The sequence below is a fragment of the Cupriavidus sp. 2SB genome, from assembly GCF_005503625.1.
Classification (GTDB): domain Bacteria; phylum Pseudomonadota; class Gammaproteobacteria; order Burkholderiales; family Burkholderiaceae; genus Cupriavidus.
Map to the genome: position 1 here is coordinate 1 of NZ_SCMX01000035.1, position 57,671 is coordinate 57,671.

The following is a 57,671-nucleotide window of genomic DNA, read 5'->3' on the forward strand; positions in this document are numbered from 1 at the left end:
ATCAGTTCGCAGTGTTGTACGAAGACCGATTTACCCACCCGCACCTCTGAGAGAATGCAGGCTTGCCAATCCATTCGACCGGCAAGCCTCTAGCTGTCCTGCACACAAAAAAACTGACAGGCCCCCCGCAAGCGGGAGAGGGGAGAAAACCGAGAGCGAGAAAACTACTTCGCCATCACCGCACCCTTGCATGGATCTTCCCGATCCTTCGTCGGCACGCGCACCACCGTGTCATACCCCGCATCCGGCGAGTCCATCTCCAGATACCCAACGCTGATTACGCGCGCATCGTCACCCAGCCAGCGCGGCACACCCACATCGCGGCGCACATGACCATTCCCCGCGATCAACACCGCACCACGGCTCGCATAAGGGCGCAGCGTTTCCGCCATCACCGCATCGCGCGCGGCCTGCGCGTTCAGCATGCCAGGCAGCATCGTCTTCGGAAAGTGACCACAGTGCCCCGCATCAAGCGTCGCGGTCTGCGCCGCAACCAAGTCCGCAGGCAATGCACGATCCAATCCAAGCGCTTTCTGCTGCGACGTAGCGAACACATCACCGAATCCACCGCGCACGATCTTCGCCGCATCGGCGCGCGACAAATTCGCGGCCAATAGCGGCAAATCGTATTGCAGTGCCAGCGCGATCACCGGCTTGTAGAGCGCCCAATCCCAACCACTCTTGCCCGATGCCTGCGCGATCACGTAGTCCACATCGCGCGGACGCTCACGGCGCGCACGATCGATGTCGGCCTGGCGCTCGCGGTCGAACTGCTCCATCGCGATGGCCGGGCGCCAGCCCGCTTCCACCGCGCGCGTCAGGGCCTGCAGGCGCTGTTGCTGCGCGGCGGCGCTGTCATGCACTTCGCCCAGCAGCACATAGGACTTGCCCGCAAAGCGCTGGCCGATGGTGTCGGGCGTGGGGGCGGTGGTGGCGCACGCACCAACAACAACAGCCGCGGCAAGGCAGATGAAAGTACGAATCATGGTTTGGGGGCTTCAGGTTGTTGCGATGACGACGATTGCACAGCGTGAGTCTCCGGCACATACACCATCGACCCATCCTTCATGCGATACGCGACGCCGGCCTTGATGCCGTCGCCCGATCCCACTTGCCCGCTCGCCTGATAGCGGACAATTTTCTCGCCCTGGCGCGACACGATTTCCATGTTCGGCTTGCCCGGGTTCGTGATGATCGTCACATCTTCATGGGTGAACGGATTCAGCGGATTCTGCGCGATGGTCACCAGCAGCGCGGCAATCACCACCAAGAACACATCGATCAGGTTCACCACCGACAGGATCGGATCGTCGCCCTCGCTTTCTTCGAGGAACTTCATTCGTCGGCCTCCCACGTCGGGCGCGACTGGCCGAGCCAGACCAGTTCCTCGGCCAGCCAGCGGCGACGCACGTTGACCACCCAGAACGTGATGCTGGCAGCGATGAGCGCCAGGATCACCGCTGAAAACGCAATCGTCAGGTTCTCGCCCACATTGGCGAGGTTGCCACCCGACAGACTCTTCAGTGCGGGCCCCATCGGGATCATCGTGGCCACCAGCCCCAGCATTGGCGCCACGCGCGTGGCGATGCGCGGACGCTCCAGCAGCTTGTGCGCCGCCACGTCGAGCGCGTCAGAGTGGCTCACCTTGTGCCGGCGCGCCCAGGCCACCAGCACGTAGCCACGCCCCGACTCCATCGGATGGCGGCCACGCAGCCACGCCTGCATCGCAAAATCGCCGAGCGCCCAGAACGCATAGAGGAACAGCAGGCCGATCAGCGCCAGCGTCGGGTACAGAAACATCTGGCCGACGTCATACATCAGGGTTTCAAGCAAAGTAGGAGTCATGATATCTATGCGAGTAATACTTGATGCTAATTTATACGATTAAAAATTCTTAATTTGGATATTCGACACATCTCAATCCGTCAGTCGCCGTCGTGCGCTGAGGGCTCCGCCGATCAGCGCTGCGGCCAGCGCGATGCCACCCGCCAGCCAAGATAGCACTGGCACAAGCGCCGCAGCAGGCGGTTTGCGCACTTCGAGCCGCATGCCTTGGACGGGCTGCGGTTGAGGCTGGGCCGACGCAGCGGGAGCCGGAGGTGTCGGTTCCCCTGCCTTCGCTGCGGGCGGCGCAGCGCGCGGGGGCACCGGTGCAGCAGGCGTCTGCATGCCATACCCGGCCTGCGCCGTCGCCACTGTCTTCCGATACGCATTGAATTGCCGATTGCCGCTGCGGATATCGTGATCCTTTGCGAGCGCGTCATATCGTTGCGCCAAGGTCTTCAACATCGCGGCGTCGGCGCGCCAGTAGCCCTTGCGCGCGGCCTCCATCATGCGTTCGATGACCTGGGCCTGTGCCTGCGGCGCGTGCTGCGCGAACCATTCGTTCAACCCGAGCTTGTGCTTGTCATTGACGTAGACCTCCGCGAACTCGGTCCACTGGTCGTCGCGCACGATCTCGGGCGAGGTCGCCGTCCACCCCCAGAAGTTATTCACGGTATCGAGCACGTTCAACGCGCCGCTATAGCCCTCGGCCTTCATGCCTTCGATCCAGCCCGGATGGAAGTAACGCGTGCGCAGTTCCGTAGCGAGAAAGCCCGCCGCCGTCTCGGTCTTCGCATGATTGGCATCGCGCAGATTCGAGATCAGCAGCTCGGGCGCCCTGCCTGTCAGGTGCCGCACCGCGAGACCGATGCCGCCGAGATACTGGAAGGGATCGTCCGTGGTCAGCATGCCGTAGAGATTGGAACTGCGCGCCAGCAGCGCACCGTCCACGCCCTTGAGATTCTCCGCATAGAGATTGGTCTGCGGCAGCTCCTCGCCCCAATGCTTCTCGTCGGGACCGTAGGCGTATTGCATGCGCGCGAGGTAGACATTGGCGAGCTTTGCATCGGCGGCCTTGCCACTGCCAAACGAATCGGTCGCTTGCGTGGCATCGTCGAGACCCGTGCCGTAGTTGCCCGATTCGCTCGCGAAGATGCGCGTGACGGCCAGCCCGTCGAGCCGATCCTGCGGCACGCCCGCCTTCACCAACTGCGCGCGCATCGCACGCGTATTCGCGGCTACGTTGTTGTCCGCTTCCGGCTGCGCCGCCGCCAGCTTCACCGCTTCCGCGAGCCACTTCATGAGGTTGGGGAAATGATCGCGATAGAGGCCCGTCGCCGACAACACCACATCCACACGAGGACGTCCGAGTTCGCTCGACGGTATCGCCTCCACACCGGTCACGCGGCCACCGTCATCCCATTTCGGACGAATGCCGAGCACGGCCATCGCCTGCGCTTCGAGCATGCCCTGATGGCGCATGGTCTCCACACTCCACAGCGAAAACGCGAGCTTCTTCGGCCACTGGCCATGACGCTTGCGCCAGTCCGCGATCATCGCTTCCGCAGCGGCCTGTCCAGCCTTCCACGCTTCGCGGCTCGGCACTTTTGAAGGATCAAAGCCATAGAGATTGCGGCCCGTGGGCAACGCATCGGGATTGCGTACGGGATCGCCACCCGTACCGGTCTTCACGTACTGTCCCGAGAGCGCGGTCAACAATGCTTCGGCCTCCGGCTGCGCGTCGAGGCTCACATACAGTTGCCGCGCGCGCTGCATGTCCTCGCGCTGCTTCGGATCGGACAGTGTGTCGAGCGGCGTGTTCCCGATGACATAGCGATGCACCATTGCATAGGGTGCGGTCTTCGTCAGTTGCGCGAAGTCCACCGCGAACAGTTCTTCGGGCTCCTCGGGGAACACGCGCTTGAGCCAGTCCCTGCCGAGCATCGCCATCGTCGTGAACAGTCTCAAGCCCTCGTCCTGCGAGTGTCCCAACGTGTGCAGCCCATAAGGTTGCAGCGTGCCGCCGAGATCGTGCAGGTGCGTGTGCAGCGCATCGAGATACACGACGAAATCCTTGCGCGCACGCGCCTCGGTCCAGCCCATGTCTTCGAACACATGCATCGACTTGCTGCGTGCGAGGATGTCGGCTGCGAGCGTGTCCTTCACCGCGCCCTCGTCCTGTGCGAGGTACGCGTGCAGTTGATCGTGAAGATGCGTCAGGTCGGTGTGCAGCCCTGCGGGCCGGAACGGTGGCGTCTGATGGCTGACGATCACCGCGCGGCCACGTCGCTTGGCCTGGATCGCCTCGCCCACGTCATCGACGATATAGGGATAGATGACCGGGACATCGCCGAGCACGAGGTAGGGCGCATCGGTCACGGCCAGCGCGCGCTCCTTGCCCGGCGTCCACTCCTGCGTGCCATGCGTGCCGTAGTGCACCAGCGCGTCGCGGTCCTGCCGGGCCCACAGGTAGGCAGCCATGTAGAAATGGTTCAACGGCGTCTTCGTCGAGTGATACAGCGCTTTCTCGTCGGTGGCGCTGCGTTCGCCGCGCGGCGGCACCGGCATCAGCGCCACGTTGCCAACCTGAAGACGTGGAATCACGAAACCCGGCTCGCCATTGCGCGTGGTGGCCATCGACGATTGCTCGGGCTGTCCCCAGCGCTGCGTCACGCTGTCACGCAACGCGGCGGGCTGCGCATCGAACCATGCGCGATAGCGCGACATCGGCATCCACACCGCGTGGTCGGATGCGAGCAGCGGTTGCAGTGTGCCGGTGCGATAGAACGGCGCCAGCAGTGCACCGAGTTCGCGTTGCAACGTCGTTTCATCGAGCGTGTCTGTGCGATAGCCCGTCGCCTGCAATGCAGCAAGCGTACTCGCAAGGCTGCGCGGCAGATTAAGAAACGATGCAGACAGATTCTTCTCGCCGGACGGGTAGTTGTAGAACAGGATGGCCACGCGCTTCCCGGCATTTGGCGTGGACTGCAACCGCGCGAGCGCGACCGCCTTGCCTGCCACGGCATCGACCTGCTCCGGAATGCCGACGATTGCGCCATCGCGCTTCGACGTGGCGGCGGCGAGCATCGGGTCCATCACGCCTGCTAGTTCGGGCTGCACGAGATAGAAGGGCGTATCCGTCAGGCTGATGCCATGTGGATCGGCAGCCCAATCGGCGGCATCGCCCTTGCGATAGGGCATCACCTGCAACACCGGCACACCGAGTGTTTCGAACTCGGCCTTGCGTCCCTGCGGATTGAGCATGATCTGCCCATTGATCAGCACATCGACGAGGCGCTTGCCATCCGGCGCCACCATGCGCGTGATGGCATCGGCTTCCATGATCGGGCCATAGAAGACGAGGGCGCGTGCGTGACGCGATTCGATGCGCGCGATCAGGTCATCGATGAACGCGCTGTCGAGGCCCGACACATAGGCTTGGTGGATGGCGATGCCGATCACCGGCATACCGTCTGCACCCGATGCTTTCAACGCTTCCGCAGGCGTGGTCGTGATGACGTCTGGCAAGCGGGGATGGTAGTACGCCGCCTTCGGAAATATCACCGGCGGCGGGATCGATGCATCCGCGCGCAAGCGAAACTGCGCGGACGCCACGGTGCGCAGCATCGCATCGAAGTTGGCGCGGCCACCGTTCGCGTAGTAGGTCTGCATGCGCTTTGCCAAGGCATCGTCGACACCGTGTGCCTCGTATCGATCCGTCGCCAGCAAGACGCGCGGCGTGGTCGATGTGGTCCACAACGGACCGAGTTGCGCGAGCATCGCCGTGACGATATGGTCGCGCGGCGCATCGACGATCAGCAGGTCCGTCTTCGTCGCAAAGCTACCGAGTTCCTGCGCGGAGAGCTTCTCGATATAGCGCGCCTCCAGCGTCATGCCGTGCTGCGCGGCCATCTCGCGCAGGGGTTCGAACTTACCGGCGGGCACCGGCGATGCGGTCAGGATGTGGATGCCCGGCGCGGCGGCATGCGCGGACATCGCCATCATCGCGGCCAGCAGCCACCCCAGGAACGCCAACCACCGCGCCTTTGCCGATAACAATTGTTGAAACATCGTGTCTCCTCCTGATGGCTTGTGCGTCATGCGTGCGTCAGAACGCGACCTTGACGCTGGCCGCCACCGTCCGGCCTGGTTGTGTATAGAAATCGAGGCCAGGGTCTGTCGCGGTCACGCCGGTCTGGCGCACATCGCCCCAGAGCCAGTACTTCTTGTCGAACAGGTTGTTGATCGCGAGCGTCAGCGTGGCGCGCTTGCCGAAGCGCCACCATGCCTGCAGATCGACCACGCCATAGCCACCAGGCTTGAAGTACTGCGTGCGCGAATCGTCCGTGCGCGTCACGGCCTTCGCACCGCGCCAGCGCAGTGCGGCACCGGGACCATCCTCACGCTGCGGCTCCCATGTCAGCCCTGCCGATGCGCGCAATGGCGACACCGTATTGAGCGGCTGATCCTTCTGCTGGTTCGTGCCATGCGCATACGCTACCGCGCCATCCACGCGCCACTGCGGCAGGAAGCGCCACGATCCACGCCACTCTGCACCATAGATGCGCACCTTCGATTGATTGCGGTACTGGTAGGTAGCGCGCATGCCAGACAGGCACGACGGATCGGACGGACAACGGAGCATCACCTGTTCGATGAAGTCCGTGTAGCGATTGTCGTACATGGCCACGCTGCTCTGCACGGTGTCGCTGGTGTAGCGCACGCCCACTTCGAACGAGCGGCTTTTCTCGGGGTCAAGATCGCCATTCGGCGCTGCGCCGTAGCCCTGCACCGGATTGCGGAAGCTGCCGTTGATCTCGCGATAGCTCGGCGCGCGATAGCCAAACACGTATTGCGCCCACACGTTGATGCGATCCGTCGCCTGCCACAGTGCGGACAGCTTCGGCGACAGGTTCGAATCGCTCTTGTCGATAGGCGCCTTGCCGTTTGCGCTGTGATACAGCGAATCGTCATCGGGACCGAGCGAGTACTGGTCAAAGCGCAGGCCCGGCGTCAGCGTGAAACGGCCATCGAAGAAACGCAGTTCGTCCTGCACGAACACACCGATCTGACGCGTCTCGCCCTTGGGGAAATCGTGCAGCGGGAAGTTCTCGCCAGCCAGCGATTTCACAGTGGTACCGGTCGTGGTGTTGACCACGGTCGCGTCGCGCATTTCCTCGGATGTCGTCTGAAGAAAATCCACGCCGCCGATCAGCCGATGCTCGACACTACCCGTGCGAAAACCCTTGTCGGCCTGCACGTTGAAGCCGGTCTGCGCTTGTTCGAAGCCGAAATCGAGTCCCACATTGCAGAGGTTTCTGCCAGGCCGCGTGCCCGAACATCCCGCGCTGGTGCCGCTGCGCACCTGATCGGTATGCGTGCCCGAATCGCTCTGCTGGTAGTACACCGATGCCGTGAGCCGATCGAGCACCGCATTGGCAGGACGCCATTCGTAATCGAGCGAGATACGGTCGCGTTTCATCTCCTCCGTGCCATCGGCCTGCGTCACGCGAGGCAGCGCGGGCGTGAGGCGCAGCATGTTCGTGCTGCTGTGCGCATCGCGCCGCTCATAGGTCAGGCGGAAACGTTGCCGGGGCGTGGCGTTCAGCACCACCTTGCCAAGATAGGCATTGGTCTCGCCGCGCTGCGGATTCGGTGTGGTGCGGTAGATCGAGGTCGAATCGTTCGCACCCATGTTCTGCATCTCGTGCGACGTGCGGTGCGCGTACATGAACAGGCCCTGCACCGTGTCGTTGCCGCCGGCCACGCCCACGGTCTGGCGGAAGCCGTCATCGATGCCATTCCATTCGAGCCCCGCTTCGGCACCAGCTTTCTTACCGCGCATCAGATCCACGGGATCTTTCGTCGCATACGACACCACGCCGCCGATGGCATCGGAACCATAGAGGCTCGATGCGGGACCACGTAGTACTTCGACGCGTTTCAGGAACGAGAACTCCGGCGCCTCGCGCGTGGATGTCGAGATATTCGACGGCCCGCCCCCGCTGTAGTAGTCGGGCAGGCGTACGCCATCGACCATCTGTAGCACCCGGTTGTCTTCGATGCCCCGGATGTTCACGCTGCCCGCGCCAAAGCGGCGACGGTCGCGCGGCACGTCGATGTCGGGTTCGTCGGCAAAGAGGCCGGTCTCGTCAACGGGCATGGCCTGCCCGATCCTGCGCGCGTCTTCCACCGTGATGGTGGACGCCACCGCATCGGCGCGTTCCTCGGTGCGCGTGGCGGTGACCACCACCTCCCCGAGTTGCCGCACCTCCTCGGCACATAGCGGTGCGCTCAGCATGGCGCAAAGTGTGGCGACAGGTGTCGTCCTGAAATTGGCGCATGAGCGCGCCAGCCAACGGCATGTCATCGGTTTTTCCCCCTGATGGAAAGCGATAACGCTGGCTGGCTGAAATGCCGCGTGGCCGATGAGGTCCTCGCGTCAGGGGGCGGATGGCTGGCATGCGTGCACGGCGGGCCCTGTGGTTGGTGTGTGGGTGTCTCGCCGGAAACGAGAATTATTCTCGTTTATTTCCGAATCGACAAGAGCCGTTGTGCAAGGTGCCCTGTTGTTGTTGGAGAACGACGAGGCGCGACGGGGAACGATCGGAAAAGACTGACTCCCGCTCCCGCCTGCGCGGGAGGGGAGCAGGGAACATCAGTGCGAGACGGCCTCGGGCTGCTTCACGTCGAGCGGGTTGCCCTCGGCGTCGATCTGCAGCGGGCCGGTGCCGGAGTACTTGTCCAGCGCCAGGTAGATCACCGGCGTGATGAACAGCGTGATGACTTGCGAGAACAGCAGGCCGCCCACCACCGCCAGGCCCAGCGGCTGACGCAGTTCGGCGCCCGCACCCAGACCCAGGGCGAGCGGCAGGGCGCCCATCACGGCGGCGAACGTGGTCATCATGATCGGACGGAAGCGCAGCAGGCACGCCTGCCGGATCGCCTTCGCCGGATGCATGCCCTGTTCGCGCTGCGCAGCCAGCGCGAAGTCGATCATCATGATCGCGTTCTTCTTCACGATGCCGATCAGCATCAGCACGCCAATCGTCGCAATCAGCGATAGCTCCACGTTGAACAGGTACAACGTAGCCAAAGCGCCAATCGCCGCCGAGGGCAGACCGGCGAGAATCGTCAGCGGGTGAATGTAGCTCTCATACAGCACGCCCAGCAGCGTGTAGATCACCGCCAGCGCCGCCACAAGCAGCACCACCTGCGTGGCCTGCGAGGACTGGAACACGGCCGCATCGCCGCCCCAGCTCGTGAAGATCGACGCGGGCACTTCCAGTTCCTGCTTGTAGCGATCCATCAGCTTCGACGCGTCGCCCAGCGGCGCACCCGGCGCGAGGTTGAACGACACGGTCACCGAGGGCAACTGCCCCTGGTGATTCACCGCAATCGGTCCCACGCGGCGCTCGGTGGTGGCAAAGGCCGACACCGGCACCATCTGGCCGGTCTTGCTGCGCACGTAGAGCTTGGAGAACGCAGTCTCATCCACGCGATCCACATCGGCGGCGGTCAGGATCACGTAGTAGTTGTCGATGGGCGTATAGATCGTGGAGACCTGCCGCTCGCCGAATGCGGTGTACAGCGCCGTGCGAACGTCCTGGATCTGCACGCCCAGCGCATTGGCCTTGTCGCGGTCGATGGTCAGGTGCGCCTCAAGGCCCGACTGCTGCGAATCGCTCGTCACGTCGCGGAACATCGGCTCGGCGCGCATCTTGGCCATGAGCTTGTCGCTGAACTCCTGCAACTGCCCGGCCTTCACGCTCTGCAGCGTGTACTGGTAGCGGCTCTTGCTCTGGCGTCCGCCCAGGCGCAGGTTCTGCACGGGCGAGAAATACACCTGCAGCCCCGGCACGCCCGAGACATCCTTTCGCAGCGACTCCACCACCTGCGGCATCTTCACGCGCTCGCCAAGCGGCTTCAGTTCCACGAACATGCGGCCCGTGTTGATGGCCGGCGACGGCCCGCCGCCAATCGATGCCACCACGCTCTTCACCGACGGATTCGCGCGGATACGCTCGGCAGCATCGCGCAGGCGCTCGGACATCGCTTCGAACGAAATGTCCTGCGGCCCTTCGGCATTTACCTGGATCTGGCCGATGTCTTCCTCGGGGAAGAAGCCCTTCGGAATCTTCACGAACATCACGGCGGTAATCACGAACGTGAGACCCGCGATACCGAGCACGAAGCGGCGATGCGCCAGGCACCAGTCCAGCCCGCGCGCATAGTTGTGCAACGTCCATTCGAACAGGTCTTCGAACCACTGCGTGGAGCGCATGCCGATGGTCTGCTTCTGCACCACGCGATGCACGGGCGCGCCCGCTGCGTGATCGCCATAGGCATGCTGCGATTCATCGACAGGTACGTTCTCCGCCGACAGGAAGCGCGCGCACAACATCGGGATCAGCGTCAGCGAGACCAGCGCCGAGACCAGGATCGACAGCGACACCACCGCCGCGAATTCGTGGAACAGCAGGCCGATCACCCCCGGCATGAAGAAGATCGGGATGAACACGGCCACCAGCGAAATCGAGATCGACAGGATGGTGAAGCCCATCTCGCGCGAACCCACCAGCGCGGCCTTGAGCGGCGGCACGCCTTCCTCGATATGGCGCACGATGTTCTCGAGCATCACGATGGCGTCGTCCACCACCAGACCCACGGCCAGCGTGATGGCCAGCAGCGACACGTTGTCGAGGCTGTAGCCGAACGCCTTCATCAGCGCCACGGTGCCGATCAGCGAGATGGGCAGCGAGACCGTGGGAATCAGCGTGGCCGCCGCGCGGCGCAGGAACAGGAAGATGACCAGCACCACCAGCGCCACGGTCAGCGCCAGCGTGAACTGTACGTCATGGATCGATTCGCGGATCGATACCGAGCGGTCGTTCACCACGGCCACGTTGACCGATTCCGGCATCTGCTGCTTCAGGCGCGGCAGCGCATTCCTGACGGCATCGACCACGGCCACCGTGTTGGCATCAGGCTGGCGCTGCACGGCCAATACGATGGAGCGTTCGTTGTTGAGCCAGCTACCGGTCTTGATGGTCTCGACGCTGTCTTCCACATCGGCCACGTCAGAGAGTCGCACCACGGCGCCGCTAGGCTGGCTCGCCACGATGATGTTGCGGAACGCTTCCGCACTCGTCATCTGGCGATTGGCCTGGATGGTCAGCGTCTGTCGCGCGCCATCGAGCGTACCGACCGGCGTGTTGGCATTGGCGCGATTCAATGCCGTGGCGAGCTCGTCGAGCGTGAGACCGCGCGCGGCGAGTGCATCGGGGTGCGCACGCACGCGCACCGAGAAACGTTTCTGACCGTAGACCTGCACCTGCGCCACGCCGGGCAATGTGGCCAGCGTGGGCGAGATCAGGTTGTCGCCGAATGCATTCAGTTCGCCCAGGCTCATTGATGGCGAATTGATGGCCAGCAAGATCACCGGTGCGTCCGCCGGGTTCACCTTGCGGTACGACGGCGGCACCGTCATCTCGATCGGCAACGAACGTTGCGCGCGGAACAGCGCGGCCTGCACGTCAACGGCCGCATCGTCGATACTGCGGTCGCTGTTGAATTCGATGGTGATGCTGGAGTTGCCGAGCGTGTTCGACGAACTGATCACGGTCACGCCCGGAATCGTCGCGAACTGCTTTTCCAGTTGCGTGGCCACCGAAGCCGCCATGGTCTCGGGACTCGCCCCGGGCAGCGTGGCGGTGACCTGGATCACCGGCGAGTTGAAGCTGGGCAGCGCGGCAATCGGAATCGTCGGATACAACACGATGCCGGTGACGATGACGGCCAGGCACAGCAGCACCGTCATCACGGGCCGGCGGATACAAAGCTCGGACAAACTCATGATGTCAGTGTCCGTTGCCGTTGGGTGCTGCCGCTGGAGCCGATGCTGCGGCACCACGCGCCGGCACTTCGCGCACCAGCGTGCCCGGACGCAGGTTCTGCGCGCCCTCGATCACCACGCGGGCCTTGGGCTGCACGCCTTCGACCACGGCGGCTGCGGCGGTGGTGACGATGACCTTCACCGGCACGCGCGCCACCTTGCTGTCCGGCTGCACCACGTAGACAAAGCGGCCCTCGGGACCTGTCACCACGGCTTGCGGCGGCACGCTCAGCGCATCCTTCAGCGTCTGCACCGTGGCGCTGACGTTGGCATAGGTGCCGGGCCAGAGCCGGCTTTCCGCGTTGTCGAACATCGCCTTGACGCGGATGCTGCCGTATTGCGGGTCCACCGTGTTGTCGACGAACGTGATCTTGCCGGTGACCGGGTTCTTGTTGCCGTCGTTGGGCTGGGCCGTCACGGCCACCGGGCCGGCACGCAGCGCATCGCGCAGCGCAGCCAGTTGCCGCTCCGGCAGCGTGAACGTGACCGTGATCGGCGCGATCTGGGCCACGGTCACCATCGGCAAGGCATTGGTCGGCGTCACCAGCGAACCGGGGAAGACATTGATGATGCCGGTGCGTCCGCCGATGGTCGCGCGGATGGTGCCGTAGCTGATGGCCACCTGGCTGGCCTCGATGGCAGCCTGGTCAGCGCGGATCGTGGCTTCGAATCCATCCACCTTCGCCTGGGCCGTATCCACGGCGCTGCGCGAAATGAAATTGCGCTGCAGCAGTTCCTGGCTGCGCGCCAGCGTGCGGCGGGCATCGGAGAGATCTGCCTGATCGCGCATGAGCTGGGCGCGGGCCTTTGCCAGATTGGCTTCGTCCATGCGCGAATCGAGCGAGAACAGCAGATCGCCCGGCTTCACGGTCTGGCCTTCCTTGATATGCACGGTGCGCACGGTGCTCGATACCTGTGGGCGCACGTCCACGCTCTGCATGGCCGTCACGGTGCCGTTGGCGTTGACTTCCACGGGCACGTCGCCCTGCTGCACGAGGGCAGTAGCCACAGCCGCAGCGCTGGGGCCCTTGGCTACAGGCTTCGGGGCGAGCCACGTCTTCCAGCCGAACCACCCGGCAATTGCCACGACCAGTACCGCGATCACCACTACCCATGGCGATGTACGGCCACGGCCCGTGCTGGCGGCCGCGCTCCAGTTCCCATCGACAAAGCCTTTCGGCTGGTCGATCCCATCTGATTTCATGTGAGGACCCTCAATTGCCGCATGGCGCGCTCCCCAAAACGTGGCACCCGGCGTCTTGGCACCGGATTTTGCCCGCGCGAACCGCTACTAGTACCGCGCCTCGCCCATCCAGGCAAAGCGCGTTGTATTACAAGCCATTACAGCATCGATGGGGACGGATGGAGGGCCGGCGGGATGGCAGCCCCCGGCGGTGGCCAAAATGCTTGTATCAGACCTAAAACATTAGCAGAAAAGCCGGTTCGGGCCACTGGGGAATAACGCGGGAAAGGGGAGGTTTCGGCGGAAAACTCAGGCGTTTTCCCGCCGATTGAGGCTTTCGAGCGACACTTCACGTGGCCCTGGAACCAGCACCACGCCATCGCCAGCCCGTATGACACCTGGGCGCGCCACGCCCAGGTACACGCCCGAAAAGCCACTGCGGGTCATGTCGCGCACGGCATGCGCATAGCCCAGGGCGGCATTCAGTTTGAAGCAGGGGCGACGTGTCGATTTCACCACAAACTCGACATCGCCGATGTAGAGGTGGTCTCCCACCCACAGTGCGGTTTCGAGCAATCCTTGCGTGGTCAGGTTCTCGCCCATCGCACCAAACGCCAGCGGACGCTCGGCTTCTTCCACGCCGGCTTCGCGCCGCCGGGTGTTCCACCAGGTGTAATGCTCGATCGGATAGGCATAGACGGCGCGATCCGGGCCACCGTGGACAGTGCGGTCCACCTGTTCATCGCCCGCCATGCCGAGCCGATGCACGCCCACCGCGATAGGGTGATGCTGGGTGCTGAGGGGGTGCTTGCGAATGGCCGACATGACCACGGCCTCGGTTCCGGCACCCGCCACGACCAGCGGCAGCGCCGTCCCCACATTGACAGCCAGTACGCGCCGGACGGCAGGGCCGCCGGTGCCCATTGGATTGGGACGCGGATCGGATTCGGCCACGGTACGCCCTCCTTGCGTGTGCGGGGCCCGCGCGGGTGCCCAGCTTTTCGCTGGTGCCACGCGCTGACTTTGTGAACCGAGTGTACCGGCTCGTCCACGCGTTTGAGGATGGGTAATGTGGGGAAACAGACGCTCCCGGCACACGCGCCAAGCGCGCGCCGGGGCAGGGGTGAGGCAGGGACGAAACTCAGCGCGAAAGCGCAGGCGTCAGCGCCTTGGGATTGGCGATGCTGTCGTGCTTGCCGCCCAGCACGTCGAGGATGTTCTGGAACGCGGTGCGGAAGTACAGCTCGTAGCTGTCACGCTCCACATAGCCCAGGTGCGGCGTGCAGATGCAGTTCTCCATGCGCAGCAGCGCGTGGCCCTGCAGGATCGGCTCGGATTCGAAGACGTCGATGGCCGCCATGCCGGGGCGGCCCCGGTTCAGCGCGGCCACGAGCGCGTTTTCCTCGATCAGCTCGGCACGGCTGGTATTCACGAAAAGCGCCGTGGGCTTCATGCGTTGCAGGTCAGACAGCTTGACGATGCCGCGCGTCTCGTCGTTCAGGCGCAGGTGCAGCGACAGCACGTCGCTGTCGGCGAACAGTTGCTCGACGGATTCCGCCACGTTCAGGCCGTCGTCGCGCGCCGCCTGTTGCGACGCCTCGCGGCCCCAGACCAGCACGTTCATGCCGAACGCACGCCCGAAGCCAGCCAGCAGCTTGCCGATCTTGCCGTAGCCCCAGATCCCCAGCGTCTGGCCACGCAACACCTGGCCCAGCCCGAAATTCGGCGGCATCGTGGTCGACTTCAGGCCCGACTGCTGCCAGGCGCCATGCTTGAGGCTGGCCACGTACTGCGGAATGCGGCGCTGGGCCGCCATGATCAACGCCCACGTGAGTTCGGCGGGTGCCACGGGCGATCCCACGCCTTCCAGCACCACGATGCCACGGTCGGTGCAGGCTTCGATATCCACATGACTACCGGCCCGGCCCGTCTGGCTGATGATGCGCAGCTTGGGCAGCTTCTCGAGCAACTGACGCGTCACTCGCGTCCGTTCGCGGATCAACACCAGCGCCTCCACATCGGAGAGGCGCGCGGCCAACTGGCCCACACCTTTGACGGTATTGTTGAAAACCTTCACGTCATGCCCTTCCAGCAGGGAAAAGCAGGGCAGCTTGCGCACGGCGTCCTGGTAATCGTCGAGAACGGCAATCTTCATTGGTGACTCTTTGAACGGGGGCTTGGTGCGCGCGGCCACAGAATCAGCGCGCGCCGGACAGTATTGTTGGCTTCCCTGACGCAACATCCACGACAGACAAGCGCAGGAATTCGAACAGCCATTTTGACAGGGGCGACAATGCTGCGCAGCAAAAAACAGGGGGCCCGTAGAGTGGTATTCTTGCCCGCTTCCGCGACGCGACAGGTTGGTCGAGCCAAGCTCCCACTCCCTGTTCGCCGCCGGACAATGCCCGACCGGCCCCTGCCGTCCGTCAGAAACGGACGAAGCGCAACTGTATCGCAGCCGCAGGGACCCCCGCGACCCTTTGCCCTCAATTGGTCGCCGCCGAGTTGTAACGGGATGTGACCACACCGTATGCGAGCGTTTTGCCTTCTTTCCCGGCAGGCGCCCGGCCCGGTAGCCGGTCTTCCCCGCTCACTCCGCACCCGGCCCCTCGCGCCGGTTGGACATTGCAAGGTTTCTTTTTCGCTTTGGAGCAGTAGATATGAACCACCCCACAATGCAAGGCACACCGGCCCTGAACGTGCCGGCCTGGGTAAAGAACCAGAAACTGGTCGCCTGGGTTGCCGAGATCGCTTCCCTGACCAAGCCGGACCAGATCTACTGGTGCGATGGCTCGCAGGAAGAATATGACCGCCTGTGCGAACTGATGGTCGCTGCGGGCACCATGCGCCGCCTGAACCCGGCCAAGCGCAAGAATTCGTTCCTGGCGCTGTCGGACCCTTCCGACGTGGCACGTGTGGAAGACCGCACCTTCATCTGCTCCGAGAAGAAGGAAGACGCCGGCCCCACCAACAACTGGACTGCACCGGCAGAAATGCGCCAGACGCTGTCTGGCCTGTTCGACGGCTGCATGCGCGGCCGCACCATGTACGTGGTGCCGTTCTCGATGGGCCCGCTGGGTTCGCCGATCGCGCACATCGGCGTGGAACTGTCCGATTCGCCGTACGTGGCCGTGAACATGCGCATCATGACGCGCATGGGTCGCGCCGTGTACGATGTGCTGGGCACCGACGGCGAGTTCGTGCCGTGCGTGCACACCGTGGGCAAGCCGCTGGCTGCTGGCGAGCAGGACGTGGCATGGCCGTGCAACAAGACCAAGTACATCGTCCACTTCCCGGAATCGCGCGAGATCTGGTCGTTCGGTTCGGGCTACGGCGGCAATGCGCTGCTGGGCAAGAAGTGCTTCGCACTGCGGATCGCCTCGACCATGGGCCGCGACGAAGGCTGGCTGGCCGAACACATGCTGATCCTGGGCGTAACCTCGCCCGAGGGCAAGAAGTACCACGTGGCCGCTGCATTCCCGTCGGCCTGCGGCAAGACCAACTTCGCGATGCTGATCCCGCCCAAGGGCTACGAAGGCTGGAAGATCACGACGATCGGCGACGACATCGCGTGGATCAAGCCGGGCCAGGACGGCCGTCTCTACGCCATCAACCCGGAAGCCGGCTACTTCGGCGTGGCCCCGGGCACGAGCGAGAAGACCAACTACAACGCGATGGCGACCCTCAAGGAAAACGTCATCTTCACCAACGTGGCGCTGACCGATGACGGCGACGTGTGGTGGGAAGGCATGACCCGCGAAGCCCCGGCGCACCTGGTGGACTGGCAGGGCAAGGATTGGACGCCTGCTATCGCCAAGGAGACCGGCGCCAAGGCCGCGCACCCGAACGCCCGCTTCACCGCCCCGGCCTCGCAGTGCCCGTCGATCGACGACAACTGGGACAACCCGGCTGGCGTGCCCATCGACGCCTTCATCTTCGGTGGCCGCCGCAGCACCACGGTGCCGCTGGTGACCGAAGCGCGCAACTGGACCGAAGGCGTCTACATGGCCGCCACGATGGGCTCGGAAACCACCGCCGCCGCTGCTGGCCAGCAAGGCGTGGTACGCCGCGACCCGTTCGCGATGCTGCCGTTCTGCGGCTACAACATGAGCGACTACTTCGGCCACTGGCTCGCACTCGGCAAGAAGCTGGAAGCCTCTGGCGCCAAGCTGCCGAAGTTCTACTGCGTGAACTGGTTCCGCAAGGACGCCGACGGCAACTTCGTCTGGCCGGGCTTCGGCGAGAACATGCGCGTCCTGTCGTGGATGATCGACCGCGTGGAAGGCCGTGGCGAAGGCGTTGACCACGTCTTCGGCACGTCGCCGCGCTACACCGACCTGAACTGGAACGGCCTGCCGTTCACGGCCGAGCAGTTCGAACAAGTCACGTCGATCGACCACGCCGCCTGGCAACAGGAACTGGCGCTGCACGACGAACTGTTCACGCAGCTCAAGCACAACCTGCCGCAGGCACTGGTGGAAACGAAGGACGCACTGGCCAAGCGCCTGGGCTGAGTTTCGTTTTTTGCTTTGAGGAAAAGCCGACTGGTGAAAGCTGGTCGGCTTTTTTGTTGGTTGGCGCTCGCAAGTGCTGTGGGTTTGCTCCCCTCTCCCGCGTTGCGGGAGAGGGGCGGGGGAGAGGGCTAGGGGTGCAAGTTGCGACGCAGTCGGCAAGCAGAACCTCCGGCCCTCACCCCCAACCCCTCTCCCATTTCATGGGAGAGGGGAGCTAACCGACAGCGTTTCAAAAGCCCTTGGCTTGCTCCCCTCTCCCGCGTTGCGGGAGAGGGGCTGGGGGTGAGGGCGAGCGGGTCAACTGCCGATCAAGCAACTCACCGATACAAAACCTGCGGCAACCACAACCCAATCCCCGGAAAGATATACAGCAGCGCCAGCGCCACGATCTGGATGGCCATGAAGGGCAGCATGCCGGCGAAGATCTGGTTCAGCGTGACGTGGGGTGGCGCCACGCCCTTGAGGTAGAACGCGGCCATCGCCACGGGCGGAGAGAGGAACGCGGTCTGCAGGTTCAGTGCCACCAGCAAACCGAAGAACAGCGGGTCGATGCCGAAGTTGTCGAGCAGTGGAATGAAGATCGGCATGAAGATGATGATGATCTCCGTCCATTCCAGCGGCCAGCCGAGCAGGAAGATGATGATCTGCGCGAGGATCATGAACTGCACGGGCGACAGGTCCATCGACAGCACCCATTGTTCGACCAGTGCCTGCCCCCCCAGCAACGCGAACGCCGCCGAGAAAATCGACGAGCCGACGAACAGCCAGCAGACCATCGCACTGGTCTTCACCGTCAGGAACACCGAGTCACGCACCACGGTGTAGTTGAGCTGCCCATACGCGGCGGCCAGCAGCGCGCCGCCGAGCGAACCCACCGCTGCGGCCTCGGTAGGTGTGGCGAGGCCGAACACGATCGACCCAAGCACTGCGAGAATCATCACGGCCAGCGGAAAGAACGATGCCAGCAGCATCTTGAACACTTCGAGCCGCGCGAAGTTGAAGAACCAGTAGAAGACCGCGAGCACGGCAACGAGCACTGCCAGCGTGATCCAGAACCACATCGGCGCGGGCCGTGATCCGGCTTCGGCAATCTCCTGCGCAACAGGTGCGCTGGTCTGCGCAGCAGGTGCCGCATCCAATGGCGCAGCGGGCTTGGGCGTGACGCTCTCCGTCGTCGGTGGTGGCTGCAGGCTGTCGGTGCTGGTCGTGGCATCGGCGGGCGGCGCCTGCAGATCATCGAAGCCCGTCGATTCGGTGCTCTCCACCATGGCGCCCATTTCGGAAATGGCCGGTCCCTGCGCGGCACGCGGCGCCGTTACCACCGCATACATCAGGCTCATCATCAGCGCGACGAAGATCGCCGGCATCAGCACCACGCCAAGTTGGCGGACGATGTAGCCAGCCGGCACGCTGGCATTGCGACGCCCCTTCACGGCCATGAGCAGTGCAGGCAGCGCACGTTCGCTGAAGTGATCGCGCAACGTCGTAGCGAAACCCGACAGCGGAATCCGTCGTTCCTCTGCCGAGAGCGGGGGCGCCATCGATGGCTTCAGTTTGGCGATGATGACGGCGTAGAGAATGTAGAGTCCCGCGAGCATCAGCCCCGGAAAAAACGCGCCTGCATAAAGCTGTACGACCGATACGCCAGCCGTGGCGCCATAGACGATCAGCAGCACCGATGGTGGAATCAGAATGCCCAGGCATCCGCCTGCGGTCACCGCACCCGCCGATAGCTGCGTGCTGTAACCCGCGCGCAGCATCGCCGGAAACGCGAGCAGTCCCATCAGCGTCACCACTGCGCCCACGATACCAGTGGCCGTGGCAAACACCGCGCAAGTAATCAGCGTTGCCACCGCCAGCGAACCAGGCAGCCACGCCAGTGCCAGATGCAGGCTGCGGAACAGCTTCTCGATCAGGTTGGCGCGCTCCACGAGATAGCCCATGAACACGAACAACGGGATCGAGATCAGCACGTCGTTGGTCATCACGGCATAGGTCCGCTGCACCATCAGGTCCAGCGTCTGCGCCACCGCGATCTCGGGGTTCGCATGCCGATATGCGAGCCACGCGAACAACACGCCCATGCCCATCAGCGTGAATGCCGTGGGAAAGCCGAGCATGATCGCCACCACGATCAGCGCGAGCATCAGCAAGCCGAGATGACCGTTGGTCCAGTCGGCAGGCGAGGGCATGAAAAACGCCACCGCGCCGACGATCAGGATCATCAGCGACACGCCGAACCACAGTTCCTTTCTCATCGCACCGTCCCCTCGGTCCTGTTCCTGCGCGCGGCATCAGCGGTGGCGTCTGCGCTTGTCAGCACGCTGTCCTGTCCCACCATCTGCTTGAGTTTGTCGACGTCCACTTCTTCCACGTCATCCTCGCGCGTGGGCCAGTGTCCCTGCATCAGGCACAGCACGCAGCGCGCGGTCTCCGCCACGCCCTGCAGCAACAGCAACGCGCCCGCCACCGGAATCACGGCCTTGAACGGATAGATAGGCGGCCCGTCGGCGGCAATCGACGAATGCTCGTTCTGCGCGAGCGACACCTCGAAAAAATCCACGCCCGCCCAGGCCAGCGCGATCACGCCCGGAAAGAAGAACACCAGGTACAGCACCAGGTCGATGGTGGCCTGCGCACGGGGCGCGAGAAAGCCGTAGAGGATGTCGCCGCGCACGTGTCCACGCTTGGCCAGCGTGTATGCCCCACCCAGCATGAACAGGGCGCCATAGAGCATGTTGCTGGCGTCGAACACCCAGGCGTGCGGCGCGTCGAGCGCGTAGCGCGAGAAGACCTCGTAGCTGATCATCAGCGTCAACGCGATGATCAGCCACGCACCGGCCTGTCCCACGAACGTGCTGATGCGGTCGATGCCGAGCAGCAGTTTTTGCACAGGTGGCTCCGTCGGAGTACGGCTCGCGCGCTACGCCTTCTTTGCGCCGAAATAATGCTGGGAGGCCATGCGGTACTCGACATTGGTGTCGTTCTGCCAGCGCGTGGTGCGCTGTGCAAACGCCCGCATCGAATCGTTGACCTTCTTGAACATCGGATTCTCTTTCTCCTTGCGCGCCACGATCTCATCCCAGATCTTGAGCTGCGCCTGGAGCACGCTGTTCGGCGTGGCGTAGAACTTCACGCCCTGCTGCTGCAGCGCCAGGTAATCCTTTGAATAGCGATCGATCGCCTTGATCGACATCTCCGCGGAACTTGCGTCCACGGCATTGGCGATCAGCGCGCGCAGCTTGGGCGACAGCGCGTCGTACCGCTTCTTGTTGAACACGATCTCGAACTGCTCGGAGCACTGGTGGAAGCTGCGCAGCATGCAGACCTTCGACACATCCGGGAAACCCAGCGCGCGATCCGAACTCGCATTGTTGAACTCGGCGGCATCCAGCAGGCCGCGGTCCAGCGCCGGTACGATCTCCGCGCCCGGCAGCGCATTCACTGCGGCGCCGAGTCCCGTGAAGATATCGATCGACAAGCCCACGGTGCGGAACTTGAGTCCCTTGAAATCCTCGGGTTTCGTGATCGGCTTCTTGAACCAGCCGAGCGGCTGCGTGGGCATCGGGCCGTAGAGGAACGACACCACGTCGAGATTCAGGCTGCGGTAGATCTCTTCCTGCAGCTCCTTGCCGCCGCCGTACTTGTGCCAGGCCAGCAGCATGTTCGGGTCCATGCCATAGCCGGGGCCCGATCCCCACAGCGCCAGCGCCGAATTCTTGCCGTACCAGTAGGCAATCACGCCATGGCCACCGTCGAGCGTGCCCTTGCTGACCGCATCGATCAGGTCGAATGCCTTGACCACTGCGCCCGCCGGCAGCAACTCGATCTTGAGATCGCCGCCGGACATGTCGTTGACCTTCTTGACGAAGTCACCGGCGAACTCGTGGAAGATGTCCTTGGTTGGCCATGTGCTCTGCCACCGCATCGTCACCGGCCCCTGCGCCTTGACGATGGCTGGAAAGCCCATGGTTGCCGCGCCTGCGGCCGCCACTGTGGCGCCGCCAATGAATCCCCGCCGTGAAACCGTCTCCGCGGCACCGTCCGTGCCGTCCTTGCGCCTTGCTGCCATGACCGTCTCCCCTTGTGTGTTGAACGAACAACCACTGCACGGCTGTCCCTCCCTCCGCGCAGGCAGTGGCCAACGCGGAAAAGCGGGACGAAAAGGAACTGGAAGATTCAGTGCGAGGCCAGGACGCGTCGTATTTTTTCTGGAACCGGTACGGACTACGCAAACAAGTCTGGCAATGCAGACAAGCATCGGGCCTTGGGTTGAATTGATCTTAGGCAGTGCGGATCACGCGAACAATGTAGGGAATACCCGATTCAAACCCTGACGCGAACCCGTATTCGCTACGCAGACGGCTTGGTATCGCCGCCGTCACCCACTTGCTGCACCGCATACTTGACCAGCCCGGCGCGCCCTTCGATGGCCAGCTTGCGCTTGAGGTTGAGCCGGTGGGTCTCAACCGTGCGCACCGATACCCCGAGCTGCGCGGCGATTTCCTTGTTGGCCATTCCCTTGCCGATGCCCTGCAGGATGTCCCGCTCGCGCGGTGTCAGCGCATCGAGTGGGCTGACCGCATGCTCGGCCATGCCACGGGCGATGCGCGCGCTGTAGAACACGCGGCCCGCCAGCACGGCCTGGATGGCTGCCATCAGTTCGTCGGCGGGCGCATCCTTGAGTACGTAGCCGCGCGCACCGGCCCGGATCGCCTGTCGCACATATTCGAGGTTGTCGTGCATCGACACGATCAGCACCGCGAGTTCGGGATACCGGTCGTGCAACGCGCCGGCCAGTGCGATACCGCCCATGCCGCGCATCCCGATATCGGTAATCACGAGTTCTGGCAGGTTGCCCGGCGCGGCATTGGCCAGCCATGCCAGTGCGCCTTCGCCATCGTCGGCCTCGCCCACTACCTCCAGGTCGGGCTGCAGGGACAGGTGCATGCGCATGCCATCGCGCACCAGCGCGTGATCGTCGATCAGCAACACGCGGGCCGGCGCGCCGGAAGGAGGATGGAGGTCGTCTTCGTGCAGAACGGTCATGACAGCGATATTTCGGGAATGCGGGAGTTCACAGGCAGCGCGGCCACGAGCCGTGTGCCGGTGGGTGTCGATACCACGTCGAACTGGCCGCCCAGCGCCGCCATGCGTTCGCGCAGGTTGCGCAGGCCAATGCCACGCTGCGGATCGCGCTGCATGCGGGCCACATCGAAACCCGTGCCGTTGTCGCGCACGGTGAGCCGCGTGGCCGATGGCCCGAAGTCGAGCTGCACATCGACATGCGTGGCATGCGCATGGCGCTCGACATTGGTCAGCGCTTCCTGGGCGATGCGGAACAGCGCAGTCGCCTGCTCGTCGGTCAGCGTGCGCGGTGGCCCCGCCTGCGAGACCGCCACGGTCAGCGTGCTGCCCGCCTGCATCTCGCGCGCCAGATGCTCCAGCGCAGCGAACAGGCCCAGGTCATCGAGCAAGGCAGGGCGCAGGTTGCGCGCCACGCGTCGCACTTCATTGAAAGCGGAGTCCAGCCGGTCCAGCGCCATGCCGAGGATCGGCGCCACTGAAGCGCCTTCCGTCGGCGCGATCCGGATGCGATTGGTAGCGGCTTCGAGCACCAGCTTCACGGAGACCAGCAACTGGCTGATGCCATCGTGCAGCTCGCGCGACAGCCGCGCGCGCTCGTCTTCCTGCGACTGCACCACGCGCTGCGCCAGTTGACGCAGCTTGGCATCGGCCTCGCGGTGCTCGCTGATATTGAGTGCCAGGCCGCTGGCCGCCACCAGCAGGATGCTGATCCCCGCGATCACGCCGATCCACGCCATGGTCTCGCGGATATCGGTCTCCGCGCGCGCATCGAGCCTGCGCAGCGTCTGCTCCACATCGTCAAGGTAGATGCCAGTGCCAAGCATCCAGTTCCAGCCCGGCACAGCCACCACGTAGCCGAGCTTGGGCGCGAGCTGCTTCGACGATGGCTTCTGCCACATGTAGCGCACCGAGCCACCCCCTTCCTTGGCCGCCGCGATCAGCTTCTGGATCGTCAGCGCCCCTTCGGGGTCGCGCATCAGCCACAAATCCTGGCCAACCAGTTCGGGCTGGCGCGGATGCATCAGGTTGCGGCCCTGCAGGTCGTAGAGGAAGAAATAGCCATCGGGACCGTAGTCGAGCCGCGCCAGCGCCGCCATGGCCGCCTGCCGCGTGGCCATGTCGGTGCGACCCGATTCCACCATCGGCGCGATGGCGCTCTGCGCCAGGTCAACGTAGTGGCGCAGCTCGGTTTCCTTGCTCTGCAGATAGGCGGATTCCACCAGCGCACGCTCGTGGCGGGCAAGGGCAGTGGCCTGGAATTTGACGGCCAGCGCAATGCCCATCATCGCGACGGCGAGCGGCGCCACGGCGAGCAAAAGTATCTTTTGACGGAGTTTCATCTGTACCGGGGGTAAACACCGATGACGGGGAGGCCGCTTGACTTCGTCGGCATACGTACTACTACGCATGCTTGTTGCGTAGTTTCGCGCTTGTGCCGACATGGGCGGGTGTCAATACTACACGCCGGTTCGCGCCCGGGCATGGCCCCGGCACAAATCGACGCAGTAGGTGCACCGCGGCCCTGGCTTTTATCGCTGGTCCGGGATGCACTGCCTGCCTGCACGATCAGATCCGGGACCAGACGAGTACAGACCGGGCGCCGCAGACATCGAGGAGACCCGCTTTCCGCGCGATTGTCAGCGTCCGCTATCCGGCACCGCCCCCTCTACCCGATTTTTCTGTCGACGCAGGTACTTTCAGCCGGTCTGAGGAGACCCTTCAACATGAATCGCATCGGACAACACCTGTTGTGGCTGGCCGTCGCCGTACTCGGCGCATTTGCCTTCGCCACCGTCGCGCTGTCGCGCGGTGAAGCCGTCAGCGCACTGTGGATCGTGGTTGCCGCGCTCTGCATCTACCTGATCGCCTATCGCTACTACAGCAAGTTCATCGCCGAAAAGGTGATGCAGCTCGACCCCAAACGCATGACGCCCGCGTGGCGGCACAACGACGGCCTGGACTACGTGCCGACCAACAAGGCGGTGCTGTTCGGCCACCACTTCGCCGCGATTGCCGGTGCCGGACCGCTCGTCGGTCCCGTGCTGGCCGCGCAGATGGGCTACCTGCCCGGCATGCTGTGGCTGCTGGCCGGCGTGGTGTTTGCCGGTGCGGTACAGGACTTCATGGTCCTGTTCATCTCCACGCGCCGCGATGGCCGCAGCCTGGGCGACCTGGTCAAGTCGGAGATGGGCACCATCCCCGGCATGATCGCGCTGTTCGGCTGCTTCATGATCATGATCATCATCCTGGCGGTGCTGGCGCTGATCGTGGTGAAGGCACTGGCCGATTCCCCGTGGGGCACGTTCACCGTGGCGGTGACGATTCCCATCGCCATCTTCATGGGTATCTACACGCGCTATATCCGCCCGGGCCGTATCGGCGAGGTGTCGGTGATTGGCTTCGTGCTGCTGATGCTTGCCATCATCGGTGGCCAGTACGTGCATGAAAGCGCCACGCTCGCGCCGCTGTTCACGTACGACGGCAAGGCCCTGACGTGGATGCTGATCGGCTACGGCTTCGTGGCCGCCGTGCTGCCCGTGTGGCTGCTGCTGGCGCCGCGCGATTATCTCTCCACGTTCCTGAAGATCGGCACGATCATCGCGCTGGCCATCGGTATCCTGATCGTCGCGCCCGAACTGAAGATGCCGGCGCTGACGCAGTTTGCGGCAGGCGGCGGTCCGGTGTGGTCGGGCAACCTGTTCCCGTTCCTCTTCATCACCATCGCGTGCGGCGCCGTGTCGGGCTTCCATGCGCTGATCTCGTCGGGCACCACGCCCAAGCTGCTGGAGAACGAATCGCACGCGCGCTTCATCGGCTACGGCGCGATGCTGGCCGAGTCGTTCGTCGCCATCATGGCCCTGGTTGCCGCCTCGGTGATCGAGCCCGGCGTGTACTTCGCGATGAACAGCCCGGCGGCCGTGATCGGCACCTCGCCGGAAGCCGTGGCTGCCACGGTATCCACTTGGGGCTTCGTCATCACGCCTGACGTGCTGATCCAGACTGCCAAGGACGTTGGCGAGAACACGATCATTTCGCGCGCCGGTGGCGCTCCGACGCTGGCCGTGGGTATCGCACACATCCTGCACCAGGTGGTGGGCGGCCAGGCCATGATGGCCTTCTGGTACCACTTCGCCATCCTGTTCGAAGCCCTGTTCATCCTGACCGCTGTCGACGCAGGCACCCGTGCCGGCCGCTTCATGCTGCAGGATCTGCTGGGCAGCTTTGTGCCGGCCCTCAAGAAGACCGAGTCGCTGACCGCCAACCTGATCGCCACCGGATTGACCGTGGCGGCCTGGGGCTACTTCCTGTACCAGGGCGTGGTCGATCCGCTGGGCGGCATCAACACGCTGTGGCCGCTGTTCGGCATCTCCAACCAGATGCTGGCTGCCGTGGCGCTGGTGCTGGGTACGTGCGTGCTGGTCAAGATGAAGCGCGGCCAGTACGCCTGGGTCACGCTGGTGCCCACCTGCTGGCTGCTGATCTGCACGCTGACCGCGGGCTGGCAGAAGCTGTTCCACTCGGACCCCAAGGTCAGCTTCCTGACCCACGCCGAGAAGTTCAGCGCCGCCATTGCCGAAGGCAAGGTGCTGGCCCCGGCCAAGTCGATGGAGCAGATGCACCGCATCGTTTTCAACGACTATCTGGACGCCGGCCTGTGCGCGCTGTTCATGTTCGTGGTGCTGTCGATCGTGTTCTACGGTTTCAAGACCGCGATGCAGGCACGCGGTATCACGAAGCGCACGGACAGCGAGACGCCGTTCGAACCGCTGCCGGCCCAGGCATCGGTGCAGTCCTGATCACTGGCTATCTGAATTGAGGAGGCCGCCATCATGCTCGAACAGATCGGAACCATGGGACGTTACCTGGGACAGTCGTTGCGGCTGATGGTTGGCCTGCCCGACTACCAGACCTACGTGGCCCACATGGAAGCCACCCACCCCGACCGCGCACCCATGACGTACGAGGAATTCTTTCGCGAACGCCAGGAAGCACGGTACGGCGGCGGCCAGGGCAAGTGCTGCTGAACCATCGCAGCCCGGCAGTACGGAAAACGGCTCCTTCATGGAGCCGCTTTTCATGGGAAGGCCGCTTGCCCATTTGTGACGGCAAATTGCACGATGTGGCGCCAGAACATCAGTTTTTAACGCGCCGATACCGTTTCTCCGGCGGGTTACAGGGCTTCACATCTAGTTACAGCAAGGGCAGGGCTCCTTCTCTACACTCCGTTCCCAGATACAACAATTAAAGGAAATTCGAATGTCTCGCCATCTCCGCACCCTGACTCTGGCCCTTGCTCTCTCGGCAGCAGCCCTGCCGGCGTTTGCAGGCGGTGATTTGAACAATGCCCTCGGCGGTGGCCTGGGTGGCGTGGCAGGTGCCGCAGTCGGCGGCGCGCTCGGTGGCAGCACCGGCGCCGTGCTCGGCGGTGCCGTAGGCGGCGGCGCAGGTGGTGCACTGACCTCGAACCGCCGCGAACGCACGGGCGCCATCATCGGCGGCGCCCTGGGCGGCGGCGCAGGCACCGCAGCCGGCAACGCCATGGGCGGCCGCACCGGCGGCCTGGTCGGCGCCGGCCTGGGTGGTGCAGCAGGTGCCGCACTGGGTGGCAATGTCTCGCGCAGCAACTCGTACGACGATGACCGCCGCTACTACAAGCGCAGCAAGCACAAGAAGCATCATCGCCATTACCACGACTGATAGGTTGTGAGGTGGAACAAAAAATGGGCCCTTGAAGCCCATTTTTTGTTTGGGTCTATCATCCGCGATCCCCAAAACAAAAAAGCCCGTACCAACCAGGTACGGGCTTTTTGCGATGTGCGGGAAAGCTTACAGCTTGGCGCCGTCCGTGAACACGTCGAACGGGGCCTTGGCGCCGTCGGTGTACGGGTCGAACTTGCCAATCTTAGCGCCGTCCGTGAAGGTATCGAACTTGCCCATCTTGGCACCGTCCGTGTACGGGTCGAACTTCGTGGCCTTGGCGCCATCGGTGTAGGGATCGAACTTGCCGGCCTTGGCGAAGGCGGGGGCGGCGGACAGGGCTGCGGTCAGGGCAACAATCAGGGCAATTTGGCGCTTCATGACGATCTCTTCACTTTCATGCGGATGCCGGCTGAGTCGGGAGTTTGCTGCGTTGCGGCATCGAGTGACTCGATATTAGGCATTTCCCTGATATGCATAAATAGCTCGATCCACAATGATTGATTGTGGTTTCAACAATAAATTACCCTCCATAGGGAAAAATTCAGGCAGCAGCCAGGGGAATATGTCATGGATCGACTGCAATCGATGCGCGTGTTCGCCAAGGTGGTCGAACTGGGCAGCTTTGCCCGTGCGGCGCAGCAACTCGAAATGTCGAACGCCGTGGTCACCCGCTACGTCGCCGATCTGGAAAGCCATCTTGGTACGCGGTTGCTGAACCGCACCACGCGCAGCCTCTCGCTGACCGATGCCGGCGAAACCTATCTCCAGCGCTGCGCGCAGATTCTTGAAGACGTGGAGGAAGCGGAGTCGATCGTTACGGCGCGCAGCCAGTCTTTATCAGGCACGCTGCGGCTGATCACGCCTGTCATGTTCGGTTTGCACCTTTTACCGCAAACCCTGGAACGGTTTCATCGCATCTATCCCGATATCGTCTTCGACGTGCAACTGTCCGACCGGATGGTCGATATCGTCGAGGAAGGGCGCGACGTGGGGGTCATGCTGTCGGACCTGGGCCTCGGCTCGCACCTTGTGGCACGCCCCCTGATTTCGGCCGAGATCGTGCTCTGCGCATCGCCGGGATACCTGCGCGACCATCCGCCGCTGCGTACCGCCCACGATCTGACCAGCCACCGCGCCATCGCGATGCGGTTGCCAACTGCCGAGCACGAATGGACGCTGTCCGGCCCCGAGGGCGAAGTCACGGTGCCCATCCGTCCGGGATTGCTGTGCAGCAATGCGGAACTCGCGCATCAGGCTGCGCTGGCCGACATGGGCATCGCCATGCTGTCGTCCTACCTCGCACGTCCGAATATCGAGGCGGGGCGCCTGATGCACGTCCTGCCGCAATACCAGCTGCCGCGCCGCGACGTCAGCGTGGTGTACCCGAGCCGGAAATTCCTGCCCACCAAGGTACGCGCCTTCATCGACTTCCTGCTCGAGGAAGGCAAACAGCGGGGCGGCGAGACGGTTGCCAAGGCGCACAGCCAAAGCTGAAACCTGTGGCAGCAAGAGCACCAAGCAAAACGGCGAGGTTTTCACCTCGCCGTTTTGTTTGCCGTCACCGGGAATGGTGAGCGGTTACTCTTCCGCGTCAGCCGTCTGCTTGGCCGTAGCACGCGGCTTCTTGGCTGCCGGTGTCTTGGCGGCTGCAGTCTTCGTCGCCGCCTTCTTGGCCGGCGCCTTCTTCGCAGCTACCTTCTTGGCCGGTGCCTTCTTTGCCGCAGCGGTCTTGGCTGGCGCCGCTTCCGCATCATCATCCTTGGCGGCCGTCTTGGCTGCAGGCTTCGCGCCGGCCTTGCCGGCCTTCGGCTCGCGCGCCTCGAACTCGAAGCCGATCTTGCCGTCAGGCTGCTTGACCAGGAACGCCTTGAAATTGCGTCCTGTCCGAGACGACTTGAAGCCGGTCAGCAGATCCGTCTTGCCGGCCGACAGCAGCTTGCCGATCTGCTCTGGCGACACTTCCTGCTGCAGGATGATCTTGCCGGTCGTGAAATCGCAGGACTTTTCCGGACCCACGGCGTTCTCGCACACGTACTTCATGCCGTGCTCATACACCGAGCCATTGCACTTCGGGCAGTGGCCCAGCGCCGTCTGCTCACTGAAATCCACCGGCTCGCCGTCGCCATCATCGTCGTTCTGGCCGAAGTCGAACTCCATCTTCCAATGGCCTTCGTCGTCGTGGGCGAGCTTCAGGATGGCGGCAAACGGACGTCCCATCTTGCTGCGGAAGCCCTGCAGCGGACCGATTTCCTTCTTCAGCAGCAGTTCCTCAACCTCGTTGATCTCGAACTGGCGACCACCCGGGATCTTGCTGATCGAGAAATCGCAGGCCGTGCAGGCAAACCGGCGATAGTTCTCCTTGACCTGCCCCGCGCATTGCGGACATGGCGTGTCCAGCGTGGCGTAGTCTCCGGGAATCGTGTCGCTGTCGTATTCCTTGGCGCGCTTCACGATCTGCTGCGTCATCTGCGCGATCTCGCGCATGAACTCGTCCCGCTTGAGCCGGCCGCGCTCGATCTGCGACAGCTTGTGCTCCCACTCGCCTGTCAGCTCGGCCTGCGTCAGTTCCTGCACGCCCAACCCGCGCAGCAGCGTCATCAGCTGGAACGCCTTGGCCGTAGGGATCAGTTCACGCCCCTCGCGCACCAGGTACTTCTCGGTCAGCAGCCCTTCGATGATGGCCGCGCGCGTAGCTGGCGTACCCAGGCCCTTGCCGGCCATCGCCTCGCGCAGCGCGTCGTCGTCGACGAGCTTGCCAGCACCTTCCATGGCCGAGAGCAGCGTGGCTTCGTTGTAGCGAGCCGGCGGCCGCGTGGTCAGGCCCACCGCATCGACCTTGTCGGTCTTGACCTTCTCGCCTTTCTGCACGGGCACCAGGTTGGCGTCCTTGTCGTCCTTGCCCTGCGCCTCGCGGCCGTAGATCACGAGCCAGCCCGGATTGACCAGCACCTTGCCTTCGGTCTTGAAGTGGTGTCCGGCAACCTCGGTAATGCGCGTGGTCACCTGGAACTCGGCCACCGGGAAGAACACGGCCAGGAAGCGGCGCACGACCAGGTCGTACAGCTTCTGCTCGGGCTCGGACAGGTTCTTGGGTGCCTGCAGCGTCGGGATGATAGCGAAGTGATCGCTGATCTTGCTGTTGTCGAAGATCTTCTTGTTCGGCTTCACCCAGCCGCTCGACAGGATCTTCTTGGCGTGCGGCAGGTAGTTCGGCGAGCTGTCGGCCAGCATGTCCATGGTCTGCTTGACCGTGTCCAGGTAGTCCTCCGGCAGCGCGCGCGCATCGGTACGCGGGTAGGTCAGCACCTTGTGCTTCTCGTACAGCGCCTGGGCCAGACCCAGCGTGTTCTTGGCCGAGAACCCGAAGCGGGAGTTGGCCTCGCGCTGCAGGGTGGTCAGGTCGAACAGTGCCGGCGACTGCTGCGTGGACGGCTTCGACTCCTCGCTGACCGTGCCCGGCTTGTCGCGGCACGCGGCCACGATGCTCTTGGCTTCGGCCTCGCTCCACAGGCGCGACTCGCGCGCCTCGGGATCGAATTCGTTCTTCTTGAACTTGGGATCGAACCAGCGGCCTTCATAGAGGCCAGCCGCCGCGATGAACTCGGCGCGCACTTCCCAGTAATCGCGCGGCACGAAGTGTTTGATCTTCTCTTCGCGCTCCACGACGATCGACAGCGTCGGCGTCTGCACCCGGCCCACGGTGGTCAGGAAGAAGCCGCCGCCCTTGCTGTTGAACGCGGTCATCGCACGCGTGCCGTTGATGCCCACGAGCCAGTCGGCTTCGGAGCGGCAGCGCGCGGCATCGGCCAGCGGCAGCATTTCCTCGTCGGCACGCAGCGCGGCAAAGCCGTCGCGGATTGCCTGCGGGGTCATCGACTGCAGCCACAGCCGGCTCACCGGCTGCTTGGCCTTGGCCTGCTGCGCGATCAGGCGGAAGATCAGTTCCCCTTCGCGCCCCGCGTCGCATGCGTTGACCAGCGCGGTCACATCCTTGCGCTTGATCAGGCGGTTCAGCACCTTGAGGCGCGACTCGGTCTTGGCGATGGGCCGCAAATCGAAATGCGGTGGAATCACGGGCAGGTTGGCGAAGCTCCACTTGCCCCGTTTGACTTCGTAATCGTCGGGTGCCGCGATCTCCACGAGATGGCCCACGGCCGAGGACAACACGTAGTTGTCGCTCTCGAAGTATTCGTCGTGCTTGGTAAAGCCCCCGAGGGCGCGCGCGATATCGGCGGCAACCGATGGCTTTTCCGCGATGATGAGGGCTTTAGACATTCAACGGGTCCTTGTGACGCGGCGCCCCAAAATGAGCAGCCTGCGCCTCTTGAAATTCACGGCAAACTATGTAAACAGCACGCCTGGGCTTTGAGGCGCCAATAATAAGCGCGGTTTCGACGGGCTTGCAAGCCACTGCCGTCACCACACCGAGCGCGCGTCAGCTATCCCGGGCATCCAGGCCAAGTAGCCACGGCAGCACTTGAGGAATCTCCGATGCTGCCGCAGGCATGGCGGCGCCTTTTATCAGCATCCGCTCCAGCACGTCGAGGTGGGGCAGCACCGTTCCGTAGAAATGTGGCGCGCCGCCTGCGATGGGCTGAATCAATACAGTAGGAAAGTTTTCGATGTCGATGTCCTCACCGAGGTAGTCGGAGTGGGTTTCGACGTCGATCCACACAAAACAATCGTTCGGATAACGCTCGGCCAGCGCGGCAAACCCAGCCACATACTGCTTGCAGGTGCCGCACCAGTCGGCACACAGGCAGGCCACGAGCCGTCCGGCGGGACGGTTGGCCAAGGCCCGGCTGACGGCGCCAGGGTCCTGCTCGGGGTAGTAAACGGCCATTGCAAGCGAAGTATGAGGCGAACGCGATACCGCGGATCATGCCAGACGCCGGAAGCGATTGCCCGGCAGCCGTTCCGCCGCCCCGGCCAACTCAAGCTGCAAAAGGGCCGCAGACGCCGCTTCCGCCACCATCCCCGCCCGTTCGCACAAGGCGTCGAAGCTGACAGGATCATAGGACAGGGCGCCACCGAACACGTCCCCCGTCATGGTGCCAGCCTCGCGAGAAACGGCGACAGCCGCCTGCCCCGCCACCCGCTGCGGCGTACCCAGATCAGCAAATTCCTCAAAAACATCTTCCGGGGATTCCACCAGCTTCGCCCCCTGACGAATCAGCTTGTGACAACCGCGCGAGAGCTCCGCGTGGATCGAGCCGGGAATGGCAAAGACCTCCCGGCCAATCTCGGATGCCAGCCGCGCCGTGATCAGCGATCCCGACCGCTCGGCAGCCTCCACCACCAGCACGCCGCGCGCCAGCGCGGCGATGATTCGGTTGCGCCGCGGAAAGTGATTCGCCCGGCCCGGCGTACCCAGCGGAAACTCGCTGACAATCGCCCCGCCTGCGTCCACGATGCGGTGCGCCAGCCCATGGTGTCGCGCCGGATAGACGATATCGACACCGGTGCCGACCACAGCCACGGTGTTGCCCGGCCCCTCGATCGCTGCCGCGTGCGCTGCGGCGTCGATCCCCAGCGCCAGCCCCGACACCACGGTCAGCCCCTTCTCGGAAAACGCCTGCGCGAACAACTGTGCATTGCGCTCGCCCTGAGCCGTGGCGTGCCGCGCGCCGACAATACCCAGCGACGGCGCCTGCAGCCGCGCTGCATTGCCATTGATATAGAGCACCAGCGGCGGATCGGCCAGATCGAGCAGGCGCGCGGGATAGCCGGCATCGGCCATGGTCACGACGGCATGGTCCGGCGCGTCAAGCCATCGGCATATCCGGTCGATGCGTGCGGCCATGGCTTCGTCGGGCCGCGCCACCAGCGCCCGGACGGCCGCGGGTTCGGCCACTTCGCCCAGTCGTGCAGGCTCCTGGGACAGCACGGCTTCCGGCAAGCCGAATGCGGCCAGCAGGTTGCGAGCGGTGCGGGCCGAAACGCCGGGGGTGGTGGTCAGGCGGACCCAGGCGGCAACTTCAGTGGGATTGCGAGTCGATACGGTCATCGGGAAGCGCAGCGGGACGGCGCCTCGGCGCCGCCCCCACTGGTCACTGCGGCGTCTTGGCGAGGTCGCCGACCTTCATCACGTTGGTGGCGTCTGTCACCAGCGCGTAGGCGATGCCCGGGAACACACGGTAGACATAGGCCAGTCCGTACCGGTCGTCGGGCAGCGTGATCGTGCGATTGCCGTCGGTGGCATCCTTGACCTGGCCGCCCGTGCGGGACAGCGCCAGCACATGGCCCGGCTCCAGCCCGGCGTTGGTGCCCAGGTTAAGCACCACCACCTGCTTGGCGCCACCGTACTCGACGCCGCCATAGACCGCCGCGATGCGGGCTTCGATATTGGTGTCCGGCGCGTGCGGGACGTATCTCACCAGCTCACGCGCGGGTTGCGGCAACAGCAGCGAGCCCGCTCCCATTTCCTGCGGCGACTGGGTGACCTGCACCGTCGCCACGGCATCGGGACCCTCCGGGCCGCGCGTCAGGCGCACATTGCCCTGGTACTGGGCCTCGTAGCCGAGCACGGCCTGCGTGATCGGATCGTAGACGGGCTGGGCCGGCTTGAATGCCTGCCAGTCGCTGCCTACGGAGTCCGTCGGCGCGATGCCGCGCACGTAGCCGGTGTCGCCACGGCCCATGTACACGCGGGCATCCGTCAGGGCCACGATGCGGGCCGACGTGGCCACCGTCTGCTGGTCCACCACGAGGGGACGCTTCAGGAACGGTTCGATATCGGAAGAGGGAATGCTGGGGATGGCGTTGTTGCTATCGCCCTCGCCCCGCACGCGCGGCGACAGGCAGATATCGCCACCGCTCGCGCCGCCTGGTGCGGTGGTGGACAGATAGGCGCGGCCATCGCGCTGGACCAGGTACAGGATCTGGCCCGGATAGATCAGGTGCGGATTGCCGATCTGCTGCCGGTTCATGCCCCACAGCGCCGGCCAGCGCCATGGCTGACGCAGGTACTTGCCCGAGATCCCCCACAGGGTGTCGCCCGAGCGCACCGTGTACTGCCCGGGGGCATCGGTAGCGAGTTCCGAAATTGGGATACCCTGCTGGGCGGTGATGTCCGCCTCGGCGCGCTGCGCTGGGGAGATGGCAAGCTCAGCAGCCTGGACAGCCGCTGCCGCCCCTGCTGTGACGCATGCAGCACTCAGCATGGCGAGGGTGAACGCGTGCAGCCTGCGGCCCGACGCCGCCTGTTGTTTGGTAATATCGCGCATTTTCCTGAACCGGTCGGGAGACCAACCGGATTGACCCTAGGTAGAGCGTGCCTGCTGCGGCGCGCCTTGAATTTTTGTACTAGCGCCCCGATTCTGCATGTAAACACCGCACGCCGCAACGCTGGCCGGGCAGTGGACAGCACCCGGCGTTGCGCTCCAGCATCATGGCCAAACTCGATATCCTCACCTATCCCGATCCTCGCCTGCACAAGGTGGCAACGCCCGTGGCGGTGGTGGACGACCGCATCCGCCAGCTCGTCGCCGACATGGCAGAAACCATGTACGAAGCCCCCGGCATCGGCCTGGCGGCCACCCAGGTGGACGTCCACGAGCGCGTGATCGTGATCGACGTATCCGAGTCGCGCGATGGGCTGATGGTGTTCATCAACCCCGAGATCGTCTGGGCCAGCGACAACCGCAAGGTGTGGGAAGAGGGCTGCCTCTCCGTGCCCGAGGTCTACGACCGCGTGGAGCGCCCGGACCGCGTCAAGGTGCGTGCGCTCAACGAGCGCGGCGAGACCTGGGAAATCGACGCCGACGATCTGCTGGCCGTATGTATACAGCACGAGATCGACCACCTCGATGGCAAGGTATTCGTCGAATATCTGTCGCCGCTCAAGGTCAACCGGATCAAGAGCAAGCTCCAGAAACGCGTGCGCTCGCGGATGTAACAGTGGGGCCGCACGCGTGCGGCCTCTGCTATCGTTACACGATCCGAATCCCGATCACGTACCGGCCGCTATGCGGCCGGTGTCGTTTTGACTCCGTATTGTTGCCATGACCCAAGTCCAGCCACTGCGCGTCGCGTTTGCCGGCACGCCCGAATTCGCGCGTGTCGCCCTGGAAGCCATCCACGCTGCCGGGTTTCCGGTGGTGGCCGTGCTGACCCAGCCCGACCGTCCCGCCGGCCGCGGCATGCAACTGCAGGCCAGCCCGGTCAAGCAGTTTGCCGTGGAAACGGGATTCGGCCCCGTGCTGCAACCCCGCTCGCTACGCCGCCACGGCAAGTACCCCGAAGAGGCCGGGGCCGCCGTGGACACGCTCGCGCAGATTGCGCCCGATGTGATGGTGGTGGCCGCGTATGGCCTGATCCTGCCGAAGGAAGTCCTGGAACTGCCGCGCCTGGGCTGCCTGAATATCCACGGCTCGCTGCTGCCACGCTGGCGCGGCGCGGCACCCATCCATCGCGCGATCGAGGCCGGGGACGCCGAGACGGGCATCACGCTGATGCAGATGGACGAGGGCCTGGATACCGGTGACATGCTCACGCGCGAAGCCGTGGCCATCGGTCAGCAGGACACCACGGGCAGCCTGCATGACACGCTGGCCGAAATGGGGGGCCGGATGATCGTCGATGCGTTGCGCCAGCTCGCTGCCGGCCAGCCGCTGACCGCCACGCCGCAGCCCGAAGCCGGCGTGACGTATGCCGAGAAGATCGCCAAGGAAGAGGCACCGCTCGATCTCACACGCCCGGCGGCGCAGTTGGCGAACCAGGTGCGCGCATTCAATCCGTTCCCGGGCGCCACGATCCAGGTGGGCGACACCGTCATCAAGTGCTGGCAGGTCCTGCCGCTGGCCGCGCCGGCAGGGCAGTCCCAGCCGCCGGGCACCGTGCTGGCTGCCGACGCCGCCGGCGTGATCATCGCGTGCGGCGACGGAAGTGCGTTGCAGGTGACCGAGTTGCAGAAGCCGGGCGGTCGGCGCCAGCCCGCGCAGCAGTTCCTGCAAGGCATGCCGCTGCCCGCCGGCACGCGCTGCCTGGTGCCGGGTGCGGCCTGAGCGCCTGACATGCCACATGCCGCGCCTGAAACCCTGCGAACGACATTGAATTTCTGGAGTCCTGGCCCTATCTAACCGTCATCGCGTCCGCAGGGGCGGGTACGCGTACTGGACGATTTGGATCTGGAGACCAAAGCCATGTTCAACTGGGTCAAGACCTTCATGCTGATGGCAGCGATCACCGCGCTGTTCATCGTCATCGGCGGCATGATCGGTGGCCGTAGCGGCATGATGTTCGCGCTGCTGATAGCACTCGGGATGAATTTCTTTTCCTACTGGTTCTCGGACAAGATGGTGCTGCGCATGTACAACGCGCAGGAAGTGGACGCCAGCACCGCGCCGCAGTTCTACAACATGGTGCAGGACCTGGCCCAGCGCGCCGGCCTGCCCATGCCGCGCGTGTATTTGATCAACGAGGACGCGCCGAACGCGTTTGCCACGGGCCGCAATCCCGAGCACGCTGCCGTGGCGGCCACCACCGGCATCCTGCGCGTACTGTCCGACCGCGAATTGCGCGGCGTGATGGCGCACGAACTGGCGCATGTACGCCACCGTGACATCCTGACTTCGACGATCGCCGCGACGATGGCCGGTGCCATTTCGGCGCTGGCCAACATGGCGATGTTCTTCGGCGGGCGCGACCAGAACGGCAACCGTACCAACCCCATCGCGGGCATCGCGGTGGCCCTGCTGGCGCCGCTGGCCGCATCGCTGATCCAGATGGCGATTTCGCGCGCCCGCGAGTTCGAGGCAGACCGGGGCGGTGCCGAGATCAGTGGCGATCCGCAGGCGCTGGCCAGCGCGCTGGACAAGATCCATCGCTATGCACAGGGCATTCCGTTCCAGGCAGCGGAGGAACACCCCGCCACCGCGCAGATGATGATCATGAACCCGCTGTCCGGTGGCGGCATCGCCAATCTCTTCTCGACCCACCCGGCCACGGAAGAGCGCATTGCGCGCCTGATGCACATGGCGCAGACGGGCACGTACCCCGCCTGATCGACGGGTTTGCCGGTCTATCCGGCGACAACGGGTAAACTGCCCGCTGGGTTCCCTCAGGGACCGGCGGGCATTTTTGTATCCGCCGATCTTCTCACGTCGTTTTTTCACCGCTTTTCGGTCTTTTCGGTATTTCCCCATGCGCCTGCAACACGATTCCCTTGCCTTCCAGATGCTCGGTGCCGCCGCGGCTGTTCGCGGCGTACACGAAGGCACGGCCTTGCCGCAGGCCATCGAGGATGTTGCCACGCACTTGCGGCTGGACCGCGTGCGCGACGCCGCCACACGCGGCGCCATCCAGGACCTGGCCTATCGGTCGGTGCGCCAGTTCGGCACCACGCGCGCACTTGTCACGCAACTGGTGACGCGGCCGCCCGGCGCGCTGGTCGACTCCCTGTTGGCCGTGGCGCTGGCGCTGCTGCTTGAAGGTGAGGACGGTGACGGCACCAAGGTGGGCCGGGGCGGCTATTCGTCGTTCACGGTGGTGGACCAGGCCGTGAGCGCTGCGGCATCCGAACCCAAGACTGCGCATGCGCGCGGCCTGGTCAACGCCGTGCTGCGCCGATTCCTGCGCGAGCAGAAACTGCTGCTGGCCGCCGCCCTCAAGGACGATGAAGCGCGCTGGAACCTGCCGCACTGGTGGCTGAAGATGCTGCGCCAGGCTTACCCCGATCAATGGAGCACATTGGCCGACACCGTCAACGCGCGGCCCCCGATGACGTTGCGCGTCAACACGCGCCGTATTTCGGTGAAGGACTATCTGCAAGCACTGGCCAACGCGGGCATGGCCGGCACCGCCGTGGGCGACCAGGCCGTGCGCCTGGTGCGTGCGTTTCCGGTATCGCAGATTCCCGGCTTTGCCGAGGGCGACGTTTCGGTGCAGGATGCCGGCGCGCAACTGGCGGCTCCGCTGTGCGAAGTCGCCGACGGCATGCGCGTGCTCGACGCCTGCGCGGCACCGGGCGGCAAGACGGGCCATCTGCTCGAACTGGCCGATATCCACGTGACCGCCGTGGAAAGCGATGCACAGCGCGCCGCGCGCATCCACGACAACCTCGCTCGCCTGGAGCAGCGTGCCGAGGTCATCGTCGGCGATGCCAGCCGCCCAAAGGACTGGTGGGACGGGCAGCAGTTCGACCGCATCCTGGCCGATGTACCATGCTCCGCATCGGGCATCGTGCGCCGCCATCCGGACATCCGCTGGCTGCGCCGCGAGACCGATATCGCCAAGCTGATGACCGAGCAGCGTCGCATCGTCTCGCAGCTCTGGCCGCTGCTGAAACCGGGCGGCATCCTCGTATATGTCACCTGTTCTATTTTCCCAACGGAAGGCGAAGAGCAGGCGCGCTGGTTTGGTGCGCAGCTGCCAGATGCGATACGATTGCAGGCGCCGGGCCAGCTCCTGCCCGGTATCGAGGCGCCTGAAACGGCTGGCAGCGACATCGCCGGCAAGGCAAGCCTGCCGTCGGATCACGATGGCTTCTACTACGCCCGCTTCCAGAAACGCGCCTGATACTTCCACCGATGCCCAGCCTGCAGCGCCTGTCCGACCTATGTGCCCCAGGCCGCGCGGTACGCGCATGGGCACTGGCCGTGCTGCTGGTGCTGATACTCGGCGTGCAGATGCTTCCGGCCCGCGCGCAATTGATCGAAACCAATGACGCACGCATCGAGTACACGGACGGCGCGTTCGAGCTCGCCACGTCGTTCGACTTCGATCTCCCCCCGGCTTTGGAAGACGCGCTGCATAAAGGTATCTCGCTCTATTTCGTGGTCGATTTCCAGCTGTCGCGGCCCCGCTGGTACTGGTTCGACGAGAAGCCGGTCAACATCACGCGCTCGGTGCGGCTTTCGTACCAGCCGCTGACGCGCCAGTACCGCGTTTCCACGGGCGGCCTGCAACTGCCGTTCAATCGGCTCAAGGGCGCACTGCAGTTCATCCAGCAAGTGCGCGGATGGCGAGTCTTCGAGCGCCGCGACGTCAAGCCGGGCGAGACGTATCACGTGGAGACACGCATGCGGCTCGACCTGAGCCAGCTCCCCAAGCCGTTCCAGGTCAACGCGGTGAATACACGCGACTGGAACCTGTCTTCCGAATGGAAGCGCTTCAACTACACCGTGCCGACGAACTTCGACACCCCGCAGCCGGTGCCCGCGCCAGCGCCGCCGCCCGTGGCGCCACCCGCACCGCCCGCGATGCCGGGCGCGTCTTCCACCGCTCCTGCACCTGCCCCATCGGCTGACGCACGTACACCGTTCGCGCAGACCTTGTCGAACGCACTGTCCCCGAATCAGCTGGTGCAGCCGGCCAGCCAGCCATGAACGGAAATCCGTGGGACAGCAGGTTCCGCCGCATGCTGTATCGCGTGGTGGTGGGGATCATCGTCTTCCTCGCCCTGGTGCTTGTGGGCCTGCTCGCCGGGGCTTCCGCCAATACCGAGTTCTTCGACCGCTATTTCACGCTGCTTTTCAAGATCAACCTCGTCGTCGGGGTCTTGCTGGTCCTGACGGTGGGCGCGCTCGCGCTGACGCTCTATATCCGCTACCGGCGCGGCAAGTTCGGCACGCGGCTGATGAGCAAGCTCGCCGTGTTCTTCGGCGTGGTGGGCGTGCTGCCAGGCGTGCTGATTTACCTGGTGTCGCTGCAGTTCGTCTCGCGCAGTATCGAATCGTGGTTCGACGTGCGTGTAGAGACAGCCCTGGAAGCGGGCCTGAACCTGGGCCGCTCGACGATCGACAGCCAACTGGCCGATCTGCAGGGCAAGGCACGGCTCATGGCGGACCAGCTCACCGGCGCCTCGGGCATGGCCACCTCACTGCAACTGAATCGACTGCGCGAGCAGTATGGCGTGCAGGAAGCCGCGATCTTCACGGGCAGCGGGCGCGTGTTGGCCACGGCATCGAGCAGCTATGCTTCGCTCGTACCCGATATTCCGTCGGGTGTACTCGCCGAGCAGGCGCGCATGGCCGGCGGCTACGCGGCTGTGGAAGGCGGCACCGACCCGTCCGCTGGCGAGAAGCCCGTCAATATCGACAGCAGCCACCTGTACCGCATCCGCGTCATCATTCCGCTTGGGCCGGCGCCAGCCGCGTCGGACGAACCGCCGCAGGCCAGTGCGGCAACGGCTGCAAGGCCACGGCCCCAGTCGTCGATAGGCAGCCGCTGGGCAGGCTCTGGACTCTCCGTCGAACGGCGTCCCGAGGATGCGCCGGCTACAGGCTTCGGACTGATCGGCGACACGGTACGCGAGGAACGTTACCTGCAGGTACTGCACCCCGTGCCGGCAGTGCTGGCGCGCAATGCGGACGAAGTCCAGCGTGCCTACCAGGAATACCAGGAGAAGGCGCTTGGCCGCACTGGCCTGCGCAAGATGTACATCGGCACGCTGACGCTGACGCTGTTCCTGGCCGTGTTCATTGCCGTGATGCTGGCGCTGCTGCTGGGCGGGCAGCTTGCGCGTCCGTTGCTGATGCTGCTGCAGGGAACGAAGGAGGTCGCCGAGGGCGATCTCTCTCCCAAGCGTGAACTGAAAAGCCGCGACGAACTCGGACAACTCACACAGCAGTTCAACCAGATGACACGGCAGTTGTCCGAAGCGCGCATCGCGGTAGAAGATAACCGCGTGGCGCTGGAGCAATCGAAAGCCTATCTCGAAAGCGTGCTGCAGAATCTGACAGCCGGCGTGCTCGTGTTCGATCGGCGCTTCACGCTGATCACGGCCAACCCCGGCGCCGAGCGAATCTTCCGGCAGCCGTTTGCCGGTGTGCTGGGCCAGCCCGTGGAGCAGATTCCGGGCATGGGCGATTTTGCCGACATCGTGCGCCAGGCGTTTTCCGAGCAGACCACCAGCGAGGTGCTCGGCGGCGCGCAGCATTGGCAGAAACAGATCGAACTGCCCCAGGGTGAGGAACAACCGCTCACGCTACTGGTGCGCGGCGCCCACCTGCCGGGCGCCAGCCGCGACGAGCCGGGCTACGTGGTGGTGTTCGACGATATTTCCGACGTGATCTCGGCCCAGCGCTCCGTGGCATGGGGCGAGGTAGCGCGGCGCCTGGCCCATGAAATCAAGAATCCGCTGACCCCGATCCAGCTTTCCGCCGAGCGGTTGCAGATGAAGCTGTCGCCGAAACTGGAGGTCTCCGACGCCGAAGTGCTAAAGCGCGGGGCTGCAACGATCGTTAACCAGGTGGCGGCGATGAAACGCATGGTGGACGACTTCCGCGATTACGCGCGGACGCCGCCGGCGGTGATGCAGTCACTGGCGCTGAACAGCCTGGTGGCAGAAGTCTTGCATCTGTATGGCATCGACGATCCGAACGTGCATGAGCATCCGGTGATTCATCCGACGCTGGCCCGTGATTTGCCTGAAATAAAGGGCGATCCGACGCAACTGCGGCAGGTGATCCACAACCTGTTGCAGAATGCGCAGGATGCGGCGGCAGACAACGTGGCGGCCGGTAGGGCGGCGCCCCATATCACTCTGCACACCGAGACTGTAGAATACAAAGATTCTGCCGGCGAAGACCGGAGAGCCGTCAAGTTGTCCATTACGGACAATGGTCCCGGATTCGCACCACGCATCCTGAGCCGTGCGTTCGAGCCGTACGTGACCACGAAAGCCAAGGGTACGGGTCTGGGGCTTGCGATGGTGAAAAAGATCATTGACGAACATGGTGCGCGGATCGAACTGCGCAACCGCATGAACGGCACCGAGATCGCGGGAGCGCAGATCTCGATCCTGTTCGTTAAGCTGCCTTAGTCAATCTTGCGCGCCGGTGCCTCCGGTCGCGCTGCGGTGGGGTTAAGAGGGGAAGTATGGCAACGATCCTCGTAGTCGATGATGAAATGGGTATCCGGGAGTTGCTCTCGGAAATCCTCAGTGACGAAGGACATGTGGTGGAGCTGGCCGAAAACGCCCAGCAGGCCCGCGAGTTCCGCGCGTCCGCCACGCCTGACCTGGTGCTGCTCGATATCTGGATGCCGGATACCGATGGCGTCACGCTGCTCAAGGAATGGTCCGCACAGGGCTACCTGTCGATGCCGGTCATCATGATGTCCGGACATGCCACGATCGATACGGCCGTCGAAGCCACCAAGATCGGCGCACTGAATTTCCTGGAAAAGCCGATTGCGCTGCAGAAGCTGCTATCGGCCGTGGAAGCAGGCCTGGCGAAGGGCGTGGAGCGTCCGCGCAGCGCACCGTCCGCGCCCGCCACGACCGCACCTCCCGAAAGCGTGCCCGACGCGGCCAGTGCGGATACCCTCCCCGTGGAGACGCTCCCGGCCGAAGCCACGGTCAATGGCAATCCGTCACGCGGCGTCCCGGAAGGCGAAATGCACTTCTCGTTCGACATGCCGCTGCGCGAAGCACGCGACCTGTTCGAACGCGCGTACTTCGAATACCACCTGGTGCGCGAACACGGCAGCATGACGCGCGTCGCCGAAAAGACCGGCCTCGAACGCACCCACCTCTACCGCAAGCTCAAGCAGCTCGGCGTGGAACTGGGCCGCAACAAGCCTGAACCGCCGGAACAGTGACCCGGCCACAAAACGCTTGACGAGGGCGATACTGGCAGTTATAGTTTCGCTTCTTTGGCCCGGTAGCTCAGTCGGTAGAGCAGAGGATTGAAAATCCTTGTGTCGGCGGTTCGATTCCGTCCCAGGCCACCAGAACATGAAAACGGACGCTTCGGCGTCCGTTTTTGCGTTTGGGGATTCCGTTTGGGGATTCCACTTAACACCGCCCCCGAAAACATTCACATCGCCACGCTGCTGCGCAGGCACTTGGCTGCGTTACGCTCATCCGCATTCATACGATGCGAGATCACCATGCGGAAAGCGCTTACTTCCATCCTGATACTTGCCGGTGTGGCGGCAACCCATGCGGGGGCTGCTTCGCCGGGCACCTCGAATGACCCGGTACAGCGCCGTGCCGTGGAGGCAGTGATCTGGGGGATGCCGGCGGTCAACACCGAGTTGATGGTGCAGGCAATGTTGCGTAGTACGTCGGCCAAAGAGAACGAAATCGTTTACTGGTCGGAGCCTGTGAACTGGAAGAACCAGACGCTGACGCCGAATCCGGATTCGATCTACTTCATGTCATTCGTGAACACGAAGGTCTCGGGGCCGCTCGTGATCGACATTCCGCCGGCCGAGGGCGGCTCACTGGCAGCCAATATCGTGACGACGTGGCAGATGCCGCTCGAAGATGCCGGTCCCGATGGCGCGGACAAGGGGAAGGGTGGCAAGTATCTGATTCTGCCGCCGGATTATCGTGACACGCCGCCTGAAGGTTATGTCGTGCTGCGTTCGGACACCTATGGTGGCTTCGCGCTGATGCGCTCGAACCTGGCTAGCCACAGTGAAGCCGATGTGGCGAAAGCGGTGGCGTACGGAAAGCGCGTCAAGATCTATCCGCTGTCGCAGGCCAGTGCGCCGACGCCGACGCGCTTCACCGATGCCTACGACGTACCATTCGATTCGACGATTCGTTATGACGCATCGTTCTTCAAGACGCTCAACGACGTGGTGCAGAAGGAGCCGTGGATCCAGCGCGACCGCGTGATGATCGATCAGCTCAAGACGCTTGGCATCGAAAAGGGCAAGCCGTATCAGCCCGACGCCAATATGCAGAAGGCGCTCGATGCCGCTGCGCGACAAGCTAACAAGGAGCTATCCGCACGCTATGACCTGGGCTTCTATCGCATGGTGCCCGAGTACCGCTGGTTCCCTGCGGCGATGCCGGAGGTGATTCGTGCCGTGTCCACCGGTTACGGCAACGTCGACGAGTATCCGGTCGATGCGCGCGGCGTGACCTACACGCTGGGCTTCACGGGCATCAAGCGCATCGGCACCGCGCAGTTCTATCTCATGGTGAACAAGGACAAGGACGGCAAGGCGCTGGATGGCAAGCAGACGTATCGCCTGCGCGTGCCCGCGAATCCGCCGGTCAAGCAGTATTGGTCGGTCACGGCCTACGACCGCAATACGCACGCGCTGATTCGCAATGTGCCGCGCGCGAGCGTGGCATCGACGACGACGGGTGTGCAGAAGGAAAACGATGGCGTGGTCGAAGTCTACTTCGGCCCGAAGGCGCCCAAGGGCAAGGAAGCCAACTGGGTGTCCACCGATCCGAAGGGAAGCTTCGAATTGCTGTTCCGTCTCTATGGTCCGGAGAAGCCGTTCTTCGACAAGGAGTGGAAACTGCCTGACGTCGAGCGTGTGTCGGCACGCTGAAGGATTGGTGTTAGGCAAAAAGGCCACGCGGCATATCGCGTGGCCTTTTTGCATGGGCCTGCCTGCCTAGCCGAACAGTTCTTCCGCCACCGTAGGATGCAGCGGCATCGTCGTCTTCAGATGCGAGGCTTTCACGCCGAGCCGCAGCGCCACGGCAAAGACCTGGATGATCTCCGGCGCCGCGCCATCCATCAAATGCGCGCCAAGGACGCGGCCACTGCGTGCATTGAACACGAGCTTGAAGACCGATTGTTGCGGCACGCCGCCGAAGCGGCTTTCGAGCGAGACAAATCGCTTGATTTCGGTCCGCACGCGATCGGCCTTGCCGCCGGCGGCTTCAATGGCTTCGGCCTCTGTCAGGCCCACCGCACCGATGGCTGGTTCGCAAAACACCGCGGTGGGCACGGCATCGAAATCAGCAATATCGCCGCGCTTGTCGAAGAGTCGATCCGCCAGCCAGCGACCCTGTGCCACGGCAACCGGTGTCAGGTGGATGTTGCCGGCCATGCAATCACCGATGGCGTGAATTGCGCGCACCGAGCTGCGGAACTGCCGATCCACGCGCACACCGCCGTGCTCGTCGAGCTTGACGCCCAGCGCTTCCAGACCGAGTCCGTCCACATTCGCCTTGCGTCCAATGGCGGCCAGCGCCGCTTGCGCGCGAACCGTTTGCATGCGGCCCGGATTGTTTTCCTGCTTGTAGCAGACGTCCATGGCGCCGTTCGATTGCGAGACCATCGTGACTTCCGCGCGGAAGTGGATGCGCACGCCCTTGGCCACCAACGCATCGGCCAGTGCCGCCGCGATATCGTGATCGAAGCGTTTCAGCAGCCTGTCCTCGCGCACGAGCAGGTCCACTTTCACGCCATAGCGCGAGAGAATCGACGCCATCTCCACTGCGATATATCCGCCGCCGATCACGACGATGGAAGCCGGCACGGTCTGCCACGTGAACACGTCATCGGACGACGTCACGAGTTCGCCACCGGGTACAGGCAATGGCACGGGACGCGCGCCCGTGGCGATCAGCGTCTTCTTTGCGCGGATGACTTCGTTGCCGACGACGATATCGCCGCGATCGTTGAATTGCGCTTCACCGTGCCAGATCTCGACGCCTGCTTCATTGAGGCGCTGCTTGTACGACGCATTGAGGCGCGCCACCTCGGCATTCACGCGCACGATGGCATCGCGCCAGTCTTCCTTGCCGCCTGTGTGCGACAGGCACGTGGAGAGAATCGACGCCCAGCCTGCACCGTACGACAGCATCTTCTTCGGCACGCATCCCCGGTTGACACAGGTGCCGCCGATGGCGTCACGCTCCACAAGGATCACGCGCGCGCCATGCGATGCAGCACGCCGCGCGGCAGCCACGCCGCCCGAACCCGCGCCGATCACGACAAGGTCGGCCTCGCGCATCTTCGAGCGGGCATCGCGTTTGCGCGGTACGCGCTCCACGACGGGTTCGGCGCTGACCTCGCTGGCCCGCCTGCGGGGACGGGTGGATGCCTGGGTAGTTGTCTGCGTAGTTGTCTGCAAGACGATCTCGGGTGATGCCTGACGCTTTGTCATTCATGCCTCCTTGGCTCTCGCGGCAGTTGCCGCCTACCAAACGATCGACCGGCGCCATGGCAGCGCGTTCCCCGAAGACAACGGGCTTATTGCGCCGGCAGTAAATCCTTCCTGATATCGGGCCATTCGCGCAGGAATGTCTCGGCGTCACGCCGGCCCAGGTCGTATGCGTGTGTCATCGCCTGGGGCTTCGTATAGTCCCAGCTTGAAATCGGCACGCGTTGCGAAGGTTGCAGATAAAGGCGGCGCTGGCCGCCCGTCTCGACGATGAAGCGGCGCGGACGCGGATAGAGACGCGTCACCAGCACCAGCACATTGCCCGGTGCATCGTCGAGCGCATCCACGGGTACGTTGTCCACCAGGCCACCATCGAGCACCGCGCGGCCATTGCGTCGCAGCACGGGCGTGAAGGGCGGCGTCGATGCCGATTGCAGCAATAGATCGGCAAGGTCCTCGGGCGAACGGCAATCCTGCGCGCGCACGAACTCGGGGCGAAACCCAAGCGAGCGGCCCAGCCGCGGATGCAGCGTTTTCAGCAGGTGCTTGTCGATGTTGTACGCGAGCAGCCCGGCCGCCACTGCCAGACGCGGACCGCTCCAGCGCGGGATATGCGCCACACCGATGCGAATCTCGGGCGCACCCTTCAGCCGCTCCAGCCGATTGTCGGAAAACAGCGAGAGCAGCGCATTGCGATAGATGCCGTAGTGTGGAAACACGCGCTCGCGGCGCAGCAGGTTGCCCCAATAGGCATTACGCGAATTGTCGGCCAGCACATCGCGGTAGTACGCCATGGTCTGGTGCGAATCGTGCGCGTAGATCATGCACGCCGTGGCGGCCCCAGCCGAGATCCCGGCGATCACGCGCGGACGCAGTTGCAGTTCAGGCGCTACCGTGTCCCACCATCCGGCCTGCCACCAGCAGCGGTTGCCGCCGCCGGCAAAGACGACCTGGTCGAATATCTGGGAAGAGGAAGAAGATGCCATGTCGGTCAGAGCAGCGCGTAGGTCGTTGTCGCCTGCACCGCGAGCTTGCCATCCTGGCCGGTCAGTTCGATCTCGCCGAACACGACCGTCTTGCCGAGCCGCAGCACGTTGGCGCGGACCAGCACATCGCCGTCGATCACGGGACGCATGAAGTTGGTGGTGAGGGTCACCGTCGTCATTGGACGGAACTCGCCGAGCGCAGCGGAGATGGCGACGATCATCGCGGTGTCGGCGGCCGACATCAGCACCTGGCCGCACACCACGCCGCCTGCATGGCGGAAATGCTCGCGAAATGGCAGGCGCAGCGTTACGCCGCTGGCATCCACGGCTTCGGCGCGCAAGCCCAACTCGCGCACCCAGGGCGCAAGCACGCGCTCAAGCGTGGCCTCGATATCGGCAAGTGTGAAAGTGGCGGCAGGCACGTTCCGGTCTCCTCGGCGCGCAGAGGTGTTGTTTGCGCCAATGATACAGAATCGCGCCCGCCGCGCTGCAGCCGGCCGGACTTACCGCTCATGCGGCGCTTATGCGGCGTTGTCGGCCTCCGCACGCGACGTCGAGCGGGTGGCATGCCAGCGCAGCACGCGCGGCACCACCACCACGGCCACCGTCATGGCCAGGATCGTGGCGGAGATCGGCTGCTTCACGAACAGGCTCCAGTCGCCCTGGCCAATCGACAGTGCATTGCGCAGCTGCTTCTCGGCCATCGGGCCGAGGATCAGGCCGACGATGACTGGTGCGGTCGGAAAATCGAAACGGCGCATTGCCATGCCGAGCAGTCCGATCACGAACAGCAGCAGCAGGTCGAACCACGACTGGCGGATGCCATAGGCACCGAGTCCCGCGAAAATCAGAATGCCACCATAGAGCAGCGGCGTGGGCACGCGCAGCATGCGCACCCACAGGCCGATGGCCGGCAGGTTCAGCACCAGCAGCATCACGTTGCCGATGTAGAGCGATGCGAGCAGGCCCCAGACCAGATCGCCCGATGTCTGGAACAGCATCGGACCCGGCTGCAGGTTGTAGTTCTGGAATGCGGCCAGCAGGATGGCCGTCGTGTTCGAGGTAGGAATGCCCAGCGTCAGCAGCGGGGCCAGCGTGGCCGTCACTGCGGCATTGTTGGCTGCCTCGGGACCCGCCACGCCTTCGATGGCGCCCACCTTGCCGAACTCTTCCTTGTGATTGGACAGCTTCTTCTCGGTGGCGTACGACAGGAACGTGGGAATCTCTGCGCCGCCTGCGGGAATCAGGCCGAACGGAAAGCCGATCAGCGTGCCGCGAATCCACGCGGGCACCGAGCGCTTCCAGTCCGAGCGATTCATATGCACCGAACTCAGCTTGTTGAAGCTGCCATCAGGTTGCGGGAAGAACGCGTTGAACAGTGCCTCGCCCACGGCGAACAGGCCCACGGCCACCACGACGATATCCACACCGTCGTACAACTCCTGCACGTTCATCGAATAGCGCGTCTGGCCCGACAACGAGTCCATGCCGATCAGGCCGATGCCCAGACCCAGGAACAATGCAGTCATACCGCGCAGCAGCGACGAGCCCAGCACGGCAGAGACCGTCGTGAAGGCCAGCAGCATGATCATGAAGTATTCGCCCGGGCCGAACTGCAGCGCCACGTCCGCCGCCACCGGCGCGAACATCGACAGCAGCACGGTGGCGATCGTGCCCGCCACGAACGAGCCAATCGCCGCGGTGGCGAGTGCCGGACCCGCACGGCCGTTCTTGGCCATCAGGTTGCCTTCCATCGCCGTGACCATGGTCGACGATTCGCCCGGCGTGTTCATCAGGATCGATGTCGTCGATCCGCCGTACATCGCGCCGTAGTAGATGCCCGCGAACATGATCAGCGCGGCAGTCGGTTCCACCTTGGTGGTCAGCGGCAGCAGCATGGCCACGGTCAGTGCCGGGCCGATGCCGGGCAGCACGCCGATGGCGGTGCCGAGGAAGCAGCCCACCAGTGCCCACAGCAGATTGATGGGCGTGATGGCCACGGCAAAGCCGTGCATGAGTTGGTTCAGGGTATCCATGTCAGAAGCCTCCCGTTGTTGGCAGTCAGGTGCGGACTCAGAAGCCCGCCACCGGCAGCAGCGGCAGGTTGATGCCGAGCAGGAAATCGAACAGTGCCCACATCGGCACCGTGAGCAGCAAGCCAATCAGCGCATCGCGCACGATGCGACGGCTGCCGTAACCGCGTGCCACGCACACCATCATCAGCGTCGACGAGAACACGAAACCCAGCATGCCGATCAGTGCCATGTTGGCCACGAGGCCGGCTGCCACCCACAGGAAGCCCTTGAAATTGTGCGGCGCCGCGGGCAGCTCGGCATCTTCCTCCGGCATGTTGCGGAAGCCGCCGCGCACGCCTTGCCATGTCAGCAACGCACCGCATACGGCGAGGCCGATGGCGACGAGTGTGGGCACGAATCGCGGCGACAGGCCGGCGTAGCCTTCCTCGCCCGAAATGCCCGGCAGGCCGGCAAAGAAAAATACGGACAGCGCCAGGACGGCGACACCGATGCAGACGTGGGACGGTTTCATGATGGCGCTCCCGGATGAACGAGCCATCCGCGCTGTGCGGGGGATGTGGTGGGGTAAGGCGAGGGGACGCACCACGCGGTGCGTCCGGTCATGCCGATCTCTTGGATCGTTCTTGTGATGCGAATCGCGCGGGACGTGCTTGCGCGAATTACTTCGCCACGCCCAGTTCGCGCAGCGTGCTACCCAGGCGCGCGGATTCCGCATCCACGAACTTGCCGAACTCGTCGCCGGTCAGCAGGAACGGCGTCCAGTCGTTCTTCTGCAGCGCGTCCTTCCAGACCTTGTTCTCGGTGCCCTTGACCACGGCATCGATCATGGCCTTGCGCTGTTCGGGCGTGGTGCCGGGCGCGCCGTAGACGCCGCGCCAGTTGTAGATCTCCACGTTCACGCCTTGCTCCTTGAGCGTGGGGATCTCGGCGGTGCGGTCCTTCGACGTCACGGCCAGCGCGCGCATCTTGCCCGTCTTGATGAACGGCAGGAATTCGGAAACGCCAGCGATGCCCACGGTCACGTGGCCGCCCAGGATCGATGCCGATGCCTCGCCACCGCCGGCAAACGGCACGTAGTTGACCTTCTTCGGATCCACGCCCACTTCCTTGGCAATCAGGCCGGCCAGGATGTGGTCGATCGAACCCTTCGAGCCGCCGCCCCAGCTCACGCTGCCGGGGTTGGCCTTCAGTTGCGTGGTCAGGTCCTTGAGCGACTTGATCGGCGAATTGGCCGCCACCGTCAGCACCATCGTGTCGGCGAACAGTCGCGCGATCGGCGTGGCGTTCTTCAGCGTCACGGGTGGCTTGTTGGTCTCGATCGCACCCACCATCACCGCGCCGGTCACGATCAGCGCATTGGGGTTGCCCTTGTCCGTGTTCACGAACTGGGTCAGGCCGATGGTGCCGCCCGCGCCGCCCTTGTTGTCATAGGACGCGCTCTTGGCCGTGCCCGCCGCAATCATGGCCGCGCCGATGGTGCGGCCGGTCTGGTCGTAGCCACCGCCGGGATTGGCGCCGATCATCACCTTGAGGTTGTCCACCGCGTAGGCGGGCGCTGCCACCACGGCGGCCGCAAGCGTGGCCGTGGCAACGAAGGCGTGGGTAAATCGGGCAAGCGAGCGGGGCATGGTGAGTCTCCTGGGTTTTATTGGCATCCTGGGCCGGATTCTAGGAGCGCCGAACTGTCAAATTCCTGTCAAAACGACAGCTTTATGCTCGGGGTTTACGTGGGTGTCGCGGGCCCGTGCCGGTGTCCGTCTGCATGGCCCTTGTCGTTTTTTGGCATCGTCGGGTGTCCCATATCTGATCTGCACATCTTTGACTTGGCGGACGTCCGACATCTCTCTACGATTGACTTCGGTCATCTGCCGCACCGACACGGGCGCAGACGACGATGCGGAACACCTCCGCATGCAGACAAGGACCGCCGCACGACGAGGCGACGGCCACTCCGGATCTCGGGTATCCGGAAATGCAGGTTTCGGGTAGGTCGGGTGTTTTAAAAAAGAAGCAGAGTGTCTAAGGGGTCAACACGCATGGATACATCGATCAAGACGTCGGACGGCTGGCCGCCGGAGCTCGACGTGGGGGCCGATCGCGGCCTGTGGAAAAGCACGGTTGCCGCCGCCAACCAGGCGCTGGAAGCCGCCAAGGGCATGCAGGCAGCGGTCGGGCAGACGCTGAAGCTGCAGCACAAGATCATGGCGCTGCGCGACGAGCTGCATCGCGCCGAGGCCGAGCGCGATCTGTATCGCGACCTGCATACGCGCACGGTCGATGAACTGAATCACACGCTGGATCTGAGTCCCTCCGAATGGCAGAGGCTACGCGCGGACAACGAGACGCTGCAGATCCGCCATCGCGCCTACAAGCTGCTGGTACAGCACTACGTGCGCGCTGGTACGCCGATCGATCCGGCCACGTTCGCGGACCAGCGCAGCCGCGTGCAGCAGCACATCCTGTTCCAGCGTCGCAAAGGTATTCCTGTCTCGGTCATCACGGCCGACGACATCGCATTCCTGCTGCGCTGACCGTACGCGTGACCTGTCACTGGTTTCTGGGGAGACGACCATGAACTGCCTCATGCCTGGATTGGCGGCGCCGCTGCATTGCCGTCCTGCCCATCCGCCGCGCACACCTGATTGCGTCCCGCTGCCTTGGCGGCATAAAGACGGCGGTCGACCGTCGCCAGCATGGCATCGAGTGTCTGGCACCCGTCGATCCCGGCTTCTGCGACGCCAATCGATACGGTGAAGCGGATGCGTCCGTCGGCCATCCCGGCTGGCGGCGCATCGGGCGCCGGTACAACGCCGAGCGTCTCCACGATTGCGCGCAGGCGCTCGGCGGTAGCGGTGGCTTCCGCCAGCGTGTCGCCCGGCAGCAGCACTGCGAATTCCTCGCCACCGATTCGTGCGGGCACATCCATTTCACGCAGGTTGTCGCGCAGCGCGTGCGACAACGCCTGCAGCACTTGGTCGCCGCTGGCGTGGCCCCATCTGTCGTTCACGCGTTTGAAGAAGTCGATATCGAGCATCAGCATGGCCAGTGGCTCGCCGTCGCGGTGCCGCCGCGCGGATTCGACGGCGAACCGGTTGCTGAACGATCGACGATTCGCCAGTTCCGTGAGCGGGTCGGTCTCCGCCATCGCCTGCAGCTTTTCACCGACGGCAAGGTAGTGGCTGAACAGGTGGTTGACCACGCGCAGCGTGACCAGCATCAGCAGCGGCAACGCCAGCCAGATCGCCAGCAGCGGCAGGCTGGTCCGCTGGAACACCGCGCGATAGACATCGGCGTCATCGAAGGTCTCGAAGATCAGCCAGTTGCCGCGCCCGCCGGCCTGCTGGAACAGCAGATATTGCCCATCGACATGCAGTATGCCGTTGCCCTTGGCAAACAAGTCGGCCAGCGACGTGTGGCGCCACCGCGCGCCCACATCGGCGGGCCAGCGCAGGTCGATCCGCTCCCTGCTGTCGCTCGTTGCGAAGATCGCGCCGTTGCGATCCATGAGATAGCGCACGGCGCCATGCTGTTCGGGTTCGCCGATCAGCGTGCGCAACTTCGGCAGGTCCACATCGAGCGCCGCCACGCCACGAAAACGATTGCCCACGTAGACCGGGATGCTCAGCGTCGTGGTGCGTTGCCGGGTACTCTCGAACTGCGTGTAGATCGGCGCGAGCCGCATGATGCGCTCGGGATTCCGGTCGGGCAGCAGATTGCGGTAGTAGGGCATCTGGCTGAAACGTTGCATCAGCTCGCCGGCCTTGGCCTCGGACAGCGGCGGATAGGTGACATAGAAGCCGTTGCTCGAGATAAACGTGACGACGCTCTCGGTATCGTCGTTGCTGCGCTGGCTGATGCCTAGCACATGGCTGAGTTGGCGCGCGGCGTAGAGATCCGAACGCAGATCCGCGTCGCGACGCTCGAATCCCTCCAGGCCATGCAGCCTGTCCGCAGAGACGCCCACCACGGAAGCATCGCCCTCGGGGACCGCCATGGTCCATTCGGCGTGGTTGCGGGCGGCGTAGGCTTCCTCGATCACCGTATCGGTCGGCAATGCGTCGGGACCTTGCTGGATAGAGATCAGCTGCTGCGCGTAGTCGCGTACGAATTCGAGCTTGAAACGTTCGGCAGAGATCACCGCATCGATGCCGAGCGCGCGCAGGGTCAGGTCATGCTGGCGCGCGCCCAGTACGCGTTCACGCAACAGGTAGAGATCGCGCGCACCCACGCTGATCATCAACACCATGGCAATACCGAAACCCACTACCACCACGCGATGCGGATGCATCAGCACCTCGCGAGGCAGCCATCGCGGGCTCGGTAGCAATTTGCGCCAACTCATCGGAACGTCTCTCCCGGCAAGGCCCGCGTTTCGCGCCGTCGACAACGTCGGCATTCGGCAGGCGGTGGCAATGAGAAATGCAGCGTGCGGCAATGATGGCGCGCAGGCGTGTCCTGCGGCGCAACCGGCACAGTGTAGTGCAGGCGCCTGGCGGCGGCTATCGCAGGGAATTGCGGTGGCGCAAGGAGAAGGAGAAGGGGGGAAGGGGAGGAAGGACGGCAGGTGCCGCGCGACGCCCGGCGTCGCGCGGCAGACCGGTCTACGGGATCAACGACGTTCTGTGCGGAAGTAGAGCAGGGCGAGCGCGGGCAGCGCAAACCCGATCCAGCTTGCCAGCGGCCAGCCGGCCCGCGCAAATGCCCACGCGCCTACCGATGACCCGATGGCGCCGCCCACGAAGAAGATCGCCATGTAGAGACCATTGAGGCGGCTGCGGTGCGCCTCGGACAATGCAAAGATGGCGCGTTGGCCGATCACCAGATTCGTGGAGACGGCGAAGTCCAGCAGGATGGCCGCAGCCGTGAGCGACAACAACGAGAGCGTCGATCCTTCCACGCCGAGTCGGCTCAGCAGGAACGATCCCGCCCCCAGCGCCAGGGCGAGCGCGGTCATCTGGCGGCTGTGACCGCGATCCGCATAGCGGCCTGCCATCGGTGCGGCGACGGCACCCGCCACGCCCACCAGCGCAAAGATCGCAATACCGGTCTGCGACATCCGGAAGGCCGGCCCGGCCAGGTACAGCGGCGTGGTGGTCCAGAACAGGCTGAACACGCCGAACATGCTGGCCTGGTACGCCGCACGGCGACGCAGCACCGGCTCGGTGCGCAGCAGGTGAATCATCGAACCGAGCAGCGCGATGTAGTGAACGCCTGGCGCGGGGCGGCGCTGCGGCAGCTTGCGCGCCAGCACCACGGCGAGCAGCACCATGGCAACGGCCGATGCCGCGAAGATGGCGTGCCAGCCGAATGCGTCCGAGACCAGGCCCGCCACCGGGCGCGCCAGCATGATCCCCATCAGCAGGCCGCTGGTGACATTGCCGACGGCCCGGCCGCGCATGTGTTCGGGCGCGAGGTGTGCGGCAAATGGCACCAGCACCTGCACGGCCACGGAGCACAGTCCGATCGCGCATCCCGCCACCAGGAACACGCCAGCATGGGTGGACAGCGATGCAGCCAGTAGCGCCACCGCGCACCCGGCTACCAGCGTCAGCACGAGCTTGCGGTTCTCGACGATATCGCCGAGTGGCACCAGCAGCAGCAGGCCTACGCAGTAGCCAATCTGGATCAGCGTCACGATCAGGCCCGCCACCTCCGGCGAGAGGTGAAGCGCCTGCGCAATCGGCCCCACCAGCGGCTGGGCATAGTAGAGATTCGCGACGATCATGCCGCAGGCCACGGCCAGCAGCGGCGTGATCCATGCAGCGGGCGCGGCCGCGCGTTGTGCGGTGGTGGAGGTCATGGGGCGGCTTGTGGAGAGCTCCCCGCACCTGTTTCGGCGTACCGGGGGAAGCCGCCGATTCTACCGGGAGATAGATAGGCGTGCAGGGCGGAGGGCTTAGGCCGGTGGCTCGGCGCGGTCGCCCTCCTCCTGTCTTTCGTCGTGTGCGTCGACTTGTGAGTCTTCGGAACCGTCCTCGTCGAACCGGAATGCCTCCTGTACCGGCGCGGGGTTGTCGCCCTGCTCGGCGGCTGGCATCAAGGCACTCACGCGCACGCCAAGCAGCCGGATGCGGCGTTCCAGCGGAATGCGCTTCAGGCATTCCGTGGCGCCGCGCCGGATGTCGCCACCATCGGCGGTGTGCGCGGTCATCGTCAGATCGCGTGTGACCGTATGGAAATCGTCGAAGCGCAGCTTGATGCCGACGGTGCGCCCCACGTAGCCCTTGCGCCGCAGATCTTCGCCCACCCGCATGCACAGCTTCGTGAACTGCTCGGATAGCACGGGACGGTCCCCGCGCGGATGAAGGTCGCGCTCGAAGGTGGTCTCGCGGCTCATGGATTTGGGCTCGGAACTGACCACCACCTGGCGCTCGTCGCGGCCATGGGCCACTTCCACGAGCCACGCCGCATAGTTGCGTCCGAAATGGGTCTGCAGCAGCGCCAGATCCGCCTCGGCCAGCTGCGCCACGGTCTCGATGCCAATGGCCGCCAGCTTCTCCGCCGCCTTCGGACCAATCCCATTGACCTTGCGGGCCGGCAGCGGCCAGATCCGCAGCGGAATATCGGCAGGCGTCAGAATGGTCAGGCCGTTGGGCTTGTCGAGTTCCGAACCGATCTTGGCCAGCAGCTTGTTCGGCGCCACGCAGATCGAGCAGGTCAGGCCGGTGGCATCGTTCACCGCAGCCTTGATATCCGCAGCCACCTGCCTGGCCTCACCCTCAATATTCGTAAGATCGATATATATCTCATCGATCCCGCGATCCTCTATTTGTTCCGTGAATGTTCGTACAGCGGCCTTGAACAGTCCCGAGTAGCGGCGGTAAGCGTCGAAGTCGGTCGGCAGCAGGATGGCGTCGGGCGCGAGCTTGGCCGCCTTCATCATGCCCATCGCCGAAAACACGCCCAGCGCCCGCGCCTCGTAGGTGGATGTGGTGACGACGCCGCGCCCCACGTAGTCGCGCAGCCGCGCGTAGCGGCGGCTGCCATCCGGCAACGTCTCCGGTATCGCGTTGCGGCCCCCACCGATCACCACGGCCTGGCCGCGCAGATCCGGGTACCGCAGCAGTTCGACCGATGCGTAGAACGCATCCATGTCGAGATGAGCAATTCGCCGGGGTACGGAGGCCATGAGTCAGAGGAGACGTTGGATTACTGTATGGATGTACAGTATAGTGTGGTCGCCAATTTAAGGAAACGGCGATCACACGCCCATCTTTATATCTATCACACGAATTTTAATGGCTAAATTTTATGAGCTTTATTTTTCGTATCAATCGCCTCTCGCGATTTCCAGCGACTGACGACCAATCCTTCCACAGCGTAGATCGCCAGCGAGATCCAGATCAGGGCATAGCCGATCTGCTTCGTCTGCGGGAAGGGCTCGTGCCACAGCCAGATACCCAGCGCGAGCTGGATCGTCGGTCCCGCGTATTGCAGGATGCCGAGCATCGAGAGCGGAATCCGGCGGGCGCCCGCAGCGAAGAATAGCAAGGGCACCGCCGTCACCGGCCCGGCCAGCAGCAACAGCATCTGCGTGAGCGGCGTGGCCGCACGCGTGGTGTCGTGCCCGGTGATGAAAAGAGAACCCAGCGCGACGGCGGCCACCGGAAATAACAGCAGCGTCTCCAGCGACAAGCCTTCGAGCGCACCCAGCGCACCCGTCTTGCGCAGCAGGCCGTAGCCGCCGAACGATGCCGCCAGGCCGAGCGCGATCCACGGCAAATGTCCCGCCGACCACGTCAGCCACAGCACTCCGGCCCCGGCGACGGCAATAGCCAGCCACTGACCCCAGCGCAGGCGTTCGTGCAGCAGCAACACACCCAGCAGCACGCTGACCAGCGGATTGATGAAGTAGCCGAGGCTGGCATCCACCACACGATCCGCGGACACCGCCCAGATATAGAGGAACCAGTTGCAACAGAGCAGTCCCGCACTGGCCGCGAAGTTGAGGATCAGCTTTGGGTTGGCCGCCACCTCGCGCAGCCAGCCGAAGTGACGGCGCCACAACAGGATCGCGCCGAGGAACACCAGCGACCAGACCATCCGGTGCAGCAGGATTTCGAGGGGCGCCACGCCGTGCAGCGATTTGATATAGAGGGGCAGCAGGCCCCAGATGATGTACGCCAGCAAGGCGTAGAGAATGCCGAGTTGCATGGGAGATATCCTGTGGTGCGGCGGATTCTACCCGCGGTGGCCCGGTTGCGTATGAACCTGCCCCCATGCTGTGCGCCATGAAAAAAACCCGGCCGGAGCCGGGTTTCGCTGCATCGTCCGAAACGGGTTACAGCTTGCGCGTGAAGCTGAACTGCGAGAACGACTGCTCGGCCACGTTGAACCAGGCGGCTTCGTTGTTGCGGAACACGCGCCAGTCTTCGAAGATCTTCTTGAACGACGGGTTCTTGGCGCTTTCGTCGGCGTACGCTTCCTGCGTGGCCTTGAAGCATGCCTCCATGATCTCCTTCGAGAACGGACGCAGCTTCACACCATTTTCCAGCAGACGGGCCAGCGCCTGCGGGTTCACGGTGTCGTACTTCGCCATCATGTTCGTGTGCGCCTCGATCGTGGCCGTTTCCAGTGCGCGCTTGTACAGCGGCGGCAGCTTGTCGAACTCCGGTTGCGAAGCGTAGAACGACAGCT

At 64.2% G+C, this 57,671-nt stretch carries 44 protein-coding genes and 1 tRNA gene (1 of these 45 running past the window's edge); 15 read left to right on the top strand and 30 right to left on the bottom strand.

Annotated elements, in window-relative coordinates; genetic code table 11:
* Positions 1-164: 164 nt before the first annotated feature.
* The 9 genes from FFS21_RS17190 to FFS21_RS17230 all read right to left on the bottom strand — a co-directional run bounded on the left by FFS21_RS17190 (position 165) and on the right by FFS21_RS17230 (position 15,057).
* Positions 165-986, bottom strand: a complete 822-nt coding sequence (locus FFS21_RS17190; RefSeq protein ID WP_137925994.1) for a ChaN family lipoprotein — start codon at positions 984-986, stop codon at positions 165-167.
* Positions 983-1,339 (bottom strand): DUF2149 domain-containing protein, encoded by a 357-nt coding sequence (locus tag FFS21_RS17195; RefSeq protein ID WP_137925995.1) that lies wholly within the window; start codon positions 1,337-1,339, stop codon positions 983-985. Before FFS21_RS17195 ends, FFS21_RS17190 begins: the two co-directional genes overlap by 4 nt.
* Complete coding sequence (locus FFS21_RS17200) at positions 1,336-1,845, bottom strand: MotA/TolQ/ExbB proton channel family protein (protein ID WP_249359465.1); 510 nt, start codon at positions 1,843-1,845, stop codon at positions 1,336-1,338. Before FFS21_RS17200 ends, FFS21_RS17195 begins: the two co-directional genes overlap by 4 nt.
* A 72-nt stretch (positions 1,846-1,917) precedes the next feature.
* Positions 1,918-5,895, bottom strand: a complete 3,978-nt coding sequence (gene cobN / locus FFS21_RS17205) for a cobaltochelatase subunit CobN (protein WP_249359466.1) — start codon at positions 5,893-5,895, stop codon at positions 1,918-1,920.
* Between the two features lie 37 nt (positions 5,896-5,932).
* Positions 5,933-8,194 (bottom strand): TonB-dependent hemoglobin/transferrin/lactoferrin family receptor, encoded by a 2,262-nt coding sequence (locus FFS21_RS17210; protein ID WP_137925997.1) that lies wholly within the window; start codon positions 8,192-8,194, stop codon positions 5,933-5,935.
* A 288-nt stretch (positions 8,195-8,482) separates the two neighbouring features.
* Positions 8,483-11,680: an efflux RND transporter permease subunit gene (locus FFS21_RS17215; RefSeq protein WP_137925998.1), complete on the bottom strand. Its 3,198-nt coding sequence runs from the start codon at positions 11,678-11,680 to the stop codon at positions 8,483-8,485.
* 4 nt (positions 11,681-11,684) lie between these two features.
* Positions 11,685-12,923: an efflux RND transporter periplasmic adaptor subunit gene (locus FFS21_RS17220; protein ID WP_137925999.1), complete on the bottom strand. Its 1,239-nt coding sequence runs from the start codon at positions 12,921-12,923 to the stop codon at positions 11,685-11,687.
* Between the two features lie 288 nt (positions 12,924-13,211).
* Complete coding sequence (locus tag FFS21_RS17225; RefSeq protein ID WP_137926000.1) at positions 13,212-13,856, bottom strand: MOSC domain-containing protein; 645 nt, start codon at positions 13,854-13,856, stop codon at positions 13,212-13,214.
* 187 nt (positions 13,857-14,043) lie between these two features.
* Positions 14,044-15,057, bottom strand: a complete 1,014-nt coding sequence (locus FFS21_RS17230) for a D-2-hydroxyacid dehydrogenase family protein (protein WP_137926001.1) — start codon at positions 15,055-15,057, stop codon at positions 14,044-14,046.
* 505 nt (positions 15,058-15,562) lie between these two features.
* Between FFS21_RS17230 and FFS21_RS17235 the strand changes: the two genes are divergently transcribed.
* The gene (locus tag FFS21_RS17235) at positions 15,563-17,416 is read left to right on the top strand and encodes a phosphoenolpyruvate carboxykinase (GTP) (RefSeq protein WP_137926002.1); all 1,854 of its coding nucleotides are present in this window, start codon (positions 15,563-15,565) and stop codon (positions 17,414-17,416) included.
* A 317-nt stretch (positions 17,417-17,733) separates the two neighbouring features.
* Here FFS21_RS17235 and FFS21_RS17240 read toward each other — a convergent pair whose 3' ends face one another.
* The 5 genes from FFS21_RS17240 to FFS21_RS17260 all read right to left on the bottom strand — a co-directional run bounded on the left by FFS21_RS17240 (position 17,734) and on the right by FFS21_RS17260 (position 23,844).
* Entirely contained in the window at positions 17,734-19,674 is a 1,941-nt protein-coding gene (locus tag FFS21_RS17240; protein WP_137926003.1) for a TRAP transporter large permease, read from the bottom strand.
* Positions 19,671-20,309 carry a TRAP transporter small permease subunit gene (locus FFS21_RS17245; RefSeq protein WP_137926004.1) on the bottom strand — a complete coding sequence of 213 codons (639 nt, stop codon included), beginning with the start codon at positions 20,307-20,309 and terminating at the stop codon, positions 19,671-19,673. The genes FFS21_RS17240 and FFS21_RS17245 overlap by 4 nt, the downstream gene beginning before the upstream one ends.
* A 30-nt stretch (positions 20,310-20,339) precedes the next feature.
* Positions 20,340-21,488 carry a TRAP transporter substrate-binding protein gene (locus tag FFS21_RS17250; protein ID WP_137926005.1) on the bottom strand — a complete coding sequence of 383 codons (1,149 nt, stop codon included), beginning with the start codon at positions 21,486-21,488 and terminating at the stop codon, positions 20,340-20,342.
* A gap of 281 nt (positions 21,489-21,769) precedes the next feature.
* Complete coding sequence (locus FFS21_RS17255) at positions 21,770-22,465, bottom strand: response regulator (RefSeq protein WP_137926006.1); 696 nt, start codon at positions 22,463-22,465, stop codon at positions 21,770-21,772.
* A complete protein-coding gene (locus FFS21_RS17260) occupies positions 22,462-23,844 on the bottom strand; it encodes a cache domain-containing protein (protein WP_137926007.1) in 1,383 nt (460 codons plus the stop codon). Before FFS21_RS17260 ends, FFS21_RS17255 begins: the two co-directional genes overlap by 4 nt.
* Before the next feature lie 384 nt (positions 23,845-24,228).
* Between FFS21_RS17260 and FFS21_RS17265 the strand changes: the two genes are divergently transcribed.
* The 3 genes from FFS21_RS17265 to FFS21_RS17275 all read left to right on the top strand — a co-directional run bounded on the left by FFS21_RS17265 (position 24,229) and on the right by FFS21_RS17275 (position 27,202).
* A complete protein-coding gene (locus FFS21_RS17265; protein WP_137926008.1) occupies positions 24,229-26,301 on the top strand; it encodes a carbon starvation CstA family protein in 2,073 nt (690 codons plus the stop codon).
* Positions 26,302-26,334: 33 nt separating this feature from the next.
* The gene (locus FFS21_RS17270) at positions 26,335-26,529 is read left to right on the top strand and encodes a YbdD/YjiX family protein (protein ID WP_130391883.1); all 195 of its coding nucleotides are present in this window, start codon (positions 26,335-26,337) and stop codon (positions 26,527-26,529) included.
* Between the two features lie 232 nt (positions 26,530-26,761).
* Positions 26,762-27,202, top strand: a complete 441-nt coding sequence (locus FFS21_RS17275; RefSeq protein WP_137926009.1) for a hypothetical protein — start codon at positions 26,762-26,764, stop codon at positions 27,200-27,202.
* Between the two features lie 129 nt (positions 27,203-27,331).
* Here the strand turns inward: FFS21_RS17275 and FFS21_RS17280 are convergent, their stop codons facing one another.
* Entirely contained in the window at positions 27,332-27,583 is a 252-nt protein-coding gene (locus FFS21_RS17280; protein WP_137926010.1) for a hypothetical protein, read from the bottom strand.
* A gap of 189 nt (positions 27,584-27,772) precedes the next feature.
* Here FFS21_RS17280 and FFS21_RS17285 point away from each other — a divergent pair, with 189 nt between their 5' ends.
* On the top strand, positions 27,773-28,699 hold the full coding sequence (locus FFS21_RS17285; RefSeq protein WP_137926011.1) for a LysR family transcriptional regulator: 927 nt from the start codon (positions 27,773-27,775) through the stop codon (positions 28,697-28,699).
* Between the two features lie 84 nt (positions 28,700-28,783).
* On the opposite strand, the gene FFS21_RS17290 is transcribed toward FFS21_RS17285, so the two are convergent.
* The 4 genes from FFS21_RS17290 to FFS21_RS17305 form a co-directional block, all read right to left on the bottom strand.
* Positions 28,784-31,480 carry a DNA topoisomerase III gene (locus FFS21_RS17290; protein WP_137926012.1) on the bottom strand — a complete coding sequence of 899 codons (2,697 nt, stop codon included), beginning with the start codon at positions 31,478-31,480 and terminating at the stop codon, positions 28,784-28,786.
* A gap of 160 nt (positions 31,481-31,640) precedes the next feature.
* The gene (locus tag FFS21_RS17295; RefSeq protein ID WP_137926013.1) at positions 31,641-32,048 is read right to left on the bottom strand and encodes a thioredoxin family protein; all 408 of its coding nucleotides are present in this window, start codon (positions 32,046-32,048) and stop codon (positions 31,641-31,643) included.
* Between the two features lie 36 nt (positions 32,049-32,084).
* A complete protein-coding gene (gene dprA, locus FFS21_RS17300) occupies positions 32,085-33,212 on the bottom strand; it encodes a DNA-processing protein DprA (RefSeq protein ID WP_137926014.1) in 1,128 nt (375 codons plus the stop codon).
* A 43-nt stretch (positions 33,213-33,255) separates the two neighbouring features.
* A complete protein-coding gene (locus tag FFS21_RS17305) occupies positions 33,256-34,431 on the bottom strand; it encodes a LysM peptidoglycan-binding domain-containing protein (RefSeq protein ID WP_137926015.1) in 1,176 nt (391 codons plus the stop codon).
* A 164-nt stretch (positions 34,432-34,595) separates the two neighbouring features.
* Between FFS21_RS17305 and def the strand changes: the two genes are divergently transcribed.
* The 9 genes from def to FFS21_RS17350 all read left to right on the top strand — a co-directional run bounded on the left by def (position 34,596) and on the right by FFS21_RS17350 (position 44,446).
* Positions 34,596-35,102 carry a peptide deformylase gene (gene def, locus FFS21_RS17310; protein WP_137926016.1) on the top strand — a complete coding sequence of 169 codons (507 nt, stop codon included), beginning with the start codon at positions 34,596-34,598 and terminating at the stop codon, positions 35,100-35,102.
* Positions 35,103-35,208: 106 nt separating this feature from the next.
* Complete coding sequence (fmt, locus tag FFS21_RS17315) at positions 35,209-36,210, top strand: methionyl-tRNA formyltransferase (RefSeq protein WP_137926017.1); 1,002 nt, start codon at positions 35,209-35,211, stop codon at positions 36,208-36,210.
* Between the two features lie 138 nt (positions 36,211-36,348).
* Entirely contained in the window at positions 36,349-37,209 is an 861-nt protein-coding gene (gene htpX / locus FFS21_RS17320) for a zinc metalloprotease HtpX (protein ID WP_137926018.1), read from the top strand.
* Positions 37,210-37,348: 139 nt separating this feature from the next.
* Positions 37,349-38,722 (top strand): 16S rRNA (cytosine(967)-C(5))-methyltransferase RsmB, encoded by a 1,374-nt coding sequence (gene rsmB / locus FFS21_RS17325; protein ID WP_137926019.1) that lies wholly within the window; start codon positions 37,349-37,351, stop codon positions 38,720-38,722.
* A gap of 11 nt (positions 38,723-38,733) precedes the next feature.
* Complete coding sequence (locus FFS21_RS17330) at positions 38,734-39,531, top strand: DUF4390 domain-containing protein (protein ID WP_137926020.1); 798 nt, start codon at positions 38,734-38,736, stop codon at positions 39,529-39,531.
* Entirely contained in the window at positions 39,528-41,969 is a 2,442-nt protein-coding gene (locus tag FFS21_RS17335) for a sensor histidine kinase (protein ID WP_137926021.1), read from the top strand. Before FFS21_RS17330 ends, FFS21_RS17335 begins: the two co-directional genes overlap by 4 nt.
* Positions 41,970-42,025: 56 nt before the next feature.
* Positions 42,026-42,748, top strand: coding sequence for a response regulator (locus tag FFS21_RS17340; RefSeq protein WP_137926022.1), 723 nt, complete (start codon positions 42,026-42,028; stop codon positions 42,746-42,748).
* A gap of 56 nt (positions 42,749-42,804) precedes the next feature.
* Positions 42,805-42,880, top strand: a tRNA-Phe gene (locus tag FFS21_RS17345).
* Positions 42,881-43,039: 159 nt separating this feature from the next.
* Positions 43,040-44,446, top strand: coding sequence for a DUF1254 domain-containing protein (locus tag FFS21_RS17350; RefSeq protein WP_137926023.1), 1,407 nt, complete (start codon positions 43,040-43,042; stop codon positions 44,444-44,446).
* Positions 44,447-44,512: 66 nt separating this feature from the next.
* Here the strand turns inward: FFS21_RS17350 and FFS21_RS17355 are convergent, their stop codons facing one another.
* From FFS21_RS17355 to FFS21_RS17380, 6 genes are all read right to left on the bottom strand, one after another.
* Positions 44,513-46,015: a dihydrolipoyl dehydrogenase family protein gene (locus FFS21_RS17355; RefSeq protein WP_137926024.1), complete on the bottom strand. Its 1,503-nt coding sequence runs from the start codon at positions 46,013-46,015 to the stop codon at positions 44,513-44,515.
* Positions 46,016-46,101: 86 nt separating this feature from the next.
* Entirely contained in the window at positions 46,102-46,998 is an 897-nt protein-coding gene (locus tag FFS21_RS17360) for a patatin-like phospholipase family protein (protein ID WP_137926025.1), read from the bottom strand.
* A gap of 5 nt (positions 46,999-47,003) precedes the next feature.
* Positions 47,004-47,420 carry a PaaI family thioesterase gene (locus tag FFS21_RS17365; protein ID WP_137926026.1) on the bottom strand — a complete coding sequence of 139 codons (417 nt, stop codon included), beginning with the start codon at positions 47,418-47,420 and terminating at the stop codon, positions 47,004-47,006.
* A gap of 99 nt (positions 47,421-47,519) precedes the next feature.
* On the bottom strand, positions 47,520-49,034 hold the full coding sequence (locus FFS21_RS17370; RefSeq protein WP_137926027.1) for a tripartite tricarboxylate transporter permease: 1,515 nt from the start codon (positions 49,032-49,034) through the stop codon (positions 47,520-47,522).
* A 37-nt stretch (positions 49,035-49,071) separates the two neighbouring features.
* Positions 49,072-49,545 (bottom strand): tripartite tricarboxylate transporter TctB family protein, encoded by a 474-nt coding sequence (locus FFS21_RS17375; RefSeq protein ID WP_137926028.1) that lies wholly within the window; start codon positions 49,543-49,545, stop codon positions 49,072-49,074.
* 148 nt (positions 49,546-49,693) lie between these two features.
* Entirely contained in the window at positions 49,694-50,662 is a 969-nt protein-coding gene (locus tag FFS21_RS17380; protein WP_137926029.1) for a tripartite tricarboxylate transporter substrate binding protein, read from the bottom strand.
* A gap of 408 nt (positions 50,663-51,070) precedes the next feature.
* On the opposite strand from FFS21_RS17380, the gene FFS21_RS17385 reads away from it, so the two are divergent.
* Positions 51,071-51,565 carry a hypothetical protein gene (locus tag FFS21_RS17385; protein WP_137926030.1) on the top strand — a complete coding sequence of 165 codons (495 nt, stop codon included), beginning with the start codon at positions 51,071-51,073 and terminating at the stop codon, positions 51,563-51,565.
* Between the two features lie 50 nt (positions 51,566-51,615).
* Here the strand turns inward: FFS21_RS17385 and FFS21_RS17390 are convergent, their stop codons facing one another.
* From FFS21_RS17390 to FFS21_RS17410, 5 genes are all read right to left on the bottom strand, one after another.
* Positions 51,616-53,376: a diguanylate cyclase gene (locus FFS21_RS17390; protein ID WP_137926031.1), complete on the bottom strand. Its 1,761-nt coding sequence runs from the start codon at positions 53,374-53,376 to the stop codon at positions 51,616-51,618.
* A gap of 267 nt (positions 53,377-53,643) precedes the next feature.
* On the bottom strand, positions 53,644-54,834 hold the full coding sequence (locus tag FFS21_RS17395; RefSeq protein ID WP_137926032.1) for an MFS transporter: 1,191 nt from the start codon (positions 54,832-54,834) through the stop codon (positions 53,644-53,646).
* A gap of 96 nt (positions 54,835-54,930) precedes the next feature.
* Positions 54,931-56,163 (bottom strand): DNA polymerase IV, encoded by a 1,233-nt coding sequence (gene dinB / locus FFS21_RS17400; protein WP_249359467.1) that lies wholly within the window; start codon positions 56,161-56,163, stop codon positions 54,931-54,933.
* A gap of 113 nt (positions 56,164-56,276) precedes the next feature.
* The gene (rarD, locus tag FFS21_RS17405; RefSeq protein WP_137926033.1) at positions 56,277-57,188 is read right to left on the bottom strand and encodes an EamA family transporter RarD; all 912 of its coding nucleotides are present in this window, start codon (positions 57,186-57,188) and stop codon (positions 56,277-56,279) included.
* 127 nt (positions 57,189-57,315) lie between these two features.
* Positions 57,316-57,671, bottom strand: the 3' portion of a protein-coding gene (locus tag FFS21_RS17410) for a TRAP transporter substrate-binding protein (RefSeq protein ID WP_137926034.1). It continues 784 nt past the right edge of the window; 356 of the gene's 1,140 nt are visible here — the last part of the coding sequence; its start codon lies beyond the right edge, outside the window — the gene reads right to left on this strand; the stop codon is at positions 57,316-57,318.

Coding starts and splice junctions, on each gene's coding strand:
- FFS21_RS17190 (WP_137925994.1), bottom strand. CDS start 986: ATGATTCGTACTTTCATCTGCCTTGCCGCGGCTGTTGTTGTTGGTGCG.
- FFS21_RS17195 (WP_137925995.1), bottom strand. CDS start 1,339: ATGAAGTTCCTCGAAGAAAGCGAGGGCGACGATCCGATCCTGTCGGTG.
- FFS21_RS17200 (WP_249359465.1), bottom strand. CDS start 1,845: ATGACTCCTACTTTGCTTGAAACCCTGATGTATGACGTCGGCCAGATG.
- cobN (WP_249359466.1), bottom strand. CDS start 5,895: ATGTTTCAACAATTGTTATCGGCAAAGGCGCGGTGGTTGGCGTTCCTG.
- FFS21_RS17210 (WP_137925997.1), bottom strand. CDS start 8,194: ATGACATGCCGTTGGCTGGCGCGCTCATGCGCCAATTTCAGGACGACA.
- FFS21_RS17215 (WP_137925998.1), bottom strand. CDS start 11,680: ATGAGTTTGTCCGAGCTTTGTATCCGCCGGCCCGTGATGACGGTGCTG.
- FFS21_RS17220 (WP_137925999.1), bottom strand. CDS start 12,923: ATGAAATCAGATGGGATCGACCAGCCGAAAGGCTTTGTCGATGGGAAC.
- FFS21_RS17230 (WP_137926001.1), bottom strand. CDS start 15,057: ATGAAGATTGCCGTTCTCGACGATTACCAGGACGCCGTGCGCAAGCTG.
- FFS21_RS17235 (WP_137926002.1), top strand. CDS start 15,563: ATGAACCACCCCACAATGCAAGGCACACCGGCCCTGAACGTGCCGGCC.
- FFS21_RS17240 (WP_137926003.1), bottom strand. CDS start 19,674: ATGAGAAAGGAACTGTGGTTCGGCGTGTCGCTGATGATCCTGATCGTC.
- FFS21_RS17250 (WP_137926005.1), bottom strand. CDS start 21,488: ATGGCAGCAAGGCGCAAGGACGGCACGGACGGTGCCGCGGAGACGGTT.
- FFS21_RS17255 (WP_137926006.1), bottom strand. CDS start 22,465: ATGACCGTTCTGCACGAAGACGACCTCCATCCTCCTTCCGGCGCGCCG.
- FFS21_RS17260 (WP_137926007.1), bottom strand. CDS start 23,844: ATGAAACTCCGTCAAAAGATACTTTTGCTCGCCGTGGCGCCGCTCGCC.
- FFS21_RS17265 (WP_137926008.1), top strand. CDS start 24,229: ATGAATCGCATCGGACAACACCTGTTGTGGCTGGCCGTCGCCGTACTC.
- FFS21_RS17270 (WP_130391883.1), top strand. CDS start 26,335: ATGCTCGAACAGATCGGAACCATGGGACGTTACCTGGGACAGTCGTTG.
- FFS21_RS17275 (WP_137926009.1), top strand. CDS start 26,762: ATGTCTCGCCATCTCCGCACCCTGACTCTGGCCCTTGCTCTCTCGGCA.
- FFS21_RS17280 (WP_137926010.1), bottom strand. CDS start 27,583: ATGAAGCGCCAAATTGCCCTGATTGTTGCCCTGACCGCAGCCCTGTCC.
- FFS21_RS17285 (WP_137926011.1), top strand. CDS start 27,773: ATGGATCGACTGCAATCGATGCGCGTGTTCGCCAAGGTGGTCGAACTG.
- FFS21_RS17290 (WP_137926012.1), bottom strand. CDS start 31,480: ATGTCTAAAGCCCTCATCATCGCGGAAAAGCCATCGGTTGCCGCCGAT.
- FFS21_RS17295 (WP_137926013.1), bottom strand. CDS start 32,048: ATGGCCGTTTACTACCCCGAGCAGGACCCTGGCGCCGTCAGCCGGGCC.
- dprA (WP_137926014.1), bottom strand. CDS start 33,212: ATGACCGTATCGACTCGCAATCCCACTGAAGTTGCCGCCTGGGTCCGC.
- FFS21_RS17305 (WP_137926015.1), bottom strand. CDS start 34,431: ATGCGCGATATTACCAAACAACAGGCGGCGTCGGGCCGCAGGCTGCAC.
- def (WP_137926016.1), top strand. CDS start 34,596: ATGGCCAAACTCGATATCCTCACCTATCCCGATCCTCGCCTGCACAAG.
- fmt (WP_137926017.1), top strand. CDS start 35,209: ATGACCCAAGTCCAGCCACTGCGCGTCGCGTTTGCCGGCACGCCCGAA.
- htpX (WP_137926018.1), top strand. CDS start 36,349: ATGTTCAACTGGGTCAAGACCTTCATGCTGATGGCAGCGATCACCGCG.
- rsmB (WP_137926019.1), top strand. CDS start 37,349: ATGCGCCTGCAACACGATTCCCTTGCCTTCCAGATGCTCGGTGCCGCC.
- FFS21_RS17330 (WP_137926020.1), top strand. CDS start 38,734: ATGCCCAGCCTGCAGCGCCTGTCCGACCTATGTGCCCCAGGCCGCGCG.
- FFS21_RS17335 (WP_137926021.1), top strand. CDS start 39,528: ATGAACGGAAATCCGTGGGACAGCAGGTTCCGCCGCATGCTGTATCGC.
- FFS21_RS17340 (WP_137926022.1), top strand. CDS start 42,026: ATGGCAACGATCCTCGTAGTCGATGATGAAATGGGTATCCGGGAGTTG.
- FFS21_RS17350 (WP_137926023.1), top strand. CDS start 43,040: ATGCGGAAAGCGCTTACTTCCATCCTGATACTTGCCGGTGTGGCGGCA.
- FFS21_RS17355 (WP_137926024.1), bottom strand. CDS start 46,015: ATGACAAAGCGTCAGGCATCACCCGAGATCGTCTTGCAGACAACTACG.
- FFS21_RS17360 (WP_137926025.1), bottom strand. CDS start 46,998: ATGGCATCTTCTTCCTCTTCCCAGATATTCGACCAGGTCGTCTTTGCC.
- FFS21_RS17370 (WP_137926027.1), bottom strand. CDS start 49,034: ATGGATACCCTGAACCAACTCATGCACGGCTTTGCCGTGGCCATCACG.
- FFS21_RS17375 (WP_137926028.1), bottom strand. CDS start 49,545: ATGAAACCGTCCCACGTCTGCATCGGTGTCGCCGTCCTGGCGCTGTCC.
- FFS21_RS17380 (WP_137926029.1), bottom strand. CDS start 50,662: ATGCCCCGCTCGCTTGCCCGATTTACCCACGCCTTCGTTGCCACGGCC.
- FFS21_RS17385 (WP_137926030.1), top strand. CDS start 51,071: ATGGATACATCGATCAAGACGTCGGACGGCTGGCCGCCGGAGCTCGAC.
- FFS21_RS17390 (WP_137926031.1), bottom strand. CDS start 53,376: ATGAGTTGGCGCAAATTGCTACCGAGCCCGCGATGGCTGCCTCGCGAG.
- FFS21_RS17395 (WP_137926032.1), bottom strand. CDS start 54,834: ATGACCTCCACCACCGCACAACGCGCGGCCGCGCCCGCTGCATGGATC.
- dinB (WP_249359467.1), bottom strand. CDS start 56,163: ATGGCCTCCGTACCCCGGCGAATTGCTCATCTCGACATGGATGCGTTC.
- rarD (WP_137926033.1), bottom strand. CDS start 57,188: ATGCAACTCGGCATTCTCTACGCCTTGCTGGCGTACATCATCTGGGGC.